Origin of the sequence: Leptospira venezuelensis (assembly GCF_002150035.1) — a bacterium.
Lineage (GTDB): Bacteria > Spirochaetota > Leptospiria > Leptospirales > Leptospiraceae > Leptospira_B > Leptospira_B venezuelensis.
In genome coordinates this window covers 287,386-345,056 of the sequence record NZ_NETS01000007.1, presented here as the reverse complement: position 1 = coordinate 345,056, position 57,671 = coordinate 287,386, and the positions used below count along the sequence as shown (strand labels likewise).

Here is a 57,671-nt window from a genome sequence, read left to right as displayed (position 1 = left end):
GGAAGAAATACTGTTTCGATTCCTACACCTTTCAATTCTTTTAATCGAAGGGAAACTTGTCCAACGGACCGGACTTCTCCCGATAATCCTACTTCTCCAATCACTGCAAAACCGGATTGAACAGGTCTTTCCGTATAACTGGAAAGTATAGAAGCGCAGATAGCAAGGTCGAGTGCTGGTTCATCCACCTGCAGTCCTCCCGCCAGGTTTCCGAATATATCACATTCTGATAATGTATGTCCTAGGTATTTTTCGATCACTGCTGCAAGTAAGATCAATCTTCGAGTGTCTGGACCTTCTGCCATTCTTCTTGCTTGGGAATAATTGGTCCTGCTCACCAAGGCCTGGACTTCTACACTTAATGCGCGGCTTCCTTCTACAACTGAACTGATGACGGAGCCACTTTTTCCTTCTGTAAGAGAACTGATGAATACTCTTTGTCTGTCTTTTACTTCTTTTAATCCGGATTCCAACATTTCGAAAACAGCAAGGTCCCCTACCGCGCCGAATCTGTTTTTTACGGCACGAAGAAGTCTGAAATAATTCAGTTTATCTCCTTCGAAGTACAATACCGTATCAACTAAATGTTCTAATACCTTAGGACCCGCGATTGCTCCGTCCTTAGTAATATGACCAGTCATAACGATTGGGATACCAGTGCGCTTTGCAGTTTCTAAAAGCACCTGAGTACATTCTCTGAGTTGTGTAACTGTTCCTGCTTGGTTTGGAAGTGCTTCTCTTGTAAGAGTTTGGATAGAATCTACAAATACTAGATCGGGAGCAACATCCTCGACCATTGCGGAAATATTCTCCGCGTATGTTTCGGAGGAAAGAAGAAGGTTCGCTGATAGAACATTCATCCGTGCTGCTCTGAGTCCAACTTGAGCTGCAGATTCCTCACCAGATATATATAAAATTTTTCTACCTTGAGAGATCATACTCCTGCTAATCTCTAAGATGAGAGTGGACTTACCTACTCCAGGTTCTCCACCTACTAAAATTAAACTTCCTGGAACAAGCCCCCCACCTAATACTAAATCCAATTCAGAAAGACCTGAACTGATACGTTTTGTATCATCCGACGGAATAGAATCTATTGGAACTGGTTCCTTATAGACTGCGGATTTTTTATAACTGGGAGAAGAGGAAAAACGATCCCCTCCCGATTCTTCTACAATCGTATTCCATTTTCCGCAGGATTCACATTTACCAGCCCAACGGGTAAATTCCTGTCCGCAGGATTGGCAAAGAAAGGTTTTGGAAATTTTCTTTTTCAATGTTCGAATAAATTCTCCATTTGGAGCCAATCGATTTGATTGAATACTGGAAGACATTGGAAAGCTTCTTGAGCCAGTTCATATCTCCCTTCTCGAATCAATATCTGAGTTAGTTTTTGGGAGAGAGAAATCAGGAACAAAACATCTCCTGATGCATATTCAATCTGATCCTTAGTTAAAGTTTGAGCACCCCAATCGGAAGACTGATTTTTTTTATCCAAGGTCTCGTCGAAAAATTCTCTGATAATATCTTTCAGACCATGTCTGTCTGTATAAGTGCGGGCAAGTTTAGATCCTATCTTAGTACAGAAAACTCCCTTGGTCAAAATCCCAAGTCTGTATCTTAAGAATAATGTATCCATACGAGCAAAATGAAATACTTTGATAATATCAGGATTTTCGAATAATTTTTTGAGTAGAGGAGCTTCTGTTTGGTTGGGAAGAATTTGCACCACGCTCACCCTATTTTTAGAATCACAGATTTGGACCACGCAAAGACGATCTCTTCTTGGATTTAAACCCATCATTTCGCAATCGACTGCCAGATGATCGTCTTCTAAATATTCTTTGAATCGCTCTTCGGAAAGATCTCCTGGAAACAGATCCGGTTTATTGTTCGCGCGGTAAGATGCCATAAAGCCAAAATAATCGAATAGGATCTCAGGTCCGCAAGAAAAGTCCGGCCTGGCCGGCGGTTTTTTTCCTTTTCTATCTTTCGAATCAGTAAACCATCGTCCTAGAATGAAAGCAGTTTTGCGAACCCGTATCTATGAAGAAGAACAAAAGTCTCAGTTTGAATTCCCGGCAGGCAGAGCCGAGACCAAGAGCGATTGCGGGAATTATAAGTTTTCCTTTAAATTAGTCAAATCAGCGGGCAAATCCACATATGCTCCCGTTTTAGAATGGATAGCGGAAAGAAGACCGCCCGCAGGTTTGGAACTTTTGACCTTGGAATGGGAACTTCCTTCTCATGGGATCAAAGAAGGCAGGATTTTCAGACATGGATACCAGTCCTGGAGTCTTTCCGCTTCCGAAAATTTAGAAGAGGCGGATATTTCCCCCAAATTAGGATTTTTACAATTCTCCCAAGAAAATATCTATTCCGAACATGAGGGAGAAGAAGGTAACTGGATATCGGAAGCATACGTTATCCTTTTGCCTAAAAACGATGACTCCAAATATTTTGCAGGAGCAGTTTCCAAAGGAGAGGAAGGAGTAAAATTCAAGATCCTTACTTCCACTTCATCCAAAAAGAACTCTGAGAATTTTTTCAGCGGAGACATTCGAGTAGTATATGATTTTTTCCGATTCGAAGATTTTAAAGGAAATAAGCTTCCACTCACTCAGATCAGAGTTTCGAAATTTGCAGGTGACGAAGCGATCTTTATCAAAAATTATTTTGCAGAACTTGCAAAAAATCTAAAAGTAAAACTTCCAGAAACTCAAGTGCCTACAGGCTGGTGTTCCTGGTATCATTATTATACCAAAATTTCAGAGAAGATCATTTTACAAAACTTGAAGGAACTTAGATCCAAAAATTTAGGCCTAAAAGTTTTTCAAATAGATGATGGTTACCAAGCTGAAATTGGAGACTGGTTAGAAACCAATGATCGTTTTCCAGGAGGGATGGGATTACTTGCAGAGGCGATCCGTTCCGAAAAATTACTCCCTGGGATTTGGCTTGCTCCATTCTTAGTTCGCAAAAAATCGAAATTTTTCCAAAAATTCCCAGAAGCCGTTTTAAAAGACAGGGATGGAAATCCGGTACCTGCGCTTTGGAATCCAAATTGGGGAATGGATTATACTTATTGTTTGGATGTGACCCACCCTGCTGCAAAAGAATTTTTAGCCACAGTGTTTAGAACTATTGTAAAAGAATACGGATACAAATATCTAAAACTGGACTTCTTGTATTCAGCATTACTGCCAGGCTGGACGTATGATAGAAATCTATCACCTCATACTCGTTATGTGGAAGCAATTAAGTTCATCCGGAAAGTAGTCGGAAAGGATATATTTATCTTAGGTTGTGGGGCTCCTATGCTTCCCTCCATCGGATTATTTGACGCAATGAGAATTTCCTGCGATGTGGCCCCATTCTGGTACAGAGAAAAATCCAGGATCTTAGTAAAAGACAGGAATGGACTCTGCACAGAAAGAGCTTTGATAAACGATATCACTAGAGCATCCATGCATAGAACACTTTGGCTCAATGATCCGGATTGTCTCTTAGTTCGTAAAAAGAAAAACAGCATGACTGAAGGCCAAACGAAGATCATGGCAAGTATCATGTCTGTTTCCGGAGGAATGTTATTTGTTTCCGACGATCTTTCTCTAGTAAATGAAGATCGACTTGAATTATTACAAAAAAGTTTAACACTTCAATCCAAGTGTAGAAGCAAAACACCTCTTCCGGTAGGACTTGGAACAGAGTTTTTCCCGAGTGCTCTCTACAATCCTTCCGGTTATCTAGGAATTTGGAATCCAAGCGACGAGAAAAAAGAGATCTCTCTTTCCTTATCCTTCCCTTGGGACAAAAAGAATTCCATAGATTATTGGACTGGAAAAAGACCTGAATCTTTAGAGATAGATTCCCGGAAAAAAATTCTGAAAATTGAATTGGAACCTTGGTCCACGGTGGTCCTACATTCCGGAAAACAAAGTTGACTCTTACTGAATTCAGGAAGAGAATAGGCGCGAACGTGTCAGAAACTTTCTTCCAAAAGTAGGAAGATTCAAAACGAGGTACATAAATGAAATTTTTTCACAAAATTCTGGGAACTGGTCTAGTTATATTCGGGATCTTACTCTCTCAAAATTGTTTTATAGATTCTATATCAAATTCACTTTCTAAATCTTCGGATTCATTACAAAGTATTTCCAATGCAGTGGTTTCCGTAGTATCTTCCGTTTCCTCTTCTTCCAAAGACGAAGCCGCAGAAAAGAAAGGATATAAAAGAGACGTAGAAAACCTAACCGCTTTCTATCTACAAACTGGATCCACTCGTTCTTCCGAATTTGAATCTGATCTGGCAGAACTCGCTTCTAAAAATGGAGTGACCAACTGGAAAAATTCAGAAAGCACTTATGTTTCTATCGGAAGAGGACTTAAAAAAGCAGGAGTAAGCGAAGAAGGTTTTAAAAGTTTTGCGGCAAACGTAAATTTCAAACCTGAAATTGCAAAGGCTCTGGAAAGAGGCTATCTTTCCCTCTAATTTGAGGTCGAGTATATATAAGCGGCTCTTTGACAAGAGTCGCTTCTTTCTTCTTTTTTTACTTTTTCCCTTTACCACTCTTCATTCGGAAGATCTATATCTCGATTTCATCTATGTGGATGCAAATACAGGGCAATCCAGTGGAGGACATTCCGCGCTTAGGTTCGATGATACTGTCATCCATTTCCAATATTATCCGGATGAAATATTTAGAGTAGTTAGAGAATCTTACGAGAGATTTTCCTACTCTTATAATACTTATTCCAATCGAACAAGCAAGATCGCACGAATAGCAATTTCAGAAAAGGATCTGGATAAAATCAGAACAGGTTTCGAAAAGCTTGCCTTAATACAATTCAAACATATTAAAAATTTAGAATCTATAAGAGCGGATGTACAATTCCTAAAAGAACTCCAAAACCCAGAAAAAAATATCAGAATTAGGACGTTCGGCTATTTTAAAAAAGAAGAAGGAGCCGGATCTAGTTCTGCTTTAAGGGAAGAATTAAATTTAAACTTAGGAAAAGGCTGGCTTGGGAAGCTCCGAACCCAGATCAAAAGGGAATTAAACGCCTCCCTTGACGAAGAAAAATTTACATTATACTCGGAAGCTCCTACCGTTCAAAATGGGATTTATCCATTTTATAAAGAAGGAATTTCTTCCTGGTTTTTACCCAGACTAGAAAAACTCTCGGTTTTAGAAATCCTGGATTTAGGATATTCATTAGATCCTGAAACAATCTTTCTTACTTCAGGTAAACCATTAAGCGAAGAAGAAAAAACAAAACTCATTTCATTGCGCGACCCGCTAAAACTTTCCATTATCGATTTAATCAAAGATCAAAACTCAAACTGGGGCCATAGTGTTTTAGTAAATCTGGCAAGATTTCTGGTTTTAGATAAGAGTATAGAAGAAGGTAAACTTTTCTTTTTAGTCACCTTTCCGGAGTCTGTTTCACAGATAACCCCTACCACATGGTCCAAAGATAAAAAGACCGTGGAAGCAAGTTCAGATCTATTATTAGAAGCTTCCAAAACTTTTAGAGAAGAAAGATTAAGATCAGAAAACCTCACGGAAGAAAATTATCTTACCTGGGAAGATCTGGAAAATAGGGATTGGGAATTGAGAACAGGATTAAGCAGAGGCATCTCTATTCGAAATACTTTTGACAGACTCTCCCCAGACCTTTCCGGAAATTTTGTATTTTCTTTCCCTACTCCTGAGCCTGAGAAGATCTTAACATACTTACATCGCTCCGAAAAAAAAGAAGAGATATATTATGAGAATCTAAAACGTTTTTACACTTTTAAATTGATCACAAAAAACTGCACTTCTGAAATTTTCGATTCCATCGAGATGATCTTAAACGAAAAGGAATATGAGAATGTTCTAGGAAAAAGAATAGATCCTCATTCTTCTCTAACATTTATTCCTTTTATTGCTTATGATTCCATTTCCGAAAAATGGAAATTAAAAGAGGAAACTTTAGAACTTTCTCATAGAAAATCCGTTCTCGAAAAATTATACGAATCAAATCCCAAATGGAAAACCTACTTAAAAGAATCCAATGTTTTCAGTTCCAGTATTTACAAGTCCAATCCAGACGATCACACATTCGTATTTTTTACAGATGATGTGTTCTTGCTCAGACCAATTTATGGATTAGTAAATTTGGGCTGGGGGATCGGAAATCTTGCAGTCGGGATATTCACTAGCCCATTCGATAAAGGCAAAAGATTACAAAATGGAATGCAGTCCGCATTCTTCTCCTTACCCGAATTAGTATTTTTTAATATTCGGAAAGGAACGTTCCCGGGAGCTAAACCGGATCGATCCGAAAAGAAATTAGAGCCTCAGAAGTAGATAACTGGAATCGTCCCTGAATTCTCTAGTAGGCAAACTGACCTTACTAAAGGTTCGGATCGCTTCTTGGTAATCTTCTACCCCTAATCCTTTTTTGCGAACATCTTCTAACTCTTTGAATAAAGGGCTAGAAAGACTGTTTAATAGCCCATCACTGTATAAGAATAAAACATCGCCAGATTCATAAGGGATTTCATGCGATTCAAATTCTAGAGCATCCATAATCCCAAGTAACTGTCCTGACTTTTCGTTCAGAAGTTTTTGTCCGACAGCCTGATATAGAACAGGAAAAGGATGACCTCCCCTCGCATATTGAATTGTCTTTTTTCCAAGATCAATTACAGCGACTGCCGCAGTTAAGCTATGAGTTCCTATCTCTTGGGCAAGTTCCAGGTTCATTCTTTTTAGAACATGAGAAGGGTCCTGGTTTTCCTTATATGCTTCTCTTGCGATGCTCGTCATTAGAAGTCCTATAAGTCCGGATGTTACTCCATGGTCCTCGATATCTCCCAAGAGGACCATCACCTTGTTATCAATTTTAGAAAGAACATAAAAGTCACCGCTTACGAAAGAAGCTGGAGTATTGTCCACTACCACTTCTAACGGAGAAATTACGGGAACAGAAAGTATCTTTTTTTGGATCTTGGAAGCAAGTCTAAGATCTCGAAGGATGTTTTCATCCCTCGCCTCCTTCTCCTTTAACAAAGTATAATAATCCAATGCTCTTTGCACCGCAATACGGACTGTTTGAAGAGAGAATGGTTTTAATAGAAAATCGGAAGCCTTATGAGTAAGAGATGTCACAACATTATTGATATCTCTTTCTCCGGTCATCATGATGACTTGAGTGGCAGGATTCAAATTTTTGAAATAAGGCAGGACGTCCAACCCACTTGTTTTTGGCATGTGGATGTCCAAAAAGACGATTGGGTTGGATTCTTTTTCGAAATATTCCTTACCCTTCTCCACTGAATCGAAAAAAGTAGAATTGTAACCTAATTTGGAGAGAAGAATTTCGAGAGCTTCCCCTACGTCCCGATCGTCGTCTATGATCAGAATTTCAGGTTTAATCGTAATTGATGACATCTAATCGATCCTAGAAAATTCCCGGGTCTCGGAAATTCTGGCAACCATAGAATCATACTGTTCGTCGAACAAGGATTTTTCGAGAAACGGATTGGTCGCGGACACCATTTCTCCGTAACTCCAAGAGTATACTGCAGAGGTCTGGTTATCTAAAATTTTTCCGGAATGAATGGCGCCGGAGAGAGATCTCAGATTCTCTTTTTTAAAACATCTGAGTAATGCCCTAAATTCCCCCTCTTTTTCAGGAGATAAATATCTGAAATTTTTGTGAAATAGAACTGCATCGTGAAAATATTCAGGAATATTAAAAGCTCCCGCTGCCCCGATTTTTCCGGAAAGTAAACGGATAAAAGAAGTGATCTCGTTCATAATGTTCAGGCCTGGATATTCTTGCCCTTCGAATAATTTTTTCTTTTCTCCCAATTTTCCAAGCCTTACGTTTTGACTTAATAACCAATCGATGTAGATCATAGGAAAAGATTCATTTATCTTTTTGAACAGAAAGTCAGAGAACTTCAAGCGCATATGGACTAAAATTTCGTTCTCTTCGGTCTTGATATAAATACGATTATCTACTTCTGAAATTCCATGGATCTCTAATGTAGTTTTTTGAAATCCTCTGAACTCTAACATTTCGAACATTCCGGATTGTTCCAAAAGTTCATGAACTTCTTTAGCGGAGAATCGATTGAATAGAGTATCTTCGATCCCTAAATGTGTCTTAAATTCCCTGTTAACGTCGATAAGGCCCAATGCCTCTGGATCGATATAACTCTGACCCGATGTAGATTTATCTGAACCGGAAAATATACTCATGTAATTAAATTAAAGAAGCAAAGACCCTGATCGTATTAAAATGGATACGAACTGTATCTTGGAAATTTCTTGCATAACCACCTGCAGGCATAACTACTACAGGAATATCTAAAGAATCCGCGAACGCTTTTACCATCTTATCCCTTGCCTTCAATCCATCGAAAGTAAGCTTTAGATCGCCCAAAGAATCATCTTCAAAAGGATCCGCACCTGCGAAATAATAGATTATATCCGGTTTGAATTCTTTTCGGATATTCTCCAATCCTTCGTCTAGACGAGCAAGATACGTTTTGTCATTGGTCCCGTGATCTAAAGGTATATCCAGATTGGACTTCTCTTTTTTAGGATATAATTCTTCTTGGTGCATGGAAAAAGTCCAAACCGAACGGTCCCCTTGAAAAATTCTGGCATTTCCATTCCCTTGGTGAAGGTCTAGATCTATAAATAAAACCTTTCGTTCCGGATATTTTTGCAGATAAAGTTTCGTCGCGATCGCTGCGTCATTTAGATAACAAAAACCTTCTGCACGATCCGGCATACTGTGGTGAAATCCTCCACCGATATGATACACATATTTATAATTTTCGGTCATCTCAGTTGCGAGAATGGTTCCGCCCACTCCAAGGCAAAAACTTCTGACCATGGTTTGGTTGAGAGGAAGTTCCGAATACATAGTCCGATCCGTATATCGTAAATTCATAAAATCGGAAATGAATTCTGGAGTATGGACTAGGCTTAATTCGTCCTCTCCGACCGGGGCCGGCTGGAGAGCAGGCAAAGAAGAAAGTTTTGGATCTTCCTTGACTTGATTGTATATCATTGCGTATTTACGTGCGGGGAATACATGGGGACCAAGGTCCATATTGTATTCCGGATGATAAACTAGAGCGAGCCGTTCTAACAGTTGGCGCAATTGGGTGTGCCTTTTTTTTCCCAAGCTTACCCTTCGGTTTCGCCCCGTAAAGAACGAAATAGCATTCTTAAATACGTCCAAGTTTTCGGAGGTTCCCATTCATGTTTAGCCCGGAAAAAAAAACCAAAATGGTCTGCACCATCGGTCCTTCTTCCTCAGATGAAAATACTATCACCGCACTTCTCCGAGCCGGAATGGACATCGCGAGAATGAATTTCTCTCACGGCACTCACGAAGTTCACAAAAAAGTTTTTGAAACTTTGAGAAAATGTGAATCCGAATCCGGCGTTCCTCTCGGCATCATGGCGGATCTGCAGGGACCAAAAATCAGAACCGGAAAACTCCGGGTTCCCCAAATCGAATTGGAAAAGGGAAACAGGATCAGACTTTTACCCGACGCGGAATATTTAGGGGATTCCGAGGCGGTCGGCACTACCTACCCTGCCATGATAGAAGATCTTCGTTCGGGAGACAAACTATTAGTAGATGACGGTAAACTCGTACTAGAAGTTGAATCCAAATCAAGCAAAGAAGCTGTTTTAAAAGTTATAATAGGAGGAATTCTAAAAAGCAACAAAGGAATTAATTTGCCGGGAACTCCTATCTCAGCACCCGCACTCTCCGAAAAAGACCTATTAGATCTTAAGTTTGCATTAAATTTAGGAGTAGATTACGTCGCATTAAGTTTTGTGAGACGAGCCTCCGACTTAGAACTTGCGAGAGAAATGATGAGGGGCACCCAAACCGGGCTCATCGCCAAAATAGAAAGGCCGGAAGCAATCCGTAATATAGACGAAATCTTAGAGGCTGCAGATGGGATCATGATCGCAAGAGGCGATTTGGGAGTAGAAGTGGAAACAGAGAGAGTTCCAGTTTTACAAAAGGAACTCATCTATAAAGCAAACCGCGCAGGAAAACCTGTGATCACCGCCACACAAATGTTGGAATCCATGGTGGACAATCCAAGACCTACAAGAGCGGAAGCAAGTGATGTTGCAAATGCAGTCATGGATGGAACAGACGCTGTGATGCTATCTGGTGAATCCGCCAGTGGAAAATATCCAGTGGAATCAGCAGAGATGATGGCAAAAATCTTGAGAGAAACGGAAAACTTAGATCGAATCTACGAGATCCACTGGAACTTAAAAAAATCCGAATTAGAAATAGAAAGAGCGGCCCTCGGTTCTGCTGCGAGAGAGATCGCCCATAGTATCAATGCAAAGGCGATCGTTAATTTTACAAGAAGTGGATATTCTGCGCTTATCACTTCCGAGATGAGACCTAAGGTCCCTATTCTTTCTTTTACTCCTTATTTGGCCACCGCAAGGAAGATGAAATTATATCGAGGAGTTCAGCCATACGTTATGCCGTTTATGGAAACTTTCTTCGATATGATCCGGTATATGGAAACCAAACTCCCGGAAGATGGAATGTTGACTACAGGAGATATAGTAGTAATTCTTTCTGGAGCACCAGGAGGAGAAGCTAAGTCGGTAGACTTTTTACAAATTTATAAAATAAGATGATTCTCGATTAAATCTGAAAACGGATATATATCAATCCGAAGCATCGTTTTTTTTCTTTTTATAGTTCGTTAACGTGATAAAAAACAATCATGATCAAATATATCTTAAGCTGGTTCCTTCTCCTTATAGCCGCGTTATTGAATGCAGCCATACGTGAATTGGCTTATAAGGGTTTTTTCGAAGAACATCTTTCACACCAGATCTCTGTTTTTACAGGCTTATTTCTTCTTTCTATACCCATCTTCTATGTTTCCAAAAAATGGCCTTTTAAAAGTGGAATCGAAGCTTTCTTGATCGGATTAATATGGTGTTTGATGACCGATTTGTTCGAATTCCTAATGTTTCTTCGGGTTTCCGAAAATCCATTTAAGGATTTTCTAAAAGTTCATAATATTTTTGCAGGAGAATTTTGGATCTGAATCCTGATCTGGTTAATAATCTCCCCAGTTATATTTTATGGACTCGGGCCTAAAGATAGTAAAATGGATTACACTATCTGAATCCCCGCTTCTCCAAATTCATTTCGATTTTGGATTCGGGCTGACAGAAGAACTATACGGAAAATTCACTTTGCCCTCTAATACTTCCGTCAATAAGGATTTCAATTCAAAGTAAGAAGGTAATTCTGGATACGCGACATTAGAAGTGGAATGTCTCGCATTTCCTTCCTCAATACTATCCATTCCGATAATATATTTGAATCCTTGCTCTTTTAGAATTGTCGACGATTCCAAATTGATATTTTTCAAATGTTTTCCGTTCTTATCGAATACAGAAAAAACATAATAGTAATATAGTTCTCCGGTTTTAGAAAATCCTTCCTGAGCAACGATCATATAATCTTTAATCGGAAAAGTATCGAAACGGAAATATTTCAAATTAGAGATACGCGGGTCCTTAGAAGAGTTCCTGATTTGTGCCAGGCGTTTCTTATATTTTTCCGCTTCGTCGAATTTTTCCTGTTTATATAAGTTTTCTATTAAATAGCTTACAGTGGCATAATTTTCAGGATCTAACTTATAACAGATCTCGAAATATTTCTGAGAATTTACTAACTCACCTTCATTAAAGTAAAGACCAGCAAGACTATAATTTGCCCTCAGATCATCCGGATCGATTTCCAAAGCCTTTAAAAAATATTCCTTTGCTTTGGATGGTTGTCTCTTTTCGGCATAGACAGCACCCAACATGCTCAAAGCTTTTTGGGCCTTTGGATCCAATTCTATACATTTTAGGAATTGTTTCTCGGCTTCGTCTATCTTCCCGGAAAAATAAAGAGTAGCCCCATAATAATCATAATATTGCGCTTCTTTAGGATTGGATCGAATTGCTTTTTCAAAATACGTTAAAGCTTTTTGATCCTCTTCTAATCGAAAATAACTGAAACCGATTTTAAAAAGTAGAACATCATCCTGCGGCCTTTTCTTTTCGTATTCCAGTAAGATTTTTAATGCGGATTTATAATCCTGGTTTTCAATCAGTCGATCCGCTTTTTCATATTCTGGCCTGGAAATTTCCTCTGAAAAAATCTCCGCTGCATAGAAACATAAGGAAAAAATAATAAATAAGACTATTTTAGAAAAATAGGTCGCCCACGAAAATGAATGATACTGTCTCAAGGTTCAACTACCTATTTCATATATCCTTTATTAAAAAATCCCGGACAACTATAATAATTGAATCCCGGAATCCCCGAATTCTTTCAAAACTTCTCTCGAGATCCTTGCCTTTTGGTTCCTCTTTTCTTTGATATGAGTAAGATAACGAAGAGAGAATAATACTCCTCCTTCTTCCACGTTCATATACACGATAGGAGTGGTCTTACCCAATCGGACCAAATAGTTTTTGGAAAGTTCTCTGACGGAATAATCAATCTTATGTTGATCTATGATGGATCCATTTTTTAGGATCCCGTTTAGAATTCTTTCAGCGGCCTCCCAATCGGCGCTATGAGGGATCTTAATCCTGAATTCGTCCCATACGAATCCCATTTTTTCCTTAACCACATATACTTTATGGAGAATAATCGTATGATTCGGAAGATGTACGAGTCGATTCGTGGATTGTTCCGATTTAGGATCCGGGCTTAACTCCATCAAAGTAAAACGATTGATCCCTATATTAACCACGTCCCCTTTAATACCTTCAATCTCGATCCGGTCCCCTACTTCAAAACCGTTGCTGCCATGTATAAGCAGCCAGCCCACATAATTTAAAGTGATATCCTTTAAGGAGATTACAATACCCGCTCCAGCAAGACCCATCACTGTAGGAAGATAAGATAGTCCGGAAAAAATTACGGGAAGAAGGGAAACTGCTCCTACAACCACAAACAAGATCCGAGTCACTCGCCTTCGATTGTATCTGACAGAATTATCAGCAGGAGGGCTTATCCTATCGAAACTCAAAACGAAAGTTTTATAAACAATCACCAAGGTCAGAATAAAATACACGACCAAAACGAATTCTTCCGTGATGGTTCTTTCCTTAGAGTTCAGAAGGGAGATCGGATTTAAAAGCCGGAGAATTTCTTCCATGACGAGAGAACCCAGGCTAAAGAAACTACAAGCCAAGGCAAGGCGAATTTCAACGTGCAAACATCGCTAAGACGAACTTGGAATCAAAATTCCGGGCACAAATCCGATACAAATTGAAAATATAATGATTCTATGATAGAAGCTTACAAGGCTCTCCCACGGGCCACTCCCCTCCACCCAAACCAGGGTGGGGGCCGCCTTTGCAATCATGTGGGAGCTCCTACATTAAGAAAATTCTAATCCATTTTCTTCTGCTTTTTAAAAGCAGAAGCGATCTCTCCAAGCTCGACTGGAATATCCCAAATCGGATTTCCTGGAGACTGAAGAAGAACAAATCGAACCGAGTTGCCCACATTTTTCTTATCATGAAGAGTATGTTTCGCAACTTGCGCGGATTTACTTTTATCATGATATGGAAGATCATATGCTTTCAGGATTTTTTTTAAGTCCTCTATCCAAGAAAGATCAAGGCCTTGTTTTTCCGTGGAAAGAATAATAGCAGTTAAAAGTCCTATGGAAACCGCCTCCCCATGAGAATATCTTCTGTAATTTGTGAGAGACTCTATCGCGTGGGCGGTTGTATGTCCCAGGTTCAGGACTTTTCTCAAGCCAGTTTCTCTTTCGTCTTGGGCAACTATATTAGACTTATATAAAATAGAACCTACAATCAATTCCAAAAGTTCGGGAGAAGTATGGTCATAGACAGATTTGTCATTCGAGCGGACCTTCTCCAGATATTCTCCTCCGGACAAAAGACCGTGTTTTACGATCTCTGCCATTCCACATCTCCATTCTCTTTTTGGCAAAGTGGACAACGCGAACAAAGGTAAATATACAAACTCAGGTTGGTAGAAGGAGCCGATCATGTTTTTTCCAAGATCAGCATTCACGGCTACTTTTCCACCCACAGAAGAATCAACGGAAGCAAGTAAGGTTGTGGGAATTTGTGCAAAACGAATTCCCCTCTGGAACGTGGAAGCGATAAAACCGGCAAAATCTCCAACCACTCCTCCACCCAAAGCAAGGATCAAACTTTTACGGTCTGCTCCAAGCTCAATCAGCTTATTATAAACTTCTGCAGTGCGAAGAATATGTTTATTCTTCTCTCCACCTTTAATATAAATTTCGTGATGTGGAATTCCAAGATTGGAAAGTTCTGATTCGTAAAACTTGGAAAATAATCCTGAAAGTTTTCTTTCCGTAAGTATAAATATGGAAGAAACAGGATAAAATCTTTTGATCGTTTCTCCCAAGCCTCTAAAGTCTGAGTGGATTTGTACTTTATATTCTTTTGAAAATGCTCTAATCTGAACTTCCCGGATAGGATTCATTTATCATATACCCATTGGCTTCGTATAAAGGGAGCCGGTTTGTATTTTCCGGAAGAAAGAAAATCCTTAATATCCGGTCTTATATCCATTTCTAAAACCGCACCCAAAGGAAAATAGCCGAATCCTGTGATCGCCTTTTCTTTCAGGTTCACTTCCGGATCCTGTTTTTTGACGGTGGCTAAGAATACTAACTGAAGAAGATGACGATTTCCCTTAGGATCTATAGACTCATTCAAGAATAGAAAATTTGCACTTGTGATATCCAGAGAGAGTTCTTCTTTCAGTTCTCTTTTTAGCGCATCTTCTGCACTTTCTCCAAATTCTATTCCGCCGCCTGGTAATAACCAGTAATAGGCATCCTTCTTTTTCTGCTGCAGAAGTAGGATCTCTCCCTTACGATTTCGGATCAAAGCGGCCACACGGACCCTTAAACCTTTCTTTTTAAAAAAGAATTCCATATTAGATTTCATTAAACCTTTATTTTTAAGGCCTTCAACAATTGTTTCGCTGCGTCTTGTTCTGCGAATTTTTTATTCTTTCCTTTACCTTCTGCAGAATGTCTGTCCCTAATGGAAACACTAACATAAAAGATCTTTTCATGATCCGGTCCAATCTCTTTTAGCAATCTGTATGAAGGCAGAAGTTTGAATTTTTTTTGGCAAATTTCCTGGAGGATGGATTTATAATCCGTAGCCTCTCTTACCTTATCGGAAGTTTTAACGTAATTTATAAGATGTTCGATTATAAACTTCTCTGCTGCTTCCATTCCTTGGTCTAAATAAATCGCACCAACCAAGGACTCGAATAGATTAGCTCCCAGTTTTTTTTGAGCGCCTCCATGGCCTTCCCCTTTTCCTAATAAAACATAAGAAGTGAGTCCCAATTTTTCACTGAGCCCGTTTAACATTGCAGTAGAAACGAGTGTTGCTTTTTTCCTAGAAAGTTCTCCTTCATTCGCGGAAGGATTTGTTCTATATAAATATTTTGCGACCACGAGTCCGAGAACCGAATCTCCTAAAAACTCGAGTCTTTCATTGTCTTCTTTGTAATCTGGATTTTCGTTCCGGAAAGAACTATGTATGAATGCGATTTCTAAATAAGAAGGTTTATTAAATCTTAAACCAAGTTCGGACGCAAGTTGAGAAGGATCCTTTCTAGTTTTAGGATCAGTCTTATTTTGGTTCTGATTGTGTTTTTTTTTTATCAAAGGATTTTGATAAAAGGAATGGAAGAAAGACTTCCGAGTTCCCGTAAGAACCCGGAGGTCTAGTCAATTAGGACTTTAGAGTGTCGATGAACTTAATTACGTCTCCGACGGTTTGGATCTTTTCAGCATCCTCATCGGAAATTTCAACGCCAAACTCTTCTTCAAGAGCCATAACGAGTTCAACTGTGTCAAGAGAGTCTGCACCAAGGTCATCAATGAAGTGTGCTTCAGGAGTCACTTCTGACTCATCCACTCCAAGTTGCTCAACGATAATAGACTTAATCTTTTCGAAATCTGCCATTTGTTTCCTCCGTACCACCAAAGTGGTATGTAAGTTTTAGTTAGGTTTAGAATCGGGGATGAATTCATCCACCGATTTTTAAACATTTTTTTCTCAAATGTTTTGGCAAGCGATAACGGATTGGAAACGGGAAAAAAACAGAATATTATCCAAATTTCTTTTTTATATTTTTTCAAAGAAGATGTTCTATAACTCACGTATCGGATCGACTTAATAGATCAAAAATTCCAGCCCCTTCCATATTCGAATAATCAAAAAGTCACATTTCTAATATTTGATATTGAGACTGTTCTCGATCATTCGTTCGAACGCCGTTCGGATTTATAATTGAATGGAACATTGTAAGAATCTTTCGGAGAGGTTTGATTAGTTCTCCAAAAAAACAAAAGCCCGGAAAATTCCGGGCTTTCTTACCTGTTTTATTCAGATTTAGAACTGAATAATTAGGCTTGGACTCCTGGAAGGAATCCCCCACCGTTCACTTCGATCACTTGTCCTGTAATGAAAGAGGAAATATCAGAAGCTAAGAACGCGATAGTATTCGCGATATCATCCGGTTGTCCTGCTCTTTTCAAAGGGATCGCAGCTACCATAGCAGTACGGATCTTTTCAGGGATCGCATCTGTCATTTCAGTAGCAATAAATCCTGGAGCGATCGCATTACAACGGATTTTACGACCTGCCATTTCCAAAGCGACAGCTTTAGTTAGACCGATTACTCCTGCTTTGGAAGCAGAGTAGTTAGTTTGTCCGATATTTCCGTTCACTCCAGCAATGGAGGAAAGGTTGATGATGGATCCACCGTTCGGATTCTTTGCCATAAATTTAATAGCAGACTGGATACAGTTAAAAGTTCCAGTCAGGTTTACTGCGATTACAGCGTCCCACTGTTCTTGTTTCATTCTAAGCATAAGAGTATCTTTAGTGATACCGGCATTATTCACGAGAATGTCTATTGAACCGAAATTATCCACAACAGCTTGGATACCTGCTTGAGCGGATTCTGCGTTCGCTACGTTTACAGCGACTCCGATTGCTTTTACACCTGTAGCTTTTGCGATCTCAGCCGCAGTAGCTTTACTTGCCTCTTCGTTTAAGTCGGCAATGACAACGTTTGCGCCTGCTTGCGCGAGTTTAAGAGCGGTTGCTTTACCGATTCCGCGGGCAGCCCCGGTTATAATGGCGTTTTTGCCTTTCAAATCGATCATTGGTTTTTTCCTTACCAGATTCTGCGGTTAGCCTATTTTTCGGGCCTGGGGGGTCAAGTGATTCTGGGACGGAGCCGCGAAGGGAAGGGAGACTCAGAGGATTTGGGCACGCAGAGGCACGGAGGCACGGAGGCACAGAGTTTTTGGGTTTTTTAGTAAGTAATCTTATCAGGAGCCATGGAAACTCAATAGATCCTAAAACCTTTATTCTCTGCGACTTTGCGTCTCTGCGTGAGAATACTTAGCGACTCCATAATCTCAGCGGCTCTAACTAGAACTTTGCCTTCTCTATATCTTCTTTGATGCGCTGGTTCACATCTCTTTCGGCACATTCTACTACGACTCGGATCGCGTTTCGGACTGCATGTGCATTGGAAGAACCATGCCCAATTAAACATGTTCCATCTACACCAAGAAGAAGTGCTCCACCGTATTCAGCGTAATCCAATCTTTTCTTGATCGCAGTAAATGTAGGTTTGAGAAGAAGTGCACCTGTTTGTGCAAGGCTAGACTGAGCGATGCTCTCTCTGAGAACCGCAAATATGGATTTGGAAAGACCTTCTGTTGCTTTTAGGACAATATTTCCTACGAAACCGTCGCAGACTACAACGTCCACATCCCTTCCTCCACCGTAAAGATCTCGTCCTTCTACATTTCCCACAAAATCAATTGGTAGTTTCTTAATATATTCGAATGCCTTTACGGTGACTGAGTTTCCCTTCTTATCTTCTTCTCCATTAGATAAGATCCCAACCTTTGGTTTATGAATATTAAAGATTAATCTGGAATAGATCTCTCCCATGATTGCGAATTGGGCCAAATACTCAGGCTTACAATCCACGTTCGCACCCGCATCCAAAAGAAGTGTAGGAGCTCCCTTCTCTCTTGGGATGGGAGCAGCGATTGGAGGTCTTAATACACCTGGAATTCTTCCTAGATATAATAATGCAGAAGCCATAGTGGCGCCTGTATTTCCAGGAGAGAACATTCCAACGCAGTTTTTATCAGCAACCAGTTGAGCTGCCTGCACAACGGAAGAATCTTCCATAGCACGAACCGCTATAGAAGGAGAATCGTTCATGCCTATGATCTCGCTAGCGTGAACAATCCTGATCTTGTTTGTATCGTATTCGTATTTGAGGAGGATCTCGCTGATATCTTCTTCTTTACCAACGAGTATGACGTTTCTGCCGTCGTGATTTACCGCGTTAACGGCACCTTCTACGATCCTATCAGGACCGTAGTCGCCGCTCATTGCATCGACGGCGACCCACATATTGATTAATTCTCTTCGCTAGTCTTCCTGACTTTCGGTTCCACCACTACACGGTCTTTGTAAAAACCGCAAACAGGGCAGATTCTATGAGGAGGTCTGAAGGAATTACAGTTCGGGCAAGGGACTAGATTCGGTTTCCCGATCGCATGATGGGCCCGTTTCATCCTCACTTTTGATTTAGATTTTCGTCTCTTAGGAACTGCCATTGTTTTTCTCTATAGATAATGTCGATTTACGACTATGTTTTTTTTAAAGCCGGAATTCACAACTGTTTTTCGGTCAAAGCGAATGAATCTAAGAATTCTCCAACTTCTGCCCGTTTTGTGTATAATGCTGAGCGATTAAATACCAATCTCGCCGTGGATTCCATAATTACTTCGATCTCTTCCAGATTATTGGCTCTGAGAGTGCCGCCCGTGGACACCAAATCCACGATACAATCCGATAAGCCTACCAAAGGAGCGAGCTCAATACTTCCGTAAAGTTTGATCACCTCGCAGTTAATCCCTTTTTTCAGGAAAAAGTCCTTGGCGATATTCGGATATTTTGTCGCTACACGGACCTTTCTTTCCCCTGAACTAAGGCTCCAACCTTTTCGGCCTGCTACTGAAAGTCTGCATTTTCCTATGGCCAAATCCAAGGGAAGAAGAAGGTCATAACCACCTTCCAATAATACGTCCCATCCCACAATACCGGCATCGGCGGAATTTTGTTCCACGTAAGTCGCCACGTCTTGGGAGCGGACCAGTAAAATACGGACCTTTCCCTTTGGGTCTTTATATATAAGTTCTTTGGAATCAGGATCGGGACGGCCAGAAAGCCATCCCCTTTCGAGCATGAGTTCTATGCTCTCTTCGGCAAGCCGTCCTTTCGGAAGGGCCAAAGTTAGCATTTAGTTTCCCTGGCTGCTTTTTAGTAGAAGATAAGTGGCTAGTTCTCTAACCGCTTTAAATTCTTCGGAAGGAGAAGCGATGTCTTGGTCTAAAACTTTTTTAAGTAGATCGACTGCTTCTTCTTTTTTGCCGTTTTGAAGTTTCAAACGACCCGCTTGGTATAGGCTCCAAGCATAAAATCCCGAAACATTTTTACGGCTGCTTAAAAGAGAAACGGAAACTCCGTAATCGGATTCTGCTTCCGCGAGTTGGTTTGCACTTTCTCTATAGTTTCCTGCGATATAAAAATAGTAGGCCTTCACTTCCGGAAGTTCGTCTATTTTTTTACCTGCAAATTCCAACTTCTCTGCCGCTTTTTGGTATTCTCCGTTCTTCGCATATAGATCTCCCAAAGTTTTTGAAAGTCTGATATCTAAAGAAGGAGAACTGTAAGCAGAAGCAATCGCTTCGTATTTTTTGATCTTATCAGTGATCTCGGTCATTGGAGAAAGAGCTAACTCCTTCTCCACTTTTTCGATGGCAAGAGTACCCTTACGGAATTGTTCTGCTCTATATTCGTTCCAACTAACAACCGCTAGTACAGTAACGAATAAAACCCCGACTGCGAATAAAACCTGCTTTTTATTCTCTCCAATCTTTGAGAATAAAATTGCAAAAAATCTTTCTGCTCCAGTAAGACCTGGATACGGATCGATATCAGTAATAGAAGCACCTGTTTTAGGTTCGAATCGTTTCATCCAAAACTCCGAGAGTCGTCCTTATTTTAAGGAAGAATTGATAAAGCTGCCTAAACTTTCTCTGGAAGGAGTGTCGGAAGTTTTTAAATACTTCGCCATCTCTTCTCTTTCTAAGGCTTTATCGAAATCCTTGATAGACAGAGAGATCTTCTTGTTTTTGGAATCGATCTTAACTACTGCACATTTTACGATATCACCAGGCTTGTAAGACTCAGCCAAGTTGGTGTCTTTTCCGCCAGGAATCTCAGAAATATGGACCAGTCCTTCAAAACCAGGTTCGATCTCTACGAACATACCGAAATCAACGATACTCTTGATCTTACCTTGAACAACTGAACCGATAGGATAACGATTTCTTAATGCTTCGTAAGGATGTTCTTGCAGTTGTTTTAATCCACAAGAAATTCTTTGAGCATCAAAATTGATGTCTAGGATGATGTATTTAACCTCTTCTCCTTTTTTAAGTAGAGAAGTTGGGTTCTTTTGTTTTTCATCCCAAGTGATATCGCTGATGTGGATCAGACCTTCGATGCCATTTTCCACTTCTACGAATGCGCCATATTTAGTAATACCGGTTACTTTTCCAGTTAGAACATTTCCTACTCTAACTTCAGGCCCTAAAGCATCCCAAGGATTCGGTTGAAGTTGTTTTAAACCTAGAGAAAGTCTTCTGCTTTCGAAGTCGATATCTAGGATCAGAGCTTCTACCTCTTGTCCTTTTTTCAAAAGTTCTTTTGGATGAGGAGGTTTTTTAGCCCAGGTTAATTCAGAAGTATGAATTAAACCCTCTAAACCTTCTTTCAATTCTACGAATGCACCAAAATTAGTAAGAGAAGTAACAGTTCCACGGATGACCATGTCTTTTTCCAAGGAACGTTTTGCCCAAACCCAAGGATCTTCATACAGTTGTTTGAGTCCTAACGCGAGTTTGTTGTTTTCCTTCTCCATTTCAAGAACTTGAAGTTCAATCTCTTGTCCAATGGTGAAGTATTGTTTGAATGGTGCGAATTTTTTATAAGAGATATCTCTTTGTCTGAGAAGTCCTACAACTCCTTCCAGATCACAGAAAACTCCGAAGCTTGCAATTTTGGAAACGGTTGCTTTAATCTTATCTCCAACTTTGACCTTCTCAGCGAGTGCGTCCCATTTTTCATTATTCACTTCGTCTAGAAGTTTTTTTCGGGAAACGACTCCGGAGCGGGTGCGTTCATTGATCTCGATTACTTTGAAATCGAGTTCTACACCTTTGAAATTTTCTCCATCGGAGAATTTATAACTAAGTTGAGAAGCTGGAAGGAAAAGTTCGGAACCTTCGACGTTAACGATGTATCCTTTTCCTTTGATCTCATTTACCAAACGTCCACTGACTTGGTAATTATTTTTGAATGCATCCTTAACAACTTCCCAACCCTTTCTTTGGTCGGCTTCTTTTTTAGAAAGGACACATCCTGAGTCAGTTGACTCTTTTCTTTTTACGAGTGCGGTTACTAAAGATCCGAGTTCCGGTTTTTCGTCGAACTCAGAGCGAGGAATTCTTCCCTCTTGTTTCAATCCTTCGATTGCCACATAGACGTTATCGTTGTCTACGGATACGACTTTACCTTCGACCACTTGGTCTTTGCGAATTTCGGCTTCGTCGTTTTTCTTTTCTTCCCACTGTTTGAAAACTTCTGCAAAAGTGGACTTGTCTTGTTGGCTACTCATACGGATTGAAATACTCGGTGTTTGATTGGGATTAGTGCGAATCGTTATAAATGCCAGAGTCTAGGCACCCAAGGATCTTACTAATTACACTATTTTTTGGCAGGTTATCTGTGTCAATGAGGATTGCGTCCTCTGCTTTCCGGAGAGGGGCGATTTCCCTTTCCATATCGGATTTGTCACGAATCACGATTTCCTTTTCGATTTCTTCTAAATCCGAACGAATACCTTGCTCTAATAATTGATTATATCTTCTTTCGGCCCGAACTCTGGAGGAAGCTGTCAAAAAGAACTTGTAACGAGCGTCCGGAAATACGTGGGTACCTATGTCTCTACCGTCCATTACCAGACGATGAGTTTGAGAGAGCTTTCTCAATTGAGAATTTACGAATTCTCTAAATGCAGCTTTGTCTGCGATGTATTTAATCTCTCTTGTGATTTCAGGAGTTCTGATCTCTACGGAAACATTTTCTCCATTTAAGAAAATACTGTTCTCCCCTGTTTCTGAAAATTCACATAAAATTTCCACACCTTCCGTGAGTGGAAGGAACTCCTTACCTGATAACCAATCCGAAAAGGAAATAGAAGAGTTTTTGGATTTATAGATTTTATAAATATGAAGTGTTAACGCGCGGTAGAATGCACCAGAATCTAAATATTCGAATCCAAGTTTTTTAGAAAGTTCTCGAGCTACCGTACTCTTGCCTGTTCCGGCTGGCCCATCTAATGCGATCACGTTTTCCGTCATCTCACGAAACCTTCCAATAAAGATTCAAATCCAGGAAAAGAAGTTTCTATCCAAGAAGTTTCATCCGGACGAATTTCCAAACCACTCACTGCTTTTAGGATCATAAAGCTCATCGCGATCCTATGATCCATCTTAGTAAAAACATCCACAGAGTTTCCGGATAACCAGGAAGAAAGTTCAGAAGAATTTGCACTGGAACCAATTTCAGGGATCTCGTAACCATCCGGATATTCATGCACTGTAATTCCAAGGTTCCGCAAATTTTCAACCATTGCCGAAATACGATCTGATTCTTTTGCACGAAGTTCCTCTGCATGACGAATAATAAATCCACCTTTTGCAAAAAGCCCTGCGATCGTAAGAATTGGGATCTCGTCTATGAGAGAAGGGATCCACTCTTCCTTAATTTCCGCAAAACGTAAATTAGAAGAAACTGCTTCCAGATCTCCGACTGGTTCTCCACATTCTATCCTTTTATTATGGATTAGAATTTTTGCTCCCATCACTTCGAGTGCATGTAAGATACCGATCCGAGAAGGATTTAATCCCACATTTTTCACAAGAACGGAACCTTCTTTTAAGAGAACTCCGAGTACCAAGAAGAATGCAGCAGAGGAAATATCTCCAGGCACTTTAAATTCTTTTGCTTCAAATGTATAAGGAGGTTCCATTTTAAAATGAGTGGGAGAAATATATGAAAGTTTATTTCCCAAAAACCGGAACATATTCTCTGTGTGGTCCCTGGAAAGAATATCTTCTTCGTATTCTAAAGAAGTTTCAGAAGCCATTGCAGCCAACATCAGGCAGGATTTCACCTGAGCGGAAGCGATCGGACTTTTATAATGAAAATCTGAAAGTTTTTTTCCTACAATTTCTAAAGGCGCCTTATCATCTTTTCCTGAGATAGAAGCTCCCATGGAACTTAAAGGTTTTATAATACGGGACATTGGCCGTTTTTGAAGAGAATGGTCTCCAGTTAGTGTGGCCTTAATTCCTTGGAGTCCACAAAGTAATCCTGCAGATAATCTGATACCAGTTCCAGCATTTCCAAAATCGAGAACGTCCTTTGGAGATTGAAGAGCATGTTTGCCAGGACTCGTAAAAACATATTCTCCTTTTGAGATCTTCTCTACTTTCAACCCGAGCTGAGTGAAAGCTTTCATTGTATTTAATGGATCTTCCGCTTCTAAAAACCCGGAAACATGAGAGGTCCCTTTGGATAATACGGAGAATAATACACTTCGATGAGAAAGAGATTTGTCTCCCGGAACTGTGATTTCTCTTCCGGAAGATTTAAGGATTCTTGGAATCATTTTGTTTCTTTAAAATTGCGTCCCTATCAATACGAGATTTTTCCATGAAGGACTCCCAATGTTTTAGGTCGAGCGGCTTTTCTGGTTTTAACTCCGAAAGAAGTTTCTCCAATCTATCTTTATAGTCCAAAAGAGCCTTATAGATCTCTTCTTGGTTAGAAGAAAAGATAGGTGACCACATTTTAGGATTAGAACCTGCGATCCTGGTCATGTCTCGGAATCCTCCGCCGGTCAAAGGCAAAGGAGAATTTTGAGTAAATTCTCTTACACACCCGTTTTCCCAAACCCAATTTGTCATGAGAGAAGAAATTAAATGAGGAACATGAGAAACATAGGAGAGTATTTTATCATGCTCATGAGCAGGAATTTCGGTAGTAGACATTCCTAGAAATTTCCAAAAATTTTCTATCTCTGAATATGCCTCATCGGTAGCACCTTTCGGTTTAGTTAAAATACAAAGTCTGTTTTCATACAGATCCACATTCGCAAACTCTAATCCTGATTCCTCAGAACCGCACATTGGATGAGAAGAAATATATCGATGCTCTCCGGTAAGAACTGATTCCACCGCATGGACGATCTCTTGTTTAGTGGAACCCATATCCGTCAAAAGACCTTTAAATCCGGAAGGAAGTTTGGAAATCACTTCTACAGTTGTGTTGACCGGAACTCCGAAAACGATCAGATCGTATGATTCCCAATCGGGGGATTTTGAAAATTCTTCAGAAGTATATATTTGATCCGCTGATTTAAGACGGATCCCCTTCTCCTTACTGGAAGGAGATCCTACCACTCCTACAATTTCTGCTTTGGAGTTTTTTTTACGTAATGCCAAGGAGAGGGAGGCACCCATCATTCCAAGGCCGTAAATCAGGATTCTAGAAAATTCGGTTTTCACGGGTTAGGTGGAGAGATCGGATAAGATCCCAAAATCCTGAGATAGATTGTATTTTCCTTTAAGGTGTTTAAGACCTCTTCAATCTGAGGATCTTTTTTATGACCTAAGAAATCTATGAAGAAGTTATACTCCCAAGAAGTCCTGCGAGTAGGCCTAGACTCAATCTTAGTCATATTGATCCCTTTATCGAAAATAGGCTTTAGAACTTTATAAAGTGATCCTGGTTTATCCGGAATGGAAAAAACTACGGAAGTTTTGTCGTTACTTGTAGGAGGACATTGGTTCTTACCTATGATCAAAAATCTGGTAGTATTGTCCGACATATCCTCGATGGATTCTCTAACTAGATCTAAACCGTAAATTTCTGCGGCGATGGAAGAAGCTACTGCAGCACATGCTTCTTTCTTCTCTGCAACAATACTTGCGGCTCTTGAAGTAGAAGGAGTTTCCGAAACTTCCACATGAGGAAGATTCGCAGCGATCCAATTTCGGCATTGTGAGTTTGCGATCTTGATCCCATACAAAGTTTTGATCTTAGAAAGATCATGTTCGTATCCTAAAAGATTCAAATGTATCTTAAGATAAATTTCAGAATAAATATTTAGATCGGAAACCAAGAACTGATCCAGAGTGGAGTTCACAAGTCCTTCGGAAGAATTTTCCACAGGAACAACTCCGTAATCCGCCTTATCAGTTTCTACCGCACGGAACACTTCAGGAATAGAAGGAAATTCAGTAGCCTCTACAGAAGTTCCGAATCTTGCACGAACTGCTTGATGAGAAAAAGATCCTTCCGGGCCAAGATAACCTATCTTTAAACCTTTTTCAACGGAGAAGGAGCCGGACATGATCTCTCTATAAATTGCAAGAAGCACCTTGTCAGGAAGTGGTCCTCCGTTCAGTCCAAGGATTTTTTCATAAACATCCTTTTCTCTGTCAGGACGATAGATCGGTTCGTTATTCTCTCTTTTAATTTCACCAATCTCAGAGGCGATCTCCGCCCTGGCCTGGATAGCCTTTACGATTTCTTTGTCCAGGGAATCAATCTTGTCCCGGAACTCTTTCAGTTTGTCGTTATTCTTGGCCATTCTCTATCAAATCATCCAGGTTCTCGAATTTTAATTCCTTCACTTCCACAGGGGCAGGTAAATCGGTCAGTTTATTTAATCCGAAATGTATTAAAAAATCTTTAGTTGTTCCGTACAATGCAGGTCTTCCAGGAACTTCTTTATTACCAACCGGTTTCACTAGTTTTTTAGATATAAGAGAAGTTACCATAGCTCTGGAAGAAACCCCTCGTATATCATCAATTTCAGATAATGTGATCGGCTGTTTATAGGCTATGATCGCCAAAGTATCCAAACTGGAACGTGAAAGTTGTTCCCTCTTCTTCTCTTTGAAGAGTCTTGCTAAAATTTCAGAATATTTTTCGTTCGTAGAAAATTGGTAAGCGCCTGCGATCTCTCTAAGAACGAATCCTCCGTCCTTCTCTTGGTAATCCAAGATCAGCTCGTCCAATATATCACGAGCTTCCTGTTTTTCACAGTCTATGGATTTTGCGATACTGGCTAGTTTAAGCGGTTCCCCGGAAAGGAAAAGTAGCGCTTCTATCAGTCCTTTTAAGCCGGCTTTGTCGCGTTCCACGGTTCTCCCACCAAGAATATACGGATTTCGCCGAATGTGCGATGCTGGCGTATGGATACAATTCTCTGTTTGCAGAGCTCCAACATTGCCAGAAAGACGGCTACTATCTCGGCTTTCTCCGGCTTGACCGTAGAAAACAATTCTTCGAAAGAGATATCCGAACGTTCGACGAGCAGTTCGGAAATGGTACCCATCTTTTCCTCGACAGAATACCGGTGGGGCGCGGTAAGTAAAGCGGGAATCTCGCCTTCATCTTCCCGTTTTTCCAAGATCTCGTTAAATGCGGAAATCAGATCTAAAAGGCTTAGATCCAGCCAGGATTCTGACTCATCTATGACCTGATTGGTCTCCCTGGAGAATACTCCAGCTTGTACCTTATCCACATCCCCCATTTTTTGGGCGGTTAATTGGAATTTTTTATGTTCTAGAAGTTTTTCGACCAATTCAGGCGGAAGAGGAGGATCATAATCTTCTTCTTCGAAACCTGGATCGGGTAATAAAGCTTTGGATTTGAGATAAACTAAATTAGCAGCCATAAGAGCGTATTCCGCCCCCATGTCTATATGGATACTTGCAGAAATCTTAATGAAGTTTAGAAAGTCCTGGGTGATTTGAGAAAGGGATACTTCAAATATATCCACCTTATAACTTTCGATAAGAGACCAGAGAAGACTTAAAGGTCCCTCTGTAATACCACCTTCGGAATTGTTCCATTGAACTACGAAGGATTGTGTGGCGTTTTCTCTCTCCATCTCTTTATGAATTCAGTGCTTTTTCTGCCGCCTGTTGCAATCTTTCAGGTGAGAAAGGTTTTACTACGAAATCCTTCACTCCCATCTTGATCGCTTTCGCAAGAAGCTCTTCCTGACCAAGAGCAGTTACCATAATGATACGTGCTTTCGGATCTAATTTAAAAATTTCCTGGGCTGCTTCGATCCCGTCTTTTTCTCTCATGGTGACTAGGTCCGGCTTGATCGCTTTGTACTGATCGACAGCGATATTTCCGTTTTCGGCCTCGCCGACGATCTCATGCCCTCCGGCGACGAGTGCGTCCTTCACCATGGTCCTCATGAATTTTGCATCGTCTACTACGAGAATTCTGGCCATAATTAGTTTCCCCTTTCTTTGAGAATGGAAAGTATCCTTGATGTTATTGCGCTTACTGGTTCTACGAACTGAACCCCACCCATTTCGATGGCTTGGCGATTCATTCCGAAGATCACGGAGCTGTCCTCGTCTTGGGCAACAGTAGAAGCTCCAGTCTCTCTCATTCTGAGAGTCGCTGCCGCTCCATCTTTTCCCATGCCGGTCATAATCACACCGACTAAGGCGCTCCCGTATTCCCGGATTGCGCTGTCGAATAAAACTTCGACTGAGGGCCTGTGTCCATTTACTAACGCTTCCCTACCTAAGGCAATCCATTTCCGTCCTGCCTTAGATTCGATCTTCAAATGTGCATCACCCGGCGCCACGTAACCAGTTCCTGGACGAACTTCTTCTCCGTCCTCGGCTTCCTTTACTGTGATTTTAGAATGATCATTTAAACGAGAAGCGAAAGCTTTCGTAAAACCCACAGGCATATGTTGTACGACGAAAATTGGTAGATGAAAATTCTCCGGAAAATCAGAAAAAACTGTCTGTAATGCTTTCGGACCACCGGTTGATGTCCCAATACAAACCGCTTCCACGACTTTTTTTCCATCTTTGAAAATTTTACTTTTGACCGTATCTACGATTTTTTTGGGATCAATACCCGCATGACTTGGTCGTAAGCTATCGAAATAAGCGAGTATTCTATTTTTGAGAACTGTTCCGATTTCTTCCGGATTAAATTGGTTACTGGAAGAAGGTTTCGGAACGAAATCTATTGCTCCATATTCTAATGCTTTGAAAGTTGCATCCGCTCCATGTTGTGTCAAAACAGAGAGCATCATTACTGGAATACCCAATTTTCGTTTCTGCAGTTCTTGGAGCGCAGTAAGCCCGTCCATCACGGGCATTTCTACATCTAATATTACAATGTCTGGTCTAAGCTTAGTGGCTAGTTCAATACAATCCACTCCGGTTTTACCCGTTGCTATAACTTGGATCCGACTTTCTTTTTTAATCTGGTCCGAAATAATATTTCTCACCAAAAGAGAGTCGTCTATAATCACGACCCGAATCGACCCGTCCGCAGGAGTTCCTACCACGACAAAATCCTAGTGTTTAAAATTTCGGAAGCAAATCCATGAGTTCATCAAAGTCCGGAAGGAATAAAAGTACTCCCAACAGGTTGTTTCCCTCATGATTAAATTCAGTGAGCATACTTAAGAACTTAGTTCTTTCCGGTTTAACAACATCCAAAACTTCCAGGAAGGTTCCTTCCACAAGTTCCGGAACATCCGGCATAACACCCACTTTCGCCTTATTGGAAATAGAGTTCAAAACGGAGGCACAAACTATGTTTGCGATCTCAGACAGAACGCTCTTAGTATCATCATCTAAAACGTCTCCGCTCGGATTAGAATCTAAAAGTTCTCTAGCTAAATTTTTGGCGTTCTCTCTGGAGAACATCATAAGCATATTCCCGTTCAGATCGCCGGTCATTCTGACTTTCATTCCGTAGAATTTATCGTCAGAAAAACGGATCTCGGATGCCAAACCTTCCTTATCATTCATGATAATTTCAGGAATAAATAGATCCACGTTCCTATTCAGGATTTGAGAGAGCACCATACCGGCATTCATCATACCTGTATTAACTACAGATTCGATCTTCTTGATCTGTTCCTTGCTCAGGTTTCCTGTAAATTCCTTAGAGTGAGAAACAGCCATCATTCTCTGTTTTTTCTGTTCTAAGAAACCTTCGATAATATGATCCGCTCTTTTTCTTTCTTCGTCAGAAACTGGAGAATCTGAGATCAATTCGTTGATATGAGATCTGTAAGCTTCTTCCATTCCTTCTTTTTTGGCAGCTGGTCTTTCCAGAACCGCAGTATTGGAAGAAAGTTCAGAAGGAGTTTCAGTAGAAGTGATTAATTTTTCCTCGGAAGGTCGGATCTCCATAGTGGTTTTGATCGGAGTAGAAGAAATTTCTCTTTCGAGTTCTTCTTTTGCTACGATTACCTTTTTAGATTCTTCCGATTTTTTACGTTCGCTCTTCTTACGACGCTCTCTTTCTCGAGTAGTGATCTCATGTAATTTATGATTATAAACGTTAGTAGGATTAGAAGTTTTTTGGATATACTTCTCTTCTTCCGTTTCGATGGTTCGGATCGTGCTGATACGTTTCATCGTTTCAAGATGATAGTTCACATATCTTGCATTCTCTTCCAACTCGGCAGCAAATTCAACAAGTCCTGGAATATCTAGAACCATGATGATGGTTCCATCTCCCATGATGGAAGCTCCAGTAAGTCCCTTGATATTTTTGAAGTTTTTCTCCAAGGACTTGATGACTGTTTCGTGTTTTCCAACAAGTTCATCTACCATGAAGCCTAACTTGCGGCCTTTGTATTGAACGATAACAACCGGGAATTCTTCTCTATCCGTTTTGTCCTGAAGACCCAAAATACGATTCAATCTGTAGATAGGAAGAACCTCTCCTCTCAAATTGATGATCTCGTTTCCTTCCAGAGTAGTGATCTGTTCGTTGTTTACCTTTATGGTCTCGTTCACTTCCGATAGAGGGAAAGCGTAAACTTCTTCTTCCATTACGATCAGGATAGAAGGAATAATTGCAAGTGCCTGAGGGAATGACAGAACGAAAGAAGTTCCGGATCCTTTCTGAGATTGGATCAGGATTTTACCTTTGAATTCTTGGATGAGGCTATTCACCACATTCATTCCAACACCGCGACCAGAAATATCGGTTATCTTATCTGCAGTGGAGAAACCAGGAGCGAAGATGAATTGGTAAATATCACTTTCTTCTAAAGCAGCAGCATCGGTTTCAGAAACGAGTCCCTTCTCAATTGCTTTTCTGCGGATTTTTTCCAAATCCAATCCGCGACCATCATCACGGATCTCTACCATAATATTGCTGCCGCCTTGATAGGCGTTCAGCTCTACGATACCGGTTTCAGGTTTACCAAATTTTTTTCTTTCTTCCGGAGATTCGATACCATGATCGACAGAGTTTCGGATCAAGTGGAGAAGCGGCTCTCCCAATGCATCGATAACTTTTTTATCAAGCTCAGTGGATTCTCCATTTAAGACCAGATCAACTGTTTTCCCTGTTTCTAAAGAAAGGTCTCTAACCAAACGAGAGAAACGACGGAATACCGTAGAAATCGGGACCATCCGGATATTCATAATACCGGATTGAAGCTCCTTAGAGATACGATTGATTAGATCAATACGACCTTTGAGTTCGTTGAATAACTGATCATCCCCAAATGTGCGAAGAAGATCATCATAAATTTTCTGGAAGCCAGAGTTTGTAATTACAAGCTCACCCACATTATTCATGAGTTGATCCAGTTTGTCAGAAGATACTTTAATACTTTTTAAAGTAACTTTTGCCTCAGTACTTCTCTCTTCCTCGTCGAGTTGGTAGGAAGAAGAAACTCCAGACTCAGAATAACCACTAAGTTTAAATTCCTGGATCATCAGATTTTCCACCATGTCTACGTTTGCAGCTTTGGTGAGTTCCTCTTGGGATTCAGAACTTACGATCAGTATAGAAAGATACGGAGCCTCTGTTCCATTCTCCAACTCTTCCGCGCTTGGTTTTGTTCGAAATACTTGGCCTAAATTTTTAAGGTTTTGGACAATAAGAGTATAACGTAAGCCCTTCATCGGAGAATCTTTTTTGAGTCCCACTTTTAAGAGCCAAGGTTTTCCGGAACCGTTGCGTAGTACTTCCTCAATTTCTTTTTGGTCGTCTGCATCCAGATCAATTCCATTGCCTGGAATTTCTTCTTGTTTTGCAACTGGAGCAGAGGATTGAGAAACGGATCTTGCAGGCCCACTTGGAGCGGAGGCCACATCCGGATTTTTTTCGTATGCTTCCAGTCTTTGGATCATATCCGTATAAGGAGTATCCACTTTTTTACCAGCGGCAACATTCACGATCACGTTCTTGATCAAATCAAAACATTGGAATAGTAGATTTACCAGGGATAGATTAACTGCAAGTTTTCCATCTCGGATACTTTGGAGAAGATTCTCCATCTTATGAGCAAGGTCGGAAAGATTGTACAATCCAACGAAAGCAGCCGAACTTTTTAAAGAGTGAGCCGCACGGAAAATATCATTGATAGTCTGAGGATCGGATTGGTCCTTTTCCAGTTTCAGAAGATTCGCATTTAGTTCTTCTATCTGGTCTTCAGATTCCTCTAAAAAGAGTTCTGTGTATTCGCCAAGTACTCCTGCCATTTACGCCTCCTCCCCAGCATAATCCATTACCTTGGAAAGATTCAAGTTTAGGATAAGAGATTCTTCGAATTGGCTGACTGATTCTATAAGTTCGCTATAATTTACACTCAGGTCTTCGTCCGCTTGGCTGACCTTGTCTTTGCGGATCTTAACAACTTGTTTAACTGAGTCGACTAGGAGACCTGCCCTTTTTTCTCCAGTGACAACTACAATGATCCGAGTGGAAGGAAGAATATCACAAAAACCTAATCCAAAAAGTTCCTTTAGATCCATGATAGGAATGATCTCACCTCTTAAGTTAATCACTCCGAGAATAAAACCTTCGACATTAGGAATTCTTGTAATAGGCACCGGTTTTAAGATCTCGTGAATATAAAGAATATCGATCCCGAAAATTTCCTTATCCACTTCGAATGTGAGAAATTCCTGGATTGTATCCAGTTCTTTCTCTTCTTGGTTTTGTTCCGCGTGGTTATTTTTATCTATGGTTTTCACCGGTTCTCCGCCACTTACTCTTTCAAAACGGAAACTTTGGGCTCAAGTTTCCGGCTTAGTACATTGTCGACACGGAGCCCCCTGAAAAAGAAACTCCCTATCGAATTATCCGACTGATTTTTCTCCCATTTTACCGGGAAAGCAATGGTTTTTTTTCTCCGTAATCACTGTACCTGCTTTCAGATCATGGGGTTCCGCGGAAAAATCGCAAGGGTATAGGTCCTCAAAAGAAAGGCCAATCATTTTTTCGGAAAGTATATCCTTTAGAGAACGATCGTAAAATCCCTTCCCTCTTCCGAGCCTTGCCCCCTCCTGATTCCACCCCAAAGCAGGGACTAAAATCCAATCCGCATCTTCCGGCCGGAGGATAGCTTCTCCCGTAGGCTCTAAAATGCCAAAGGCACCTGGGGAAAATCCTGAACCCGATTTAAATTCAAGTCCTGAATTTGTTACTTTTGGAAAAAATATGTCCAAACCAAAACTTCCTAACTGTAAAGCAGGGCCTAACGGTAGAAAAGGAGAAATTTCAAAATCATCAGCAACATAAGAGATGATTTTTAATTGGGTTGAAGATGAGCTATGTCTCAGAAATTCCAGAAGACTCGCGCGGATACTTTCTTCTTTTTCCTTCCTGGAAGGAATATCCAAGAGAAGAGATTTTATCTTTTTTCTGGCTTCCGATTTAGAAACCAAATCAAAGATCTCCGATCAGACCTTCTTCCAAAAGAGTGATCAATTTTTTGGTCTTTTCTTCCGCTTCTGGAGAAGAAGGTCCTGAGTCGCTTGATTGATTTTTGGATTGTTCCAATTCGTCTGCGAAGTTTAAAGCAGCGAGCACCGCGAGTTTCAATTTAGGAGCATTAGGCATTCCCAATTGTAACTCACGGATTTTTCGGTCCACCAATTCGGCGAGCCTATGGATATACTCCGGATCGGTATCGCCTACGATGGTATAGTCGTCGCCCAGTATCCGAGCTTTGACTCTTTCACTCATAAAAATTACTTAGGATCGTCTTCGATGACTAGGAAGTCGTCGTCTTCATCCGCATCGAATACGCTGATCGCGTCATCATCGTCTTCGATAATGATATCATCATCGTCAGCAGAAACAGGACTGAAGTCGTCGATTGGTTCGTCAGTGATAATGATCTCGTCGTCTCCTCCGGAAGAATCGGAAGATTCAGTTAGAACGGAAATATCATCATCTTCGTCATCGAGAAGAATGATCTCATCGTCTTCGTTAAAATCTTCTTCCGAAGAATCTCTAACTACAGAAGGAGCAGCAGAAGCCGCCGCCGCACCAGCAACAGCGCCCGTAGCAAAAGAAGACGTTGAACTAGGCTTAGGTGAAGAAGAAGCAGGTGACGATCCGCTGCCAGAAGCAGGGAGACCATCCAAACGTCCCAGAAGTTGATTGATCTTAGCTTCGAGTGCACGCTCTCTGTCTTTGATTCCTTCCAACTCTGCGTTTGCTTTTTGGAGTTGTTCGCGGAGAGAAGAAAGTTCTTTCTCTTTCTCTTCCATCGCCAGTTTCATCTGGTCGTTTTCCGCGCGAAGAGATTCGTTTTCTGTTTCCAGGCGACCGTTTTCCGCCCGAAGGTCGCTAATGAGTTCGAGTGCTTTTAGGACTTTACTCTCGAGCTCCTCAATTGTCTCCATAGTTAACATAGTGCGAACCTCGTTCTCCTTTATCGGAGTGGTTTATTTTATAAAATTACACTTAGAGCGAAATTCCGCCTAAATATTTCCGACCCGCCAAATCGGCAAAATCCATCCCATTTTTCATCTTTCTGAAAAAGAGAAAAACCTTTTTTTCTAAAAACGAAGAAAGCCCGTAGAATTACGGGCTTTTTCAGGCGGGAAGATCCGAAAAACCGGACCTTCCTAAGGGCTAATATTGATTACGCCGCTACCTTGATTTTTTCAACTAGAGCGTTGAAAGTTTCTTTGTCGTTAAATGCAAGTTCTGCCAGGGCTTTTCTATCCAAAGAAATATTGGCTTTTTTCAATCCATACATGAATTGAGAATAAGAAAGTCCAGCCTCACGAGCAGCAGCATTAATACGGATAATCCAAAGTTTACGGAAATCGCGTTTTTTTGCTCTTCTGTCTCTATACGCCCATTGGCCCGCTTTCATTACTGCGGATTTCGCAGTTCTGTAAAGCTTGGATCTTGCTCCTCTAAAACCTTTTGCAGTTTTTAGGATTTTTTTACGACGATTCTTGTGTATGGTTCCGTTTGTTGCGCGTGGCATTATCGAACTCCGTAAGGCATGAGTCTAACGATTGCTTTCCAATCCGCATCCACTACCAAAGTCATTCCTCTAAGACGACGACGTCTTTTAGGTCCTTTTTTGGTAAGAATGTGACGGGTGTTCATACTCTTCCGTTTTATTTTATTATTTTTGGAAAACTTGAACCGTTTAGCTGCGGCTCTATTTGTTTTAAGCTTAGGCATTTCCCCTACCTCGATAATTCCTGAATATTTACTCTATTGCTTTACAGCAAGAGGTGTTATAACTACAACGATTTGGCGGCCGTCTAACACTGGTTCTCTTTCCGGAGTACCGACCGATTTCAAATCTTCTACCATTCGATTGACTACATTCATTCCGAGTTCGGAATGCATCATTTCACGACCACGAAAGCGAAGGCTGACTTTAACTTTGTCCCCTTTTTGAAGAAACTCCAGAGCGTGGCGTCTTTTAATATCGTAATCATGTTGCTCGATCCTTGGACGGATCTTAACTTCTTTTACGTTGATTACGTGTTGTTTCTTCTTAGCTTCCTTACTCTTTTTAAGTAGTTCGAACTTATATTTACCGTAATCGATGATCTTGCAGACATGAATCTCTTGGTCGCCCGATACTTCTACCAGGTCCAAGTTCTCTTCTTTAGCGCGCCGTAAAGCCTCGTCAAAAGAAACGATCATTGCACCGTCGTCCGACACCAATCTTACCTGGGCTACCCCTGTAATTTTCTCATTAATTCTATGAGTAAATAGTTTATCGGTGGGTTTCGGTTGAGGCCTCTTCTGCATTCAATCTCCGGTTTTTTCCAATTTTTTGGCTAGTAGGCTAGCTTTCAAGCGATTTTCTCTACGGATAGCCTAGTTCATCAAGTAGAATTTAGTTCAAAGTCCTTCCGAGACTTCCTTTTCCAACAAAGAACGAAACTCAGAATATGACATAGAAATTGTTTCTTCTGAGCCTCGTTTTCGGACCGCAACAGTGCTGCTATCCTTCTCCTTTTGGCCCAATACCAGAAGGTAATTTGCCTTTTTCAGGATAGAATCTCGGATCTTGGCACCGATTTTCTCATTTCTGAAATCCCCTTCTGCCCTGAAACCTAAATCGATCAGATCTTTTAAGATCTGGGATCCATATTCCTGCACATTTTCGGTTACGGTTAGAACACGTATCTGATTAGGAGAAAGCCAAAGAGGGAATTTACCTTCGAAATGTTCGATTAGGATCCCAATAAATCTTTCCAAGGAACCATAGATCGCTCTATGGACCATAACCGGCCTTTTTTTAGCGCCATCAGAATCAGTGTAATCTAATTCGAAACGATCCGGCATGGAGAAGTCTATCTGGACAGTTCCACATTGCCACATCCTTCCAATAGAATCCTTGATATTAAATTCTATCTTAGGTCCGTAGAATGCACCTTCTCCTTCTTTAATGGAGAATGGAATATTTCTTTTTTCCAAGGCTTGTTTGAGAGCGTTGGTTGCAAACTCCCAATCCTCATCCTTACCTTGGGACTTTTCCGGACGAGTAGCAATATAAGTTTTAAATTCTTGGAATCCGAACTTCTTATATACATTAAAAGTGAAGTCAATGATATCCAATACTTCTGTTTCCAGATATTCCAAAGGCGCATAGATATGCGCATCATCTTGGGTAAATGCCCTTACTCTGAAAAGTCCGTGAAGAACTCCATGCAACTCATGGCGATGTACACTCCCTAATTCCGCGAATCTAAGAGGAAGTTCTCTATAAGAATGAAGATGGTGCTTATAGATCAAACTACAACCAGGACAGTTCATCGGTTTGATCGCGAACTCTTCTTCGTCGATATCAACAAAATACATGTTCTCGTTGAAGTTGTCCCAGTGGCCACTCCTTCTCCATAACTCGGAAGAAAGTACTGCAGGAGTTTTGATCTCCTGGTATCCACGTTTCGCACATTCTTTACGAATATAATCCGCTAATGCATTCCAAAGAGTAGTTCCCTTAGGATGCCAGAAAGGAAAACCAGGAGCCTCCGGTTGGAAGGAGAATAGATCCATTTCTTTTCCGATTTTTCTATGGTCTCTTTTCTTAGCCTCTTCCAGCTGGAAAACATATTCGTCCAATTCCTTCTTACTAGGAAATGCGATCCCGTAAATTCGGGTGAGCATACGATTGTTTTTGTCCGCCTTCCAGTAAGCTCCAGAAAGTGCAGTTAATTTGAATGCTTTTAAAAATCCAGAGCGTGGAATATGAGGTCCTCTACAAAGGTCGAACCATTCTCCCATCCCGTAGATAGAAACTTTATCATCAGGAATTTGGCCAACGATCTCTATCTTGTAGTCCTCTCCCATTTTTTCAAAAACGGAGATTGCTTCCTTTTTATCCCAGACTTTGCGGAAAACTTCGTGATCCGCATCTACGATCTTCTTCATCTCTGCTTCGATCTTAGGAAAATCTTCCGGAGTGATCACAGTCTCTGTGAAATCGATATCGTAATAGAAAAACCCAGGACCATTCTCGATCACAGGACCCACGGTTAATTTTGCATCTTTGTATAAATTCTGGACCGCCATCCCGAGCAAGTGTGCAGCGGAATGTTGGAAGGTTTCCCAACCTTCTTTGTCTTGGAAGGTTAAAACTTCCAGCTTAGGTGTTGTGTTTGGGGTGGTTGTGGAATCAATAGTCCGGCTCAAATCCAAAACGTTTGTGCCATCCAGGCGGACTGCTAACGCCTTGTTCTTTAAGAACGGAAGTTGGGATTCTATAAAATCCTTATAGGAAGAACCGGCGGATACTTCTTTAGAGCTTCCATCCGGTAAGATAAATTTGACTGACTGATTTTGAACTGCCACAGCTACCCCTGCTTCCATTCCGTCGATACGTGGTTTTTTTCGCAAGCCTGTTAGAGTTCCTACAAAATTCTGGGTGATTCCACTTGACCCTTGCCTTCGGTGCGAAAGCCTGTCCTTAATGAAAGCGTTCTTGGTTTTAGAAAACGGGGACGTATACGAAGGTGAATCCTTCGGCTACGAAACCCAGTCCGTCGGGGAAATCGTCTTTAACACTTCTATGGCGGGTTACCAGGAAATTCTAACCGATCCTTCCTATGCCAACCAAATCGTAACTCTTACTTATCCGATGATCGGGAACTACGGGATCCATCCTGAAAACATGGAATCCGGAAAGATCCAAGCGTCAGGAATGATCGTAAAAGAATATGTGGATCGTCCTTCCAACTTCAAAGCTCAAAAGACATTATCTCAATTTTTAAAAGATTATAAAATCCCTGGGATCCAAGGAATCGATACTCGAAAGTTGACTCGCTTCATTCGGACAAACGGTGCACCTAATGGTGGAATCTTCGTCGCAAACGAATACTCTGATTCATTTTTAGCAGCAGTGAAGAAGTTCCCTGGGATTGCAGACGCTGACCTAGCGAAGGTTGTTACAACTGATAAAAAGTATGAGTTCGGATCAAAAGTAGGAAAAAAATACAAACTCGCTGTTTATGATTACGGCGTGAAAACAAACATTCTTAGACTTTTGGATGCAGCAGGTTTCGCAGTTTCTGTTTATCCTGCTCAAACTCCTGCTTCGGAAATTATGAAAGATGGAGTAGATGCATTCTTTCTTTCTAATGGTCCTGGAGATCCTGCAGCCTGCACTTACGCGATCGATTCTACAAAAGCTATATTAGAAAATAATTATCCTCTTTTCGGGATTTGTTTAGGTCATCAGATCATTGGTCTGACCTTAGGAAAGAAGACTGAAAAAATGAAATTCGGTCATAGAGGCGGAAACCAACCTGTGAAAAGTTTGGAGACTGGTAAAGTGGAGATCACTTCTCAGAACCATGGTTTTGCTGTGGTTGCAGAACCTTCTGAAAAAGAACCTATCTCTTTTATCAATCTGAATGACGATACTGTAGAAGGTATTTTGAAATCAGGATACCCTCTCTTATCAGTTCAATATCACCCGGAAAGTTCTCCTGGTCCAAATGACAGTAGATATTTGTTCCAGAAGTTTTACGATCTAGTCGATTCTACTAAGAAGAAGTAATCGGCGTAAGTGGGATGGCTTCGTTTGTTGGAGCTCCTACATGGATTTGTGTACGCGGATTTCGTTGACGGATTAAAGGATTTGTGGTAGGCGTGTAAGCGCTCTCCCACGAGCCACTCCCCCCACCCAATGCAGGGAGGGGGCGATCTTAATACGAATGTTGGAGCTCCTACAATATAATTGCTCTCAACTTAGAGTAACTTTTTTCTCTTCAACAAAACATCCAACTTCTCGAAAGAGCTATTCCAACCTACTGTCATAACTGGCTTCATTCCATTGAAAGTTTGGCGTTCCGAATCCGTAGCTTCTCCGAAAACTTCCCATTTTACTGTTACTTTTGTCTTTTTCTTACTTTCTCCCGTAAAGGTTACAGTGGTCAAAAGCATATCCGGATAGGTCGAAGCGAAGGGGGGTTTTGATAGATTTCCTTCTTTATCACAAAAGTTCTGAGCATAGATCAAAAGATTATTAGGGGTTATCTTTTTATAATTGAGTTTACCGTATTTAGTAACTCCGTCGGCTGTAGTCATTGACCATTGTGAAGTTCCACCCTCTCTCACTCCAACACTGATGAAGGTCATAGAAGCGCCGGCTGGCCCTAACCATTTCACAAATCGATCCGGCTTAATCCACATTTCAAAGACCGTCTTTGTATCCGCATCGAAAGAATGACTGATGATAAACGTACCATTTCCAGAAGTTTCCGGCGAAGATCCTTCAGTGAAGTGAGAAGTAGCGCAACCAAACAGAAATGCAAAACTTAATAAGTATGCTAATTGCAACATTGTCTTTTGTTTCATTATTAGAATTTCCCTCTGCGAGAAATATCGCCGGTCGATTATTTCAGTTTTTCCAAGTATTTTCCTAGATTGCCGATATGTTGTTTAGCGCCTTCGATCGCGCCATATTTTTCATTCACTCTTTCCAGTTCTTCTTTGCTCGGGAAGATTTGTTCCATTACTAGGTTTGTGCCTTCTCCGGCTTCTTCGAATATAATTTTCGATTCGAAATGAACGTCATGATCACCTTCTCCATCGCCTAAATGTTTATAATAAATATAAAGAGGCTCTTTGATATCGGTGAATTGGATCTTGTTTTTGTAATCTTGCCCATCCGGCCCGTGCATAATAAATTCCCAAATCCCTCCGTTGGTAAAATCCATACGTTTGGTGGTTAATGTAAATCCGTCTGGTCCCCACCATTCGGAAAGATGCTCTGGCATTGACCATACCTCAAAGAGAAGTTCCGTCGATACGTCGAAATATCTTTTATAAATGACCTTGTTACCTTCTATTATTGTTTCCACGTTATTTTTTATCACGGGATCTCTCCTTTTTAATCTTTAATACATATCTATCCAATTTATCCAGACGCTTATTCCATAGGTCGATAATATCAAGCAACCAGTCTTCCATTTCATTGATACTTGATCCATTGAGGCTATAGATACGTTTTTGCGCTTCCTTCTTCATATTAAGGACTTTGGCACTCTTCAAGACTTTCAAGTGATGCGAAATGGCAGGAGGGCTTATTTCAAAATTTTGCCCAATCTCAGTTGAAGTAAGTTCACCATTTTTGGCCACCAGTCTCACAATTTCCCGTCTCGTATCGTCCGCAAGAGCGGCAAAAGCATTCATAATCCATTATTTAAACATCCGTTTAATTAAGTCAATATTTAATTAAATAGATATATCGTTTAGAACCCAAATTTTGGAGGAGGAAAGTTGAAATTTTAAGGAAGATTTAAAAAAGCGGAGAAGGTCTGAAATATCGTCGATGTTGGAATTCCAACATGAAAGTTAGTGAGAAGATCTTATTGACGAAGAAAGGAATTTGTGTTAAAGGGGACCGGGCTCTCCCACGGGCCACTCCCCTCCACCCGAACGTTTCTGTCCGACACGGTGCAACTTGTCTGATTTAAACTTTAGCTTCGCTTTGCTCAGCTACCCTTCGGGAATCCACTTCCTATGGGTCGCGGGATTGGGAGGGGGTAATTCCTATACAAATGTAGGAACTCCTACAATATTATCCTGACAAACGAAATTAGGATTCTTCTATCAATTCCAACATTCTTTCTTTTTCTCTGGTATCCGCAGGATAACAAAGAGTTTGGTTGGCCGTAGAAGTCTGGAAATCTTTGTTCTTTCTATCCAATTCTACAATTCTATTTCGGATCTTACGAACTACGATTTGGGTTTCTTCCCTATCTTTTCCGTCCAGAACAACTACGTATTTTCCTTGGCCGACTCGGTAACAATAATCTGTTTCCCCAAGATTTTCCTGAATAGAAGTTCTGAGTTCTTCGCAATAGTGAGCAAAAAAACCTGCTCCTTTGATTCGGACCATTCTAGTTGCATTTTGGACTTTGAATACTGTAAGACTAAAAGGAGTTCCTATCTTAGAAGCTCTGGAGATAGCTTCATCTATTCTAGATTCAACAGGACTGAATGGATCTCTGAATACCGCATCTCTTTCTTCTAACATTAATAAATTAGAAAGCACTGGCGAAGCTATCTCGGAAATCCCCACTGCGGTTTCACGATCCGTATCCGTCCAAGGCCTTTCTGTTTCGTGAATGAATAACATTCCTACGAGCCAGTTCAGATTTAAGAATGGAAGAATGTCGAAATCGTGCATGAGCCCAATCTCGTCGTTCGACAATTGAGATAATAATTCAGGATTTTTTCTGAAATTTGCAATTCGGAAAACTCCAGGTACATTAGCAACAATTCCAACCAAGTTAGAATCTAATCCTAATCTGAATTTTCCGGAAGTATCAGGTGTAAGAAGATTTGTTCCGAATACTTTGTATTCCTTTCGAGTACTTCTATCTAAAAGTAAGAAACTCCAGCGCCTCAGCCCCAGTTCTTTTTTCAATACTTCGACTAAATAATCGTATGCCTCGTCCATATCACGGACACCAGCCAGATCTCTTGCGGTCGCAAGTATTCTTTCGTTACTTTTGACCACTTGGTTCAAACGATCATTTTCTTGGTGAAGTGCTTCTAAGTCCATGATCCTTCTCAATACGGATCCGGCTATTTCCCCTACGATCTTCAAGAACTCCAGGTCTTCGATTGTGTAATCTTCGCCTGCTACAGTTTTACTTAATATTATAATTCCATAAAATTCATCATAACTGCGGATCGGAACGAGCATCTCCGCTTCTGTTTTTTCTAGAATCTCTTTCTCTTTCTTAGGGGGAGAATGTTTTAATATTTCTTTTGCATACACTACTGAAGGAGTTTTTAGTGCTGCCTGATAACTTTCGTCCCCTACTTCTAAAATCCAATCCGGATCGGCTCCAATTCCCTGTGCCTCAACAACTCGAAGCACATCATATTCTCCATTTGTAGAAGAGAAAACTACTATAGATTCAGCACCGATCTGCCCTTGGATGGAAAAACTTAAGTTCTCAAAAAAGTTTGTAAAATCTTTGGAAGCGGAAATTTCCTTCGAAATTTCGAATGCAGATAAATAGTTCTCTAATTTTTTACGAGAAGCAATCTGCAAATCGATAGGTAATGTAGAATAATCAGAGTCGTCATCGAATAAGAACTGAGCATTTTCAGTATCACTCTGTTCCTTACTAAAAGGGCGACCAGCTTCCCCGCTTGCTTGATTTTCTGCATCCTTTACCCAATCATCGAATGGATCTTTAATTGCTTCCGGTTTCGAAAGTCCAGAAGGGATTTTTTCCTCTTCTTTCGCCTCTTCTGCTTTTGATAATAATCCTTTTTGTGGAGCTTCCTCCGAAAGTTCGCCGAAGTCTGCGCCCAAATCTGAATCTTCTAATCCTAATCCAAGGTCAGGATCCAGCTCAAAGTCAGGTTCTTCTTCAGCTGAAGAACCGAAATCAGTTGAAGAAAGGTCGAAATCGCTATTTACATTTTCGCCAAAACTTTCCTCTCCGAAAGCAGAATCCGGGAAAGAAACCTCTGCATCCGAATCTTCTCCTCCGAATGTATCACTTGAAGTCTCCGCACCAAAATCGATATCTCCGAAATCTGCTGAAGGAGAATCAAAACTAAAATCTTCATCGGAGGAAGTGGAGGCAGTCGCAGGTTCAAAGCTAGTAGGATCTTCGTAAGCAGAAGTCGCTTTTTCCTTTCTTCCGCCAAAATCCATTGCCTTTTCTAAAAGACCTTTGGCACGTACGGCCATCGACTTTTTTAAAAGAGAAGGTTTCTCCTCTCCGGAAACTGCTACCGAAGAGGAAGAAGATTTCGTTCCGGATTCGAAATTTCCGGAACGAATAAGACGAGTGACCTTGTCTAACAAACCCATCGTCAAACGCCGATTTGTTTCATTAATTTCTTATAAAGTTCAAAATAGTCTGAACGGGAGAAGTCCCGGATCATATCGTCCGGAAGATTTCCAAGCAACTCATCCAAGTAGAGAAGAATTCGTTTCATCTCATCTTGAGTAGGAATTGCCTCACCTGTCTCAGGTTCTTCTGCAACGCCCCCAGCTTGGCGAATCTCTTCCAGAGGAGAAAGTTCATCCTCATCTGCATACTCATCCAAGATGAAATTCAGTTCTGGCTCCGGAGCCAATTTCTCAATTGTTGGGACGATTTCTTCACCCGCAAAATCCAAACCTGAAATTTGAATATCGTCCTCAAAGGAACCTAACGCGTTTAAGTCATTTGCATCAGGAGGAGAAGATAATAATGAATCCAAGTCCTCTGAATCTACTTCTTGCGGAGTTTCGTCAGAGAGTAAATTCCCTAATTCGTCGTTGGACAATGTGATAGGTTCGTCCGCGTCTTCTCCCAAATCCCAATCAGAAGGTGCAGCAACTGCATTCTCTTCGCCCGTGCCAAGATCATTCAGATCCGCAACAGGTCCGTCCCAGTCTATATCATAATCGGAAGACACATCAGGTGTTCCAATATCGTCTAACTCGTTGATCGGGAGTGAGATTGGCTCGTCTGAATCTTCCATTAGATCGGAAGAAGCAGTTTCCACTCCTGGTTCTTCTTCTAATAAATGCCCTAACTCATCTTCTGAAAGTGCAATCGGCTCATCTGCTTCTGAGTCTAAGCTGAAGTCTCCGAATTCTACTGGAGCATTGTCATCATGTTCCAAAGGCGGAGCGTCCGCAAATATATCTGCATCGGAAGTTTCTTCCTCTCCAGAAGATAGTAGATCTCCTAATTCGTCGTCAGAGAGAGCAATCGGTTCATCCTCATCCGAATCTAAGGAAGATACTGTCTCCTCCTCTCCGGAAAGTAAGTTTCCTAGTTCGTCGTCTGAAAGTGCAATCGGTTCGTTATCATCTAAATCGGAAGAAAGATCTAAAGAAGTTCCAGTATGCTCTTCTTCCTCTTCTGTTCCGGAAGATAATAAATTTCCAAGCTCGTCATCCGAAAGTGCAATCGGTTCGTCTGGATCGGAACTTTCGGCAAAGAAATCTTCTTCCGAAGTCTCTGCAGGAGCGAAATCAATCAGATCAGAATCGGAACTTCCTAAGATGTCTTCATCACTTGCGGAAGTAAAGTCCCCTAAAGTTTCTTCGAATGCTTTTTCTTCAGACTTTGCATTCTCTTCGAAATCGTCCAGATCAAGTCCGGTATCGAGAGGATTTTCTTCCTCAGCCATCCCAAAATTATCAAAATCGGAAACAGGAAGAGAGATTGATTCATCTTCTCCGCCGAATTCATCTTCTTTATTTTCCGGTTCTGGATCAAAATTAAAATCGCTTAGGTCTAGTTCAGAAGAAGAGTCAGTATCTTCTTCCATTCCAAACTCAGACTCTGCTGTAGGAGCTCCTACGGAATCAAGATCATCGAGCTGGATACTTTCGATTTCGTCCTCATCGCCTGAGGATAATAAATTGCCTAGTTCGTCGTCCGAAAGTGCGATCGGTTCGTTCGCGTCTTCTGTATCTAAATCAGAAGAAGTATGCACTTCAGAAACCGATCCAAGATCTAGGTCGCCGAAATCTCCTAATTCTTCAAAAGAACTTTTGTTTTCGAAAGATGAATCATCTCCTCCTAAGAGATGATCCAATTCATCGGTTGAAAGTGCGATGTCCTTTTCTTCTTCACCTTCGAAATTGATGTCTTCGGTCAATTCAGAAGAAGGAGTAGAGATATCATCTCCACCCAGGTCTCCAAAACCTTCTTCTTCCATATTAGGAGTGAAGTCCTCTGCCATGATATCGTCTAACTCATGTTCAGAAAGAGAGATTGGACCTTCATCATCGGAAACTATTTCATCTTCGAAAGTTTTGGAACCTGAATCTTCAGGAGCGGAAACTTCTTCCTCGTCCATAGAAAAGTCTGCGAGATTAGAACCTATATCTATATTATGTAATTCGTCATCGGAAAGTGAGATCGGAGTCTCATCGTCTAACTCTGCATCAGAGAGACCGACTACTTCGTCTTGATCAGAAGAGTCCCCTCCCCAATCGAATGGTTGGTCGTCTGAATGGAATGCGGATGAAGGAATATCTCCGGGCTGAGAAAAATCTCCTAAGTCTAAAGATCCTAAATCTCCGAATGCTTCCTCATGATTTTCAAGTGGAGCCGAAGGTGCTGCTTCTTTCCAAGAAGGAGCGGAGGAAGAAGATGTAGGAGGAGAATTCAGATCATCATCAATATCTAAAAGCCTGTCGATCTCAGCATCGATCATAGGATCTGTGAGTTCGAAATCGAAGTCTTCGTCCAGATGGACGGACTCATCTAATTGGCTTAAGTCAGAACCAAAGTCAGTTTCTTCAGGTTCAAAACTAGGTAGGTCATCCGGATAATCATCTCCAGAAGAAGCGAGTAACTCCTCGAAGCCTTCAGTATCTGGCGAATCTCCCGGAACGGAATCGAAATTAAAATCGGAGGAATCTCCATCGCTAGCCAAGAGAGAATCTATTTCGTCCAAGCTCATTTCACTCGGATCAAAATCCTCTCCATTTCCAGCTGGAAACCCCTCTCCCTCGTCTATCGTAAAATCGTCCGCCATGCTTCCTACAGTATGCTAAAAATCCGTCTGTCTAATTCGGAGGATCTCCTAAGTTGCAGGAAATACAATCCGAAAAAATTTCGAGTCTGTCCCCTTATATTAGAGGACCTTCTCTTCGTATACGGGAAACTTCTTCGGCCTTAACCGATAGAAGTGTCCCTTAATAATTTTCGGAATTTGGAACCCCTAAATATTAGCGGGAAGCTGCTAAAATTCGGGTTTTTGCTTTTAGGACGAGAGTATTTTTCTCGCTGGAGGCAGGAAGAGCTTCCGCTTCTTCTAGGGCTTTTTGAGCGGCAGCAAGGTCGATATCTTCCTTCAGGCTACCGTGGTCAGTCAAAATTGTAACTTTATTGTCTCTTACTTCGAAAAACCCGCCTTCGATAGCGGCGATCTTGGTCTTATTTCCTTGTCGGACTTCCAACACGCCGATCCCAAGTAGGGAAACAAGAGATGTATGGCCCGGATACACTCCGAAAAACCCTTCGCTTCCAGGCACGACGATGCTGTCCGCATCGCCGTGGAAGAGTAGTTTCTCTGGAGAGATTACCGATACGTCTAGCTTGGCTGCCATCGATTATGCTCTCAGGTTTTTGGACTTCTCGATCGCGTCTTCTATGGTTCCTACCATGTAGAAGGCTTGCTCTGGAAGGTGGTCGCAATTTCCGGAAATCAACTCTTTGAAAGAGCGAACTGTATCTGCAAGTTTTACGTATTTTCCAGGAGATCCTGTGAATACTTCCGCAACGTGGAAAGGCTGAGAAAGGAATTTCTCGATCTTTCTTGCTCTCGCAACAAGAACCTTATCGTCCTCAGAAAGTTCGTCCATACCAAGGATCGCGATAATATCTTGAAGATCTTTATAACGCTGAAGAATCCTTTGCACCTCGCGAGCAACACCATAGTGTTCCGCACCCAGAACTTCTGCGTTCATCACGCGGGAAGTTGAATCGAGCGGGTCAACCGCAGGATAAATCCCTTTATCAGAAATCGCACGAGAAAGAACCGTAGTTGCATCCAAGTGAGCGAAAGCGTTAGCAGGAGCAGGGTCAGTCAAGTCGTCCGCAGGAACGTAAATCGCCTGAACGGAAGTAATGGATCCCTTACGAGTAGAAGTAATACGCTCTTGAAGAGCACCCATCTCTGTGGAAAGAGTTGGTTGGTATCCTACTGCAGAAGGCATACGTCCGAGTAGAGCCGATACTTCTGATCCCGCTTGGGAGAAACGGAAGATATTGTCTACGAAGAGTAATACGTCTGTTCCGATAGAATCGCGGAAATGTTCTGCCATTGTAAGAGCAGAAAGAGCAACACGAAGACGAGCACCAGGAGGCTCATTCATCTGACCATAACAAAGTACAGTCTTGTTGATAACTCCGGATTCTTTCATCTCTCTCCAGAGGTCGTTTCCTTCTCTGGTTCTTTCGCCAACACCAGCGAATACTGAGAATCCACCGTGTTGTTTCGCGATATTATTGATCAACTCTTGGATAAGAACTGTCTTACCTACTCCGGCTCCACCGAAGAGTCCGGTCTTTCCACCTTTGATATAAGGTGCAAGAAGGTCGATAACCTTGATCCCTGTTTCGAATACTTCCGTTTTAGGGGAAAGGTCTTCGTAACTTGGAGCCGCTCTGTGAATCGGTTTACGCTCTTTCACTTGGATAGGAGCGCCTTCATCAACAGGCTCTCCAAGAACGTTAAAAATTCTTCCGAGGGTCACATCCCCAACTGGAACGGAGATAGGAGCTCCTGTATCAGAAACATCCTGTCCTCGGACCAAGCCGTCAGTGGAAGAAAGAGCAATCGCTCTTACTGCACTACCACCGATATGCTGTTGCACTTCGGCGATAATTTTTTCCTTTTTGCCTTCTACGACCGCGTCGATTTCAAGCGCGTTAAAAATTTCGGGCAGATGTCCGGACTCGAATTCGATATCCAAAACGGATCCGATGATTTGTTTTACTTTACCTTTGCTCATCCAAGTACTCCAATACCAGAACTAGTTTAGCGAGTCCGCACCCGCTACGATCTCCGAGATCTCCTGAGTGATCTTCGCCTGACGAATACGGTTATAACCGCGGGTCAGAAGTTTGATCATCTCGGAGGCCGCGTCCGTTGCGGATTTCATGGCCACGCGCTTTGCGATCTGCTCGGAACAATTTGCTTCCAAGATCGCTTTTAAAAATGCAGTTTTTACCACTAAAGGAAGAAGTGATTCCAAAATATCAGCCGGACTTGGCTCATATAGAACGTTGGAACCTACGTTAGCTTCTCCTTGTGCTTCGAACGGAAGAACCTTAGTAACTTCAGCCTCTTGGTTTGCAGAAGAATGATAAACTGTAGAAATAATTTCCACAGAATCCACCTCTTCACTTGCAAATAGACCCAAAAAGAAGTCTGCAAATTCTTCCGCTTCCTTGTAACCGGACTTATCGTCGATATGAGTATAAGATTTTTCTATTTTCTCTTTTGCGAATTGGAAATAGGAAATTCCCTTTTTACCGACAACAAAAAGTCGAACGTTCACGCCCTGATCTTTCAATTCTTGGATACGATTTTTTGCTAAACGGATCGTCTTGGAGTTATATCCTCCACAAAGACCTCTGTTTGCAGTAATCACAAGAAGAGCGATCGAACGGATCGTATTCGGTTTTCTTAAATAAGGACTTTTTACTACGGAAGCAAGTGATGCAAGCGCTCCCACCAATTCCTTAATTTTGTTAGAGAATGGATGGGACGCGTTCACCCGATCACTCAACTTTTTGGATTTAGCCGTAGCGACCATTTCCATAGTTCGAGTGATCTTCCGAGTGTTTTTAACGGAGCTGATCCGTTTCTTTATTTCCCGAGGTGTAGCCAAGATTTTTCTCCGCTTACTTCAGGTTCCTAACAAAGTCAGCTGCGATAGAGGCGATAACCTCTCCCAGTTTTCCTTCGTCCGAAATTTTCTTTTCGGTGCGAATAGCGTTCAAAACTTCCGGTTGTTGTGTGCGAAGAACGTTTAATAAATGTGCTCCGAACTCTCTCACCTTAGGAACTGGAACCTTGTCCATATGTCCTCTGGTTACCGCGAAAATTTCGACCACTTGTTCTTCTACAGGATAAGGGCTGGAAACAGGTTGTTTCAACATCTCGACGATGCGATATCCTCTGTCCAACTGAGCCTGAGTGATTGGATCTAAGTCAGTTCCAAGTTGAGCGAATGCTTCTAACTCTCTGAACTGAGCTAATTCCAATTTCATTTTTCCAGCGACTTGTTTCATCGCTTTGATCTGAGCTGCGGAACCAACACGAGATACAGAGATACCCACATCCACTGCAGGACGAACCCCGGATGCGAATAAGTTGGATTGCAGATAAATCTGACCGTCAGTGATCGAAATCACGTTAGTCGGAATATAAGCAGAAACCTCACCTTCTTGGGTCTCGATGATAGGAAGCGCGGTTAAGGAACCTGCTCCATATTTTTCGTCCAATTTAGCCGCTCTTTCTAATAAGCGAGAGTGGAGATAAAATACGTCTCCAGGATAAGCTTCGCGGCCCGGAGGTCTACGAAGAAGAAGACACATTTGGCGATAAGCAACCGCTTGTTTTGATAAGTCATCATAAACAACTAAGGTAGCTTTTTTCTCATTATACATGAAGTATTCTGCAAAAGAACAGCCAGAATACGGCGCAATATATTGTAGAGGAGCAGGATCAGCAGCAGTTGCGGAAACCACGATGGTATAATCGAGAGCTCCAACTGCTTTTAGTTTTTCCACGATAGTCGCTACAGTGGAAGCTTTCTGTCCGATCGCTACGTAAACGCAGATAACGCCGGAACCTTTTTGGTTGATGATCGTATCCAGAGCGATGGAAGTTTTACCAGTTCCACGGTCTCCAATGATCAACTCCCTTTGTCCACGGCCTATCGGGATCATTGCGTCGATACTTTTGATACCGGTTTGAAGAGGCTCTTCGACCGGTTGTCTTTTGGAAATACCAGGAGCAGGACTTTCTACCGCACGAGTATGTTTGGTATTGATCGGTCCTTTTCCATCCAGAGGCTCACCAAGTGGGTTTACCACACGTCCGAGCATTTCCGGTCCTACCGGAACCTCTAAGATTTTTCCAATTCTTTTTACGGAGAATCCTTCACGGATGTTTTTGTAATCTCCGTAAATGATCACACCCACGGAATTGTCTTCCAAGTTGAATGCCTGACCGCGAACTCCGTTTTGGAATTCCACAAGTTCTCCAGCCATCACGTTTCTGAGACCGAAAACTCGAGCGATACCGTCCCCTACTTCCAGAACAGTTCCGACTTCTTCGACACCCAGATCTTTTTTATAATTTAAAATTTCCTGTTTGAGGACCGACGTAATTTCGTCTGTTTTAATTTTCATACACCACTCCGACCGGTAATTTGCTGTCCAGCAAGGTTTGCCTTACTTTCTTAAGTTGGCTTTTCATGGAAGAGTCGATCGCCAAGTCTTGGAATCTGACCACGAAACCTCCGAGAAGGCTCGGATCTTCACTTGCTTCCAAGATGAACTCCGATTTGAATCTTTCTTTTAATACTTCCCTAAGTTTGGAGAGAGAAGCCTCATCCATAGCGGGATAACTTTTAACTTTCGCGCGAACTCTTCCTGCTTTACGATCCAGTTCTTCTTTTAAAGCTTCGTGAATTTCGGAAAGAAATGAAAATCTTCCCCTGCGAAGAAGCACCTGTAAAAAGTTCAGTGTGATTTCCGAAATTTTCCCCTGGAAGGTCTTTAATAGAACAGCTTCCTTATCTTCCCTTTTAACGGAAGGGGTATCGAAAAAATCGCGGAACTGCGGTTCTATCTTAAAAATACTTACGATAGAATCCAATTCCTGTTCGGCTTCTTCCGGAGAAGAACTAGCGTCCGCGAAAGCGGCCGCGTATGTTTTTGGGATCGCAGAATAGCTCATTTGTTACGCGCTCAGTTTCTTGATCTTGCCTAACTCGTTCTCGATAAAGGACTTATAATCGTCAGCTTTTAACTGTTTCTCCAGAACCAGAGCCGCGACTTGAACGGTCATGTCCACGATCTGTCCTTGGAGTTCTGCCAATGCTTTGGATTTTGCGAGTTCGATATCTTTCAGTGCAGTATCTTTAAGAGCCTTCACTTCTTTCGAAGCATCATCCAACATTTTGTTTTTCAGGTTAGTAGCGTCCGATTTGGCTTCCGCTACGATTCCGTTAGCTTGGTCTTTTGCTTGAGCGATTCTTGTTTCATAATCTTTCAGCAAAGATTCCGCTTCGGAACGTACGTCAGCAGCCTTACGAATATCGTTTTGGATGGTCTCAGCTCTTTCATCCAGAGCTTTGAGGATCACATCCCAAGCGAAAACTTTAAGGATAATGACGACTATTGTGAAGGTAATCAGGGTCCAAATGATCAGACCCGGATTAACGTCTAGTAGTGCGCCTAATCCCCTGTCAGCTGCCAAGAGAAACAAGATTATTTACCTTCAGCCGGTGCAGAAACTTCAGTTTTAGCAGCAGATGCTTTGCTAACTGCAGTGTTCAGAGTTCCACCTGCAAGGAACGCAATAACGATTGCGAACAGAGCCGCACCTTCGATAAGGGCTGCAGAGATGATCATTGCAGTTTGGATTTTTCCAGCTGCATCAGGTTGACGGCTGATTCCTTCAGCAGCAGAGCCACCGATTCTTCCGATTCCGAGTCCTGCGCCTAAAATAGCGAGTCCAGCTGCGATTCCTACTCCAATGTAACCTAGTCCGAATTCCATTTTATTACTTTCTCCTATTTGAAATCAAAACGCTTATAATTAAAATTAGTGCCTATGCATGCTCGATCCAATAAAGAGCGAAGTTAATAAAGCAAACACGTAAGCCTGTAAGAAGGCCACGAACAATTCCAAGAAATAGATAGCGACTGCCCCAGGAACGGAAGCGATAGAAACCCATAAAGTCTGGAATTGGAAAATAAATCCGAGCAGCGCTAAGATGATTACGTGTCCAGCGGTCATGTTCGCCAAAAGACGCACAGTGAGTGCGAATGCTTTAGCAAGTGGGGAGATGATAAACTCCAATGGCCACATTAGTAAATAAAGAGGTGCAGGAACTCCATTCGGAACGGAATGAAGAATGAACTTCGGTCCTTGGTAAACGAATCCTGTTCCGTAGATCAGAAGTAATGTAATAAGTGCAAGAGAAACGGTTACGGAAACATCACCTGTGACAGTAATACCATTCCAAACTTTTGCGATCCAGATCGGTTCATGGTGACCAGAAGCTGCATGTTCTGTTGCAGCTGCAACTTCTTCGCCTGCATTCACAGATTCGATTCCAAGTTGGATCACTTCTCCTACTGGAGGAATGAGTCCCATTAAGTTACAGAATAGAATGAAGAAGAATAATGTGAAAATGTAATGATAATAAGAATGTCCGTGGCCATCAGTATTTGCATCCACTACATCCTTTTTCAAGAAAGTGATAAAAGCTTCGACAGCGTTCGCAAATCTACTTTGTATCTTTAATGGATTTTTTGCGATCAAACGAGCCGCTGGAATAAATACGATTAAAAGAAGGAAAGAAACAATCCACATCATCGTAACACGACGAGTGATATGAAGATCGATACCGCCAACGAAATGGAATCTATGACCGGTCGAATGATCTACGAAGATGTTTTCTGCATGAGGATCAAAACTTTCATGTCCTTCGAAAACTTTCTTTCCACCCACGTTGAAAGGAAACTCAGCGTGGTCCATCAAGTGGTGAACCAACACCTCATTCAAATCGAAAGGTTTGGAAGCTTCTCCCTCAGAAGCAAATAATGGAAGTGAGAACAATAATAATGCGGTTGCGAAGATTTGTTTCAACATACTTGTAAAGGGTCCTCTCGTAAACGACAGGAAAGAAGAGTTTTGGGAGCACCACCCAGGGTTCTATTTCCCGCAAAGTCACTCTAAAACGTTCTTTGAGGCGTTTTAAGGGGTCACCTTGCGAGTACCAATATTAAAAGGTTGGCGAAATGGGCAATAAAAAAACCGATCACGAAACCCTCACGTTCACCTCTCCAGATAAACAGTACTAAAACGGCTAAATGAATAAAAAAAGACAGAACAGTCGTTCCAAATTGAATCGGAAAACCATCTTTGGAATGTTTCCAAAGGTTATAAAATCTAAAATAATTAATAAGTAAAGATAGGACGAGAGATATTACAATCCCCTTCCATACGCTAGGATAAGAAGCTCCGTAGAACCAGAACCATAAACCGAAGATAAGTAGAAGGATTACAAAGCCTAAATAATACTTTTTAGGCTGCAATACTCCACCAGAGTCCTTTATTCCCAAGAACGGAACCTAGTCCTTTTTATCGAATTGGGAAACTCTGGTGATAAGATAATAAATCCCGTAACCGAATCCGAAAATCGCCCCGAATAAGATCCCAAATGGAGACCAACCGAAACGTCCATCCAGATACCTTCCTATAAAGACGGATGCAATAAGAATAAAAGCAAACTCCGTCCCTACACTAGCAAGCTGCCATGCAGAAGTATCGTTATTTTCTGGTGGTTTTTGATCCGGTTCGCTCATATTTATTCTAATACGGTTCCGATCCTATACCAACGGACCTGCATTCTAGGTATTCTATAGAATATAGTACTCTTGAACCAGTTCATATTAGAACCAATGTCTCCACATTTCGATCTAAATTCTTCCGGATCGTATTTTTGCGCGGAGTCTCCGTTTAGCCCCAAGTCTTCTGCACTTTTGTAAGCGCATACATGGTCTTTCCAATTGATGGAGAAATAGATCAATGCAGCTTTTCCAAGTATATTGTCCCTAGGAACAAATCCCCAAAATCTAGAGTCAGAAGAATTCGTTCGATTGTCTCCCATCATCATATAATGATCATCCGGGATCACACAACCTGTAATCTGAAAACAGTCTGCCTCTTTGAATTCATGATTATAAGGGCGCATGTTTCCTTCGATGACATAGTGCTCAAAGCCAGGTTTACTTTCTTTAAAAAGATAATATTGGACTGCTGCGTCATCGTCCAAGTCATCGAATAGATTTCCCTTTTCTGCATCCTTGAAATCATAAGCGGAGAAGTCTGTTTTTCCTTTTCCCATATATTCTATTCTGCCATAGACAGTAGGAAATCCATCTCTCTCATGTAGCACCTTTACGATTCGAATCCTATCCCCAGGAAGACCGATCACTCTTTTTACGAATCTTTTTGGAAACCAGCCTTCTTTCTCTTCAGGCGAGACTGCTCCATCTGGCGGGATAAAGGTTACGATATCTCCTCTTTTAGGATCATCGTATCTTTTGAGTTCGATATCCGTAAAAGGAAGTCTGAGAGAATATCTCATTTTATTTACGAACAGAAAATCCCCTATCTTCAAAGTGGGGAGCATAGAACCCGATGGAATATTGTTCGCGTCCAATACTGAGGATTTAAAAGCTAAAACTAATAAAACGATAAAAAAGAAGGAGAGTGAGGAATCTACGGATTCTTCTCCAAAGATTTCTTGGATCCATGTAGGAAGTTTTTTCAAAAAGGTACTGCCCTTCGGCTGGCTCATAGGTCTATTGATACGGGATCGGTATTTCCCGTCAATTCGGAAGACTAAAGATCCATTTTCGTCTCCTTAGGTTCGCTCAGAAACCACCGAACTCATAGACTTCAGTTACATGCCACCCGTTTTGGTGACGAGCATTGTTTCAGCTGTTCTATCCAGACAAAAAGCCTCAACCCCGCCACCTCCGTTTGCGAAGTATTGCGGATCATTTTCGATGATAAAACAATCCTCTCCTTGGTCATCTATACATGCTTGGGTAGAAGCGACGCAGAAAAAATAGCTAGCAACCGGATTGAATTCCTCCTTCTTCTTTCCTTTGATCTCGTCTATATCCTCTTTGGAACAACCGAAAAAGAGAAATAAACTAAGAGCGGATAATAAAGGGAGTTTTGAAAGCATAAGATAGTCAGATCCTCGCGATCATACAATAAGTTCCGTTTCTTCCCCACCTTGCGGCCTTTGTGTGAAATTTCACGATTTTTTGACCGGAGGTGAGAGCACGGTCCGAGCCTTGGCGAGGGACGCGGCCATAGCTTTTTTCCTAAAAATCCTTACTGTTTTTTTGAAAAGGACGATATTAGAAACGTGAAAGAGCAGATAGACCGCAAAATTATCGAACTTCGCCGCCACCTGATTTCTCTGAAACAGAGCTATCCTATCGTAGGATTGAAAGGAGGCACGGAAACGGAAGATATGGATTCGGACGAGATCCGAGCGCTTCATATCGTGGCTAAAGATTTGGTTCCGGTCACTGTTAAGATCGGCGGACCGGAGGCCAGAACAGATATCCGTATGCTCGTGAAAGAAGAGATCGAAGGTATTTCTGCACCTATGATCGAATCTTCGTACGCTCTTAAAAATTTTATTTCTACTCTTAAAAGTATGCTAAGTCCTGTGACTTTTTCCAAGGTCACTAAGGCTATCAACCTGGAGACAATCACAGGTTATAAAAATATGTTGGAGATTGCTGACTCCAGTGCTTTCGAGGATCTGGATCAGGTGACTGCTGCAAGATCTGATCTCTCGGCTTCTATGGGAATGATCCCTGATGATAAAGAAGTGATGAAAGTTACTCGCACTATCATTGCGATCTCCAAAGACAGAGGTAAAAAAACTTCTGTAGGCGGTACGATCACCAAACAAAATTTCAGAAAGATAGCTGAAGAGATCCGTCCTGATAAGATCAACTCCAGACATGTTTGTGTGGACGCTATGAAATCTCTGGAAAAATTTCCGGAAGAAGTAGCAGAAGTTATGCTACAATTCGAGATCGAATTGTATGATCTATTCTCTCTTCTAAAACCAGAGAAGGCCTACGGCTATAAGAATAGAATGGAAACCAACCGAGAAAGGATTGGGTCCAGAAAGGTTCTCTATTCCATTCGGTAAAAAATGGCCAAAGATACAAGAGACCTAATCTTAAGAACTTCCCTCAAATTATTTTCTGAACAAGGGTATCACGGATCTACCATGAGGCAAATTGCCCAGAGAGCCGGTTTATCCTTGGGCCTTGCCTACCGCTATTTCGAATCTAAAGAATCAATTTTAGAAGGGATCATTGAGTCACATGATACGATCCTAAAAAAATATCTCCCTGAAAAATTGAATACTTCAGAGAATAGAGCCGAGCTTATCCAATTTTTAGGCGGACAGATAATCAAATTGGTTAAAGAGAACGAAGAATATCTTCGTTTATACTGGAGTTTAATGCTCCAGCCAAAAATCCATAGATTAAAAAAACGGAATATTCATTTGGTTAATTTAATCTTTTATGAGAATTCTAAAAAGATCATACTTGCTTTAAAACCAAATTATACTGAATTCGAAGTAAAAAATCTTACTTCAGCGATCATAGGTTATATGATCAATCACCTGACCAATAAGAGAGAGTTTACCCTGGAAGATTTCCGCGCGTATATAGTTTACGCCTTGGAGAACACCTAAAGCCTTAAAAAGCTCTCGGAAAAAATTCGTATTAGGACAATCAGATGATACGTTTTCTTTCCTTCCCTACTCCCAAAGAAAAACATTCCGCCTCTAAAGCGATCACTCGGAAAACGGATGCCACGTTTTTAAAAAATTTCTCACTGGCAAAAACTCTAAATAAAGAGAAAGTCTGGATCGACGTAGAAAATCCTAGTTCGGAAGATCTTATCTTTTTATCTAAAAACTGCGGGTTTCATGATCTTGCGATCGAAGACTGTGTGAACAGGAACCAGAGACCCAAGTTCGAAGATTACGAGGACCATGCGTTTATAGTCCTTCATAGTTTTAAATCAGAAGGCGAACAATCTATTTCTGCCACCGAAACTCATGTATTTTTCAATCGCAAGTTTATAGTTTCCGTCCATGAAAATAAGGAACCATTAATAGATTCTCTTTGGAATCGGACCCTTATGGAGCAGAATTTTTCTTCTAAGGGAACAGATCATGTTCTCTATCTTTTATTCGACCTTTTGGTGGATTCTAATTTTCCAATTTTGGACCAGATCTCGGAACAAATTACAGATCTGGAAAATCAAATCTTGATCAGCGAGATTGAACCGGACTTTATAACAAATATTTTATACGTGAAAAGGAATCTGGTCCGAATGAGAAGGGTTCTTTCTCCCCAAAGAGAAGTGCTAAATCTGATTATGAGGTATGAAGACAAATTCCTTTCTGAAAGAGTTAGATTTTATTTTAGGGACGTATATGATCATTTGAGTAGGCTAGTAGAAACAATTGATATGGACAGGGACCTGATCGGGAACTCTATGGATGCATATTTCTCTATTCTTTCTCAGAAAACGAACGATATCATCAAACGATTGACCCTGGTCTCTATGATCTTTATGCCTCTCACATTCTTGACTGGATTTTTCGGGATGAATTTTACGGAACTTCCTTACGAGAGCAGACTAATCCTAAGTGGCTCTCTTACCACAATGCTCGCAATCCCTGCCGTTATGATTTTGTATTTTAAATATAAAAATTGGTTCAAAGATTAGTCCAAGTCCTATGGACAAAAAAATTGCAATCGTAACAGGCGCAAGCCGAGGCATAGGCGAAGAAGTTTCCAAACAACTTTCCAAATCGGGGATCCACATTATCTGCGCTTCCCGTAAAAAAGAAGATTCCGAAAAAACTGCATCTTCTATCCAAAAATCAGGCGGCTCTGCAGAAGCATTTGCTCTGGATGTTTCCGATCCTAATTCTATCCAATCTTTCTTGAAAGATGTTCTCACGAAATATCCAAAGATCGACATTCTTGTAAATAACGCTGGGATCTATCTGGACAACGGCTCTATCGAAAACACTACATTAGAAATGCTTCAGGGAACCTTGGATACAAATCTGATAGGACCTTTTCTTTTATCCCAAAAGATCCTAGGAGTCATGAAGAAGAACGGTTATGGAAGAATCGTAAACGTCAGCTCAGGTATGGGACAACTTTATGATATGAGTTCAGGCTATTCCGCATATCGTATTTCCAAAACTGCTTTGAATGCA

61 protein-coding genes (2 of these 61 only partly in view) are annotated in these 57,671 nt (G+C 41.2%); 10 read left to right on the top strand and 51 right to left on the bottom strand.

Annotation, left to right across the window (positions count from 1 at the left end):
* Together radA and B1C82_RS03630 are read right to left on the bottom strand one after the other, a co-directional pair.
* Positions 1-1,277 carry the 5' portion of a DNA repair protein RadA gene (gene radA, locus B1C82_RS03635; RefSeq protein ID WP_086446242.1) on the bottom strand. Its footprint begins 91 nt before the window's first position, so the window shows 1,277 of its 1,368 coding nt (coding positions 1-1,277); it begins with the start codon at positions 1,275-1,277; the stop codon falls past the left edge of the window.
* A complete protein-coding gene (locus B1C82_RS03630) occupies positions 1,274-1,912 on the bottom strand; it encodes a ribonuclease D (RefSeq protein ID WP_086446241.1) in 639 nt (212 codons plus the stop codon). The genes radA and B1C82_RS03630 overlap by 4 nt, the downstream gene beginning before the upstream one ends.
* Before the next feature lie 106 nt (positions 1,913-2,018).
* On the opposite strand from B1C82_RS03630, the gene B1C82_RS03625 reads away from it, so the two are divergent.
* From B1C82_RS03625 to B1C82_RS03615, 3 genes are all read left to right on the top strand, one after another.
* A complete protein-coding gene (locus B1C82_RS03625) occupies positions 2,019-3,944 on the top strand; it encodes a glycoside hydrolase family 36 protein (RefSeq protein ID WP_086446240.1) in 1,926 nt (641 codons plus the stop codon).
* Between the two features lie 86 nt (positions 3,945-4,030).
* Positions 4,031-4,492, top strand: coding sequence for a putative lipoprotein (locus B1C82_RS03620; protein ID WP_086446239.1), 462 nt, complete (start codon positions 4,031-4,033; stop codon positions 4,490-4,492).
* 115 nt (positions 4,493-4,607) lie between these two features.
* Positions 4,608-6,356: a hypothetical protein gene (locus B1C82_RS03615; RefSeq protein WP_234008463.1), complete on the top strand. Its 1,749-nt coding sequence runs from the start codon at positions 4,608-4,610 to the stop codon at positions 6,354-6,356.
* Here B1C82_RS03615 and B1C82_RS03610 read toward each other — a convergent pair.
* The 3 genes from B1C82_RS03610 to B1C82_RS03600 are packed head-to-tail and all read right to left on the bottom strand — an operon-like array spanning position 6,339 to position 9,120.
* Complete coding sequence (locus B1C82_RS03610) at positions 6,339-7,442, bottom strand: SpoIIE family protein phosphatase (protein WP_086446237.1); 1,104 nt, start codon at positions 7,440-7,442, stop codon at positions 6,339-6,341. The genes B1C82_RS03615 and B1C82_RS03610 overlap by 18 nt on opposite strands.
* Positions 7,443-8,258 (bottom strand): hypothetical protein, encoded by an 816-nt coding sequence (locus tag B1C82_RS03605; protein ID WP_086446236.1) that lies wholly within the window; start codon positions 8,256-8,258, stop codon positions 7,443-7,445. It lies immediately after the preceding gene.
* A 4-nt stretch (positions 8,259-8,262) separates the two neighbouring features.
* On the bottom strand, positions 8,263-9,120 hold the full coding sequence (locus B1C82_RS03600) for a histone deacetylase family protein (protein WP_411550347.1): 858 nt from the start codon (positions 9,118-9,120) through the stop codon (positions 8,263-8,265).
* 152 nt (positions 9,121-9,272) lie between these two features.
* Here B1C82_RS03600 and pyk point away from each other — a divergent pair, with 152 nt between their 5' ends.
* Both pyk and B1C82_RS03590 read left to right on the top strand, forming a co-directional pair.
* Positions 9,273-10,697, top strand: coding sequence for a pyruvate kinase (gene pyk, locus B1C82_RS03595; RefSeq protein ID WP_086446234.1), 1,425 nt, complete (start codon positions 9,273-9,275; stop codon positions 10,695-10,697).
* Positions 10,698-10,786: 89 nt separating this feature from the next.
* Positions 10,787-11,116: a hypothetical protein gene (locus B1C82_RS03590; RefSeq protein ID WP_086446233.1), complete on the top strand. Its 330-nt coding sequence runs from the start codon at positions 10,787-10,789 to the stop codon at positions 11,114-11,116.
* Between the two features lie 99 nt (positions 11,117-11,215).
* On the opposite strand, the gene B1C82_RS03585 is transcribed toward B1C82_RS03590, so the two are convergent.
* The 29 genes from B1C82_RS03585 to thrS form a co-directional block, all read right to left on the bottom strand.
* A complete protein-coding gene (locus tag B1C82_RS03585) occupies positions 11,216-12,316 on the bottom strand; it encodes a tetratricopeptide repeat protein (protein WP_086446232.1) in 1,101 nt (366 codons plus the stop codon).
* Between the two features lie 48 nt (positions 12,317-12,364).
* Positions 12,365-13,234: a mechanosensitive ion channel family protein gene (locus B1C82_RS03580; protein WP_086446231.1), complete on the bottom strand. Its 870-nt coding sequence runs from the start codon at positions 13,232-13,234 to the stop codon at positions 12,365-12,367.
* A 236-nt stretch (positions 13,235-13,470) separates the two neighbouring features.
* Positions 13,471-14,565: a 3-dehydroquinate synthase gene (aroB, locus tag B1C82_RS03575; protein WP_086446230.1), complete on the bottom strand. Its 1,095-nt coding sequence runs from the start codon at positions 14,563-14,565 to the stop codon at positions 13,471-13,473.
* Positions 14,562-15,023: an NUDIX domain-containing protein gene (locus B1C82_RS03570; protein ID WP_086446343.1), complete on the bottom strand. Its 462-nt coding sequence runs from the start codon at positions 15,021-15,023 to the stop codon at positions 14,562-14,564. Before B1C82_RS03570 ends, aroB begins: the two co-directional genes overlap by 4 nt.
* 11 nt (positions 15,024-15,034) lie before the next feature.
* Positions 15,035-15,772 carry a ribonuclease III gene (gene rnc / locus B1C82_RS03565; protein ID WP_199775827.1) on the bottom strand — a complete coding sequence of 246 codons (738 nt, stop codon included), beginning with the start codon at positions 15,770-15,772 and terminating at the stop codon, positions 15,035-15,037.
* Between the two features lie 67 nt (positions 15,773-15,839).
* Positions 15,840-16,073 (bottom strand): acyl carrier protein, encoded by a 234-nt coding sequence (acpP, locus tag B1C82_RS03560; RefSeq protein WP_008594933.1) that lies wholly within the window; start codon positions 16,071-16,073, stop codon positions 15,840-15,842.
* Between the two features lie 443 nt (positions 16,074-16,516).
* Positions 16,517-17,281: a 3-oxoacyl-ACP reductase FabG gene (fabG, locus tag B1C82_RS03555; RefSeq protein ID WP_086446229.1), complete on the bottom strand. Its 765-nt coding sequence runs from the start codon at positions 17,279-17,281 to the stop codon at positions 16,517-16,519.
* Positions 17,282-17,552: 271 nt separating this feature from the next.
* Positions 17,553-18,557, bottom strand: a complete 1,005-nt coding sequence (gene plsX / locus B1C82_RS03550; protein ID WP_086446228.1) for a phosphate acyltransferase PlsX — start codon at positions 18,555-18,557, stop codon at positions 17,553-17,555.
* 5 nt (positions 18,558-18,562) lie between these two features.
* Entirely contained in the window at positions 18,563-18,763 is a 201-nt protein-coding gene (gene rpmF, locus B1C82_RS03545; protein ID WP_008593555.1) for a 50S ribosomal protein L32, read from the bottom strand.
* A gap of 56 nt (positions 18,764-18,819) precedes the next feature.
* A complete protein-coding gene (gene hisG, locus B1C82_RS03540) occupies positions 18,820-19,449 on the bottom strand; it encodes an ATP phosphoribosyltransferase (RefSeq protein ID WP_086446227.1) in 630 nt (209 codons plus the stop codon).
* A complete protein-coding gene (locus B1C82_RS03535; protein WP_086446226.1) occupies positions 19,450-20,187 on the bottom strand; it encodes a tetratricopeptide repeat protein in 738 nt (245 codons plus the stop codon).
* 21 nt (positions 20,188-20,208) lie between these two features.
* Positions 20,209-21,933, bottom strand: coding sequence for a 30S ribosomal protein S1 (locus B1C82_RS03530; protein ID WP_267890334.1), 1,725 nt, complete (start codon positions 21,931-21,933; stop codon positions 20,209-20,211).
* Positions 21,923-22,636 (bottom strand): (d)CMP kinase, encoded by a 714-nt coding sequence (gene cmk / locus B1C82_RS03525; RefSeq protein WP_086446224.1) that lies wholly within the window; start codon positions 22,634-22,636, stop codon positions 21,923-21,925. The genes B1C82_RS03530 and cmk overlap by 11 nt, the downstream gene beginning before the upstream one ends.
* Entirely contained in the window at positions 22,633-23,949 is a 1,317-nt protein-coding gene (gene aroA, locus B1C82_RS03520) for a 3-phosphoshikimate 1-carboxyvinyltransferase (RefSeq protein WP_086446223.1), read from the bottom strand. Before aroA ends, cmk begins: the two co-directional genes overlap by 4 nt.
* Complete coding sequence (locus B1C82_RS03515) at positions 23,930-24,847, bottom strand: prephenate dehydrogenase (protein ID WP_086446222.1); 918 nt, start codon at positions 24,845-24,847, stop codon at positions 23,930-23,932. The genes aroA and B1C82_RS03515 overlap by 20 nt, the downstream gene beginning before the upstream one ends.
* On the bottom strand, positions 24,844-25,935 hold the full coding sequence (pheA, locus tag B1C82_RS03510) for a prephenate dehydratase (RefSeq protein ID WP_086446221.1): 1,092 nt from the start codon (positions 25,933-25,935) through the stop codon (positions 24,844-24,846). The genes B1C82_RS03515 and pheA overlap by 4 nt, the downstream gene beginning before the upstream one ends.
* The gene (gene scpB / locus B1C82_RS03505) at positions 25,922-26,461 is read right to left on the bottom strand and encodes an SMC-Scp complex subunit ScpB (RefSeq protein ID WP_411550350.1); all 540 of its coding nucleotides are present in this window, start codon (positions 26,459-26,461) and stop codon (positions 25,922-25,924) included. The genes pheA and scpB overlap by 14 nt, the downstream gene beginning before the upstream one ends.
* A gap of 5 nt (positions 26,462-26,466) precedes the next feature.
* Positions 26,467-27,243, bottom strand: a complete 777-nt coding sequence (locus B1C82_RS03500) for a segregation and condensation protein A (protein WP_086446220.1) — start codon at positions 27,241-27,243, stop codon at positions 26,467-26,469.
* 4 nt (positions 27,244-27,247) lie between these two features.
* The gene (locus B1C82_RS03495) at positions 27,248-27,598 is read right to left on the bottom strand and encodes a response regulator (RefSeq protein WP_086446219.1); all 351 of its coding nucleotides are present in this window, start codon (positions 27,596-27,598) and stop codon (positions 27,248-27,250) included.
* Between the two features lie 2 nt (positions 27,599-27,600).
* Entirely contained in the window at positions 27,601-28,683 is a 1,083-nt protein-coding gene (locus tag B1C82_RS03490; protein ID WP_086446218.1) for a protein-glutamate methylesterase/protein-glutamine glutaminase, read from the bottom strand.
* A gap of 16 nt (positions 28,684-28,699) precedes the next feature.
* Positions 28,700-31,852 carry a chemotaxis protein CheW gene (locus B1C82_RS03485; RefSeq protein WP_086446217.1) on the bottom strand — a complete coding sequence of 1,051 codons (3,153 nt, stop codon included), beginning with the start codon at positions 31,850-31,852 and terminating at the stop codon, positions 28,700-28,702.
* Complete coding sequence (locus tag B1C82_RS03480) at positions 31,853-32,338, bottom strand: chemotaxis protein CheW (protein ID WP_411550349.1); 486 nt, start codon at positions 32,336-32,338, stop codon at positions 31,853-31,855.
* 114 nt (positions 32,339-32,452) lie between these two features.
* Positions 32,453-33,040: a 5-formyltetrahydrofolate cyclo-ligase gene (locus B1C82_RS03475; protein ID WP_086446215.1), complete on the bottom strand. Its 588-nt coding sequence runs from the start codon at positions 33,038-33,040 to the stop codon at positions 32,453-32,455.
* 1 nt (position 33,041) lies between these two features.
* Entirely contained in the window at positions 33,042-33,341 is a 300-nt protein-coding gene (locus B1C82_RS03470) for a cell division protein ZapA (RefSeq protein ID WP_086446214.1), read from the bottom strand.
* Positions 33,342-33,346: 5 nt separating this feature from the next.
* The gene (locus tag B1C82_RS03465; RefSeq protein WP_086446213.1) at positions 33,347-34,015 is read right to left on the bottom strand and encodes a hypothetical protein; all 669 of its coding nucleotides are present in this window, start codon (positions 34,013-34,015) and stop codon (positions 33,347-33,349) included.
* Positions 34,016-34,248: 233 nt separating this feature from the next.
* Positions 34,249-34,602 carry a 50S ribosomal protein L20 gene (rplT, locus tag B1C82_RS03460; RefSeq protein ID WP_086446212.1) on the bottom strand — a complete coding sequence of 118 codons (354 nt, stop codon included), beginning with the start codon at positions 34,600-34,602 and terminating at the stop codon, positions 34,249-34,251.
* Complete coding sequence (rpmI, locus tag B1C82_RS03455) at positions 34,602-34,805, bottom strand: 50S ribosomal protein L35 (protein ID WP_010514334.1); 204 nt, start codon at positions 34,803-34,805, stop codon at positions 34,602-34,604. The genes rplT and rpmI overlap by 1 nt, the downstream gene beginning before the upstream one ends.
* 33 nt (positions 34,806-34,838) lie before the next feature.
* The gene (gene infC, locus B1C82_RS03450) at positions 34,839-35,387 is read right to left on the bottom strand and encodes a translation initiation factor IF-3 (RefSeq protein ID WP_086446211.1); all 549 of its coding nucleotides are present in this window, start codon (positions 35,385-35,387) and stop codon (positions 34,839-34,841) included.
* 93 nt (positions 35,388-35,480) lie between these two features.
* Positions 35,481-37,454 (bottom strand): threonine--tRNA ligase, encoded by a 1,974-nt coding sequence (gene thrS / locus B1C82_RS03445; protein WP_086446342.1) that lies wholly within the window; start codon positions 37,452-37,454, stop codon positions 35,481-35,483.
* A gap of 100 nt (positions 37,455-37,554) precedes the next feature.
* Here thrS and carA point away from each other — a divergent pair, with 100 nt between their 5' ends.
* Positions 37,555-38,643, top strand: a complete 1,089-nt coding sequence (gene carA, locus B1C82_RS03440) for a glutamine-hydrolyzing carbamoyl-phosphate synthase small subunit (RefSeq protein ID WP_086446210.1) — start codon at positions 37,555-37,557, stop codon at positions 38,641-38,643.
* Positions 38,644-38,834: 191 nt separating this feature from the next.
* Here carA and B1C82_RS03435 read toward each other — a convergent pair whose 3' ends face one another.
* The 17 genes from B1C82_RS03435 to B1C82_RS03355 all read right to left on the bottom strand — a co-directional run bounded on the left by B1C82_RS03435 (position 38,835) and on the right by B1C82_RS03355 (position 54,578).
* Positions 38,835-39,443 (bottom strand): SRPBCC domain-containing protein, encoded by a 609-nt coding sequence (locus B1C82_RS03435; protein WP_086446209.1) that lies wholly within the window; start codon positions 39,441-39,443, stop codon positions 38,835-38,837.
* Between the two features lie 38 nt (positions 39,444-39,481).
* Positions 39,482-39,964 carry an SRPBCC family protein gene (locus B1C82_RS03430; protein ID WP_086446208.1) on the bottom strand — a complete coding sequence of 161 codons (483 nt, stop codon included), beginning with the start codon at positions 39,962-39,964 and terminating at the stop codon, positions 39,482-39,484.
* Positions 39,951-40,280 carry a metalloregulator ArsR/SmtB family transcription factor gene (locus B1C82_RS03425; RefSeq protein WP_086446207.1) on the bottom strand — a complete coding sequence of 110 codons (330 nt, stop codon included), beginning with the start codon at positions 40,278-40,280 and terminating at the stop codon, positions 39,951-39,953. Before B1C82_RS03425 ends, B1C82_RS03430 begins: the two co-directional genes overlap by 14 nt.
* A gap of 406 nt (positions 40,281-40,686) precedes the next feature.
* The gene (locus B1C82_RS03420) at positions 40,687-42,930 is read right to left on the bottom strand and encodes a GAF domain-containing protein (RefSeq protein ID WP_086446206.1); all 2,244 of its coding nucleotides are present in this window, start codon (positions 42,928-42,930) and stop codon (positions 40,687-40,689) included.
* A 2-nt stretch (positions 42,931-42,932) separates the two neighbouring features.
* Entirely contained in the window at positions 42,933-45,605 is a 2,673-nt protein-coding gene (locus tag B1C82_RS03415; protein WP_086446205.1) for a hypothetical protein, read from the bottom strand.
* A gap of 193 nt (positions 45,606-45,798) precedes the next feature.
* On the bottom strand, positions 45,799-46,179 hold the full coding sequence (atpC, locus tag B1C82_RS03410) for an ATP synthase F1 subunit epsilon (protein ID WP_020771277.1): 381 nt from the start codon (positions 46,177-46,179) through the stop codon (positions 45,799-45,801).
* A gap of 3 nt (positions 46,180-46,182) precedes the next feature.
* Positions 46,183-47,586 (bottom strand): F0F1 ATP synthase subunit beta, encoded by a 1,404-nt coding sequence (gene atpD / locus B1C82_RS03405; RefSeq protein WP_086446204.1) that lies wholly within the window; start codon positions 47,584-47,586, stop codon positions 46,183-46,185.
* 21 nt (positions 47,587-47,607) lie between these two features.
* Positions 47,608-48,468: an ATP synthase F1 subunit gamma gene (gene atpG / locus B1C82_RS03400; RefSeq protein WP_086446203.1), complete on the bottom strand. Its 861-nt coding sequence runs from the start codon at positions 48,466-48,468 to the stop codon at positions 47,608-47,610.
* A gap of 13 nt (positions 48,469-48,481) precedes the next feature.
* Positions 48,482-49,996: a F0F1 ATP synthase subunit alpha gene (atpA, locus tag B1C82_RS03395; protein WP_086446202.1), complete on the bottom strand. Its 1,515-nt coding sequence runs from the start codon at positions 49,994-49,996 to the stop codon at positions 48,482-48,484.
* Positions 49,986-50,546 carry an ATP synthase F1 subunit delta gene (gene atpH / locus B1C82_RS03390; protein WP_086446201.1) on the bottom strand — a complete coding sequence of 187 codons (561 nt, stop codon included), beginning with the start codon at positions 50,544-50,546 and terminating at the stop codon, positions 49,986-49,988. The genes atpA and atpH overlap by 11 nt, the downstream gene beginning before the upstream one ends.
* A gap of 3 nt (positions 50,547-50,549) precedes the next feature.
* Positions 50,550-51,077, bottom strand: a complete 528-nt coding sequence (locus B1C82_RS03385) for a F0F1 ATP synthase subunit B (protein ID WP_086446200.1) — start codon at positions 51,075-51,077, stop codon at positions 50,550-50,552.
* A 2-nt stretch (positions 51,078-51,079) separates the two neighbouring features.
* Positions 51,080-51,370: an ATP synthase F0 subunit C gene (gene atpE / locus B1C82_RS03380; RefSeq protein WP_008595212.1), complete on the bottom strand. Its 291-nt coding sequence runs from the start codon at positions 51,368-51,370 to the stop codon at positions 51,080-51,082.
* A 45-nt stretch (positions 51,371-51,415) separates the two neighbouring features.
* Entirely contained in the window at positions 51,416-52,468 is a 1,053-nt protein-coding gene (gene atpB, locus B1C82_RS03375) for a F0F1 ATP synthase subunit A (RefSeq protein ID WP_086446199.1), read from the bottom strand.
* A gap of 113 nt (positions 52,469-52,581) precedes the next feature.
* A complete protein-coding gene (locus B1C82_RS03370; RefSeq protein WP_234008462.1) occupies positions 52,582-52,941 on the bottom strand; it encodes a hypothetical protein in 360 nt (119 codons plus the stop codon).
* A 9-nt stretch (positions 52,942-52,950) separates the two neighbouring features.
* The gene (locus tag B1C82_RS03365) at positions 52,951-53,184 is read right to left on the bottom strand and encodes an AtpZ/AtpI family protein (protein ID WP_086446198.1); all 234 of its coding nucleotides are present in this window, start codon (positions 53,182-53,184) and stop codon (positions 52,951-52,953) included.
* Between the two features lie 2 nt (positions 53,185-53,186).
* The gene (gene lepB, locus B1C82_RS03360) at positions 53,187-54,182 is read right to left on the bottom strand and encodes a signal peptidase I (RefSeq protein WP_234008461.1); all 996 of its coding nucleotides are present in this window, start codon (positions 54,180-54,182) and stop codon (positions 53,187-53,189) included.
* Between the two features lie 105 nt (positions 54,183-54,287).
* Positions 54,288-54,578 carry a hypothetical protein gene (locus B1C82_RS03355; RefSeq protein ID WP_086446197.1) on the bottom strand — a complete coding sequence of 97 codons (291 nt, stop codon included), beginning with the start codon at positions 54,576-54,578 and terminating at the stop codon, positions 54,288-54,290.
* 186 nt (positions 54,579-54,764) lie between these two features.
* On the opposite strand from B1C82_RS03355, the gene B1C82_RS03350 reads away from it, so the two are divergent.
* The 4 genes in view from B1C82_RS03350 to B1C82_RS03335 are tightly spaced (at most 44 nt apart) and all read left to right on the top strand, a layout consistent with a single transcriptional unit that may run on beyond the window.
* Complete coding sequence (locus B1C82_RS03350) at positions 54,765-55,568, top strand: aldolase/citrate lyase family protein (RefSeq protein ID WP_008594733.1); 804 nt, start codon at positions 54,765-54,767, stop codon at positions 55,566-55,568.
* Positions 55,569-55,571: 3 nt separating this feature from the next.
* On the top strand, positions 55,572-56,123 hold the full coding sequence (locus tag B1C82_RS03345; protein ID WP_086446196.1) for a TetR/AcrR family transcriptional regulator: 552 nt from the start codon (positions 55,572-55,574) through the stop codon (positions 56,121-56,123).
* A 44-nt stretch (positions 56,124-56,167) separates the two neighbouring features.
* Positions 56,168-57,169: a magnesium/cobalt transporter CorA gene (corA, locus tag B1C82_RS03340; protein ID WP_086446195.1), complete on the top strand. Its 1,002-nt coding sequence runs from the start codon at positions 56,168-56,170 to the stop codon at positions 57,167-57,169.
* Positions 57,170-57,179: 10 nt separating this feature from the next.
* On the top strand, positions 57,180-57,671 hold the 5' portion of the coding sequence (locus B1C82_RS03335) for an SDR family oxidoreductase (RefSeq protein ID WP_086446194.1). The gene runs 207 nt beyond the window's last position; the window shows 492 of its 699 coding nt (coding positions 1-492); it begins with the start codon at positions 57,180-57,182; its stop codon lies off the right edge, out of view.

What these genes read in the sequence shown, in the direction of transcription:
- B1C82_RS03570 (WP_086446343.1), bottom strand. Translation starts at nt 15,023, where the DNA reads ATGGAATTCTTTTTTAAAAAGAAAGGTTTAAGGGTCCGTGTGGCCGCT.
- B1C82_RS03470 (WP_086446214.1), bottom strand. Translation starts at nt 33,341, where the DNA reads ATGAGTGAAAGAGTCAAAGCTCGGATACTGGGCGACGACTATACCATC.
- B1C82_RS03355 (WP_086446197.1), bottom strand. Translation starts at nt 54,578, where the DNA reads ATGCTTTCAAAACTCCCTTTATTATCCGCTCTTAGTTTATTTCTCTTT.
- cmk (WP_086446224.1), bottom strand. Translation starts at nt 22,636, where the DNA reads ATGACGGAAAACGTGATCGCATTAGATGGGCCAGCCGGAACAGGCAAG.
- B1C82_RS03610 (WP_086446237.1), bottom strand. Translation starts at nt 7,442, where the DNA reads ATGTCATCAATTACGATTAAACCTGAAATTCTGATCATAGACGACGAT.
- B1C82_RS03420 (WP_086446206.1), bottom strand. Translation starts at nt 42,930, where the DNA reads ATGGGTTTGTTAGACAAGGTCACTCGTCTTATTCGTTCCGGAAATTTC.
- aroB (WP_086446230.1), bottom strand. Translation starts at nt 14,565, where the DNA reads ATGAATCCTATCCGGGAAGTTCAGATTAGAGCATTTTCAAAAGAATAT.
- B1C82_RS03365 (WP_086446198.1), bottom strand. Translation starts at nt 53,184, where the DNA reads ATGAGCGAACCGGATCAAAAACCACCAGAAAATAACGATACTTCTGCA.
- rpmF (WP_008593555.1), bottom strand. Translation starts at nt 18,763, where the DNA reads ATGGCAGTTCCTAAGAGACGAAAATCTAAATCAAAAGTGAGGATGAAA.
- B1C82_RS03465 (WP_086446213.1), bottom strand. Translation starts at nt 34,015, where the DNA reads ATGTTAACTATGGAGACAATTGAGGAGCTCGAGAGTAAAGTCCTAAAA.
- atpA (WP_086446202.1), bottom strand. Translation starts at nt 49,996, where the DNA reads ATGAAAATTAAAACAGACGAAATTACGTCGGTCCTCAAACAGGAAATT.
- B1C82_RS03495 (WP_086446219.1), bottom strand. Translation starts at nt 27,598, where the DNA reads ATGGCCAGAATTCTCGTAGTAGACGATGCAAAATTCATGAGGACCATG.
- B1C82_RS03435 (WP_086446209.1), bottom strand. Translation starts at nt 39,443, where the DNA reads ATGAAACAAAAGACAATGTTGCAATTAGCATACTTATTAAGTTTTGCA.
- B1C82_RS03625 (WP_086446240.1), top strand. Translation starts at nt 2,019, where the DNA reads ATGAAAGCAGTTTTGCGAACCCGTATCTATGAAGAAGAACAAAAGTCT.
- corA (WP_086446195.1), top strand. Translation starts at nt 56,168, where the DNA reads ATGATACGTTTTCTTTCCTTCCCTACTCCCAAAGAAAAACATTCCGCC.
- atpB (WP_086446199.1), bottom strand. Translation starts at nt 52,468, where the DNA reads ATGTTGAAACAAATCTTCGCAACCGCATTATTATTGTTCTCACTTCCA.
- B1C82_RS03630 (WP_086446241.1), bottom strand. Translation starts at nt 1,912, where the DNA reads ATGGCATCTTACCGCGCGAACAATAAACCGGATCTGTTTCCAGGAGAT.
- B1C82_RS03535 (WP_086446226.1), bottom strand. Translation starts at nt 20,187, where the DNA reads ATGAAACGATTCGAACCTAAAACAGGTGCTTCTATTACTGATATCGAT.
- plsX (WP_086446228.1), bottom strand. Translation starts at nt 18,557, where the DNA reads ATGTGGGTCGCCGTCGATGCAATGAGCGGCGACTACGGTCCTGATAGG.
- B1C82_RS03605 (WP_086446236.1), bottom strand. Translation starts at nt 8,258, where the DNA reads ATGAGTATATTTTCCGGTTCAGATAAATCTACATCGGGTCAGAGTTAT.
- lepB (WP_234008461.1), bottom strand. Translation starts at nt 54,182, where the DNA reads ATGAGCCAGCCGAAGGGCAGTACCTTTTTGAAAAAACTTCCTACATGG.
- atpD (WP_086446204.1), bottom strand. Translation starts at nt 47,586, where the DNA reads ATGAGCAAAGGTAAAGTAAAACAAATCATCGGATCCGTTTTGGATATC.
- B1C82_RS03415 (WP_086446205.1), bottom strand. Translation starts at nt 45,605, where the DNA reads ATGGCGGACGATTTTACGATAGACGAGGGAGAGGGGTTTCCAGCTGGA.
- infC (WP_086446211.1), bottom strand. Translation starts at nt 35,387, where the DNA reads ATGCAGAAGAGGCCTCAACCGAAACCCACCGATAAACTATTTACTCAT.
- acpP (WP_008594933.1), bottom strand. Translation starts at nt 16,073, where the DNA reads ATGGCAGATTTCGAAAAGATTAAGTCTATTATCGTTGAGCAACTTGGA.
- atpH (WP_086446201.1), bottom strand. Translation starts at nt 50,546, where the DNA reads ATGAGCTATTCTGCGATCCCAAAAACATACGCGGCCGCTTTCGCGGAC.
- aroA (WP_086446223.1), bottom strand. Translation starts at nt 23,949, where the DNA reads ATGATTCCAAGAATCCTTAAATCTTCCGGAAGAGAAATCACAGTTCCG.
- hisG (WP_086446227.1), bottom strand. Translation starts at nt 19,449, where the DNA reads ATGCTAACTTTGGCCCTTCCGAAAGGACGGCTTGCCGAAGAGAGCATA.
- pyk (WP_086446234.1), top strand. Translation starts at nt 9,273, where the DNA reads ATGTTTAGCCCGGAAAAAAAAACCAAAATGGTCTGCACCATCGGTCCT.
- B1C82_RS03345 (WP_086446196.1), top strand. Translation starts at nt 55,572, where the DNA reads ATGGCCAAAGATACAAGAGACCTAATCTTAAGAACTTCCCTCAAATTA.
- B1C82_RS03425 (WP_086446207.1), bottom strand. Translation starts at nt 40,280, where the DNA reads ATGAATGCTTTTGCCGCTCTTGCGGACGATACGAGACGGGAAATTGTG.
- B1C82_RS03485 (WP_086446217.1), bottom strand. Translation starts at nt 31,852, where the DNA reads ATGGCAGGAGTACTTGGCGAATACACAGAACTCTTTTTAGAGGAATCT.
- atpE (WP_008595212.1), bottom strand. Translation starts at nt 51,370, where the DNA reads ATGGAATTCGGACTAGGTTACATTGGAGTAGGAATCGCAGCTGGACTC.
- fabG (WP_086446229.1), bottom strand. Translation starts at nt 17,281, where the DNA reads ATGATCGATTTGAAAGGCAAAAACGCCATTATAACCGGGGCTGCCCGC.
- B1C82_RS03590 (WP_086446233.1), top strand. Translation starts at nt 10,787, where the DNA reads ATGATCAAATATATCTTAAGCTGGTTCCTTCTCCTTATAGCCGCGTTA.
- B1C82_RS03620 (WP_086446239.1), top strand. Translation starts at nt 4,031, where the DNA reads ATGAAATTTTTTCACAAAATTCTGGGAACTGGTCTAGTTATATTCGGG.
- pheA (WP_086446221.1), bottom strand. Translation starts at nt 25,935, where the DNA reads ATGGCCAAGAATAACGACAAACTGAAAGAGTTCCGGGACAAGATTGAT.
- atpC (WP_020771277.1), bottom strand. Translation starts at nt 46,179, where the DNA reads ATGGCAGCCAAGCTAGACGTATCGGTAATCTCTCCAGAGAAACTACTC.
- rpmI (WP_010514334.1), bottom strand. Translation starts at nt 34,805, where the DNA reads ATGCCTAAGCTTAAAACAAATAGAGCCGCAGCTAAACGGTTCAAGTTT.
- carA (WP_086446210.1), top strand. Translation starts at nt 37,555, where the DNA reads ATGAAAGCGTTCTTGGTTTTAGAAAACGGGGACGTATACGAAGGTGAA.
- rplT (WP_086446212.1), bottom strand. Translation starts at nt 34,602, where the DNA reads ATGCCACGCGCAACAAACGGAACCATACACAAGAATCGTCGTAAAAAA.
- B1C82_RS03580 (WP_086446231.1), bottom strand. Translation starts at nt 13,234, where the DNA reads ATGGAAGAAATTCTCCGGCTTTTAAATCCGATCTCCCTTCTGAACTCT.
- B1C82_RS03500 (WP_086446220.1), bottom strand. Translation starts at nt 27,243, where the DNA reads ATGGAGAGAGAAAACGCCACACAATCCTTCGTAGTTCAATGGAACAAT.
- thrS (WP_086446342.1), bottom strand. Translation starts at nt 37,454, where the DNA reads ATGGAAGCAGGGGTAGCTGTGGCAGTTCAAAATCAGTCAGTCAAATTT.
- B1C82_RS03600 (WP_411550347.1), bottom strand. Translation starts at nt 9,120, where the DNA reads ATGGACCTTGGTCCCCATGTATTCCCCGCACGTAAATACGCAATGATA.